We start from the raw sequence: 57,671 nt of genomic DNA on the forward strand, positions 1-57,671 counted from the left end.
TTTAAGATTAAAATTTATACTTAAGTCCTACTTGACCACTTAAGTAAGTTTCATTTTTATTATCTACTTTACCTGCTAGTATTTGTTTAGCACCAAAGCCAAGATTCATACTGAGTTGATTTGTAAAATCTATATTACCCCCTACGATAATTTGCCCATATGTTTTTTTCTTGTTGTTAGCTTCTACACTAGTAAAGAAAGCATTATTTACAGCTAGGTTAGCTGTGTAATCATCACCACTATTGATAACAAATTGTTCTATTTTTGGAGTTACAAAAATATAAGAGTTTTCATTCATATATTTTCTAAATTCAGCACCCACTTCAACACTTACAGAATTGTTTTTCATAGAATCAATATCTTTAGCAATAGCACCATTTTCTGTATGAGATGGAGTATAACTAAAATAATAATTTATCCCTGCAAAAGGTTTGATAAATAAAGTATTATCACTAAAGTCAAACACACGACCTGCATTAGCACTAAGTCCTAAGAATTTGCTTGTATAATCTGAGTTATATGCACCATCTGTTTGAATATTGTCTTGTTTAGTTGGAGAAACTTGAGCATAAGCTTTAAGATTAAGTTCCCATTGTGGAGCTACATTGATAGTAGAATACATACCTAATTGGAAGTTATCACTTTTTTGTTCTAAATTATTGTCTTTGATTTTAGCATTTGCATAAGTAAAATAAGCACCCCATAAAACATTATCATTAGCTTGTTTATCTACCCCTACGGTAGCACCATACATTGCACCACTATCTCCATCGATAATGTTAGCACCACCAAAAGCATTAGCCCAAATACTATTGGTATATTCATTTACATAGCTTGGTCTCATATCACTATCTAAAGCAGCAAATTTAAGATCATTCATTTTAGAAGCATAAGTTCCAAAAGGATTGTTTAACATTGCTACACGAGAGCCTATAGAAACATCATTAGAAATATTCATAGTGGTATTAACTGCACTAGAAGCTGAATTGAGATTAGATACAGATTTACCTGTATTGTCTGTGTCTTTTTTGATTTGTAGGGCTAGTTTTACACCGCTAAAACTTTTTAAATCTAGTCCTAAACCTTGTCTACAAGTTTGTCTGCGATTTCTCTAAGATTAAGTACAGCATTATATTCAGCACTTCCTTCTTTAAGGTTGTATAATTTTACTACTTCTTTGTCTAAGTTTGGATTGTTTTCGCCTTTTTGTATTATTTCATTTAATTTATTTTTTTGGTCTTCAAGCTGTTTTTTTTATTTGTTCATTATCATTAAATTGTTTTATTAGTTTTTCTAGCATTTTTAAGTCAATTTTTAATTGAGTTAGAGTATTTTTTAAATGCTCAGTTGCTGTTCCATTTGCTACCAAGCATTTGTTAGATCCGCAATTTACTTCTTTTAAATTGTAATCTACTAATTCCATATCCAGCAAATTTTTATCAAGTGTTATACTTTGAAAGGTGTCTTGATTTTTATCTATATCGATATAATCACTTGCAAATTTGCCATATGAAGCTTCAGCTGTATTTGATGTGCTTATATCCTTATTAAATCCTTGTGCTTGGATTAAAAGTGTGTTTTTAGCAAGCAAATCTCTAAAAGATGTACCATTTACGCTAAATTTAGAATTAGTGATATTCGCATTATTAGTAACTTTTATAGAATAATTTTGCACTGCATAAGGATTGCCAAATTCAAAAAAGGTTTTGTCTGCATTTAAATTTCCATTTACGACAAGGTTATTTCCATATACAGATACTCTTGAGCCTTTTTGTGTATCATCTTCTACTAAATTAGTTCCGCTAAGGCTTAAATCTCCATTGAACACCGAGCCGCTTTGATTGACATATAAATTCATATCTTTAAGTATGGTTTCTTTAGCATTTACATAAAGATTTGCAATGTAAGAACTTTCCATACCAACATTTTCGATATTTAAAGTATTTTTATCACCCAAATCAAAGACATACTTAAATTCATCAGTATCGATATCTTTATCATCTGGATTTAAAAAGCTTTCATCATCAAATCTAGGAATGTTTGATTTTATGGTTAAATCATTGCCTTTTAAACTATCTCCATTTATTAAAACTACATCTTGCCCTTTAACTTCAAAATAATCTTGCAGATTTTTTCCGCTAATCCCATCTAGTTCTATTTCAGTTGGTGTTGTCTGAGCTTCAACTAAGGTATTTTTAGAATTTAAATCTACTGCCATTACATTGCTACAAAGTGCAGCACCTAAGCCAAAACCCACTAAAACTTTACTCGCCGAAAACGAAAGCTTCATAAATTCTCCTTATACAAAAAATAAAAAACCATTATACCCCCCCCCCATAAAAAAGAGCTTAAGAAGTAATTTTATAAAGAGAAAATTTTATTTTTGTTTTTAAATTTCAAATTGTTAGTATATTTTCACTTGAAGAGTTTAAAGAGTAAATTTATGTTTTTTTGATATAAAATGCTTTAAAATTCTTAAAAATTATAAATTAAATCCCTATTTTTTTATCAGTATTACTTTTAATTATGTTTTTTTGATATAATTAAATTTTTAAAATAACGCGAAAAGAGAAAGCTTATGGAACCCTTATTTACAACCCAAATTTTAAAATATAAAGGTGATGAATCTTTTACATGCGATGATACTTTAGTACGTGAAATTAAGCTTGAAATTTTTATTAATGATGAAAAAGTAGGTGCTTTAATGGCAACTCCTGTAGATGAACAGGCACTAGCAATAGGGTATTTAATGAGCGAAAATATCATTGCAAAAGTAAGCGATATTGAGAACATAGAAACAAAAGATGATGGTATGAGTGTGCATATCAAAGCAAAGATTGATAAAGAAAATTTAGCAAAGCTTAATGCTGAAGGCGTAGTTATAAGTGGTTGTGGTAGAGCACATACTGCAAATATCGATTTAGAAGCCATTGAAGCGAGTAAAATTAGTTCTGATGTAAAATTTAGCAAAGATGAAATTTTAAAACAAATGAGTACTTTTTATACTCAATGCGAGCTTTACGAGAAAACAGGCTGTGTGCATACGGCTAAGCTTTTTGTAGATGAGAAAACTTTTTTTATAGGTGAAGATATAGCTCAACATAATACCATAGATAAAGCTTTAGGAAAAGCACGTTTAGCTGGGGTTGATTTAAGTCAATGTTTTTTAATGGTTAGTGGAAGGCTAAGTTCTGAAATGGTAGCTAAAGCAGTTATGCATAAAATTTCAGTGCTTGTTTCACGCACGGCTCCTACTTGTTTAGGGGTTATGATAGCAAGAAAATTTGATTTAACGCTTTGTGGTTTTGCTAGAGAAAATAAGATCAATATTTATAGTGGAGAATTTAGAATTCATGGATAAAAATCAAGAAAAAGAAATCATCTCATACATGAGAGAATTGTTAAATAGTAATGAAAAATTAGATTGTGGTACGGCTTTTAAAATTGCAAAGAAATTTAATATAAATATAGAAAAAATCGGACAATTAGCCGATGAAAATCACATGAGAATTGATAATTGCGAGTTGGGGCAATTTGGACATTTAGATTTTGAAAAAGCAAAGATTGAAGTGCTTAAAAAAATAGAACCTAGTTTAGATGAAAAGCGTAGAATTTTTTGTAAAGATGCAAGAGATATTGCTAAAGAAGGTTGTGGACTTAAAAGTATGCGTTCAGCTTTAAAAGCTTATAAGGTTGATGTAAAGTATTGTCAACTTGGTTGTTTTAAAGAAAAAAAAGGTAAGCAATTTATAGTAAGAACAAAAACTTGGATTGAAAATGCGGATGGAGATTTGCTTTTTGGACGAGGAAAAACAGAACTTTTAGAGCTTATCGGACAAACAGGTAGTTTATTGCATGCTTCTAAACTTATGGGGATTAATTATAAAAAAGCTTGGATGCATTTACAAACCTTACAAAAAAATTCTCAAGAAATTTTAGTTAGCACACGACAAGGACGCTCTAAAGAATCAGGAACAAAACTTACTCCTAGAGCTTTGGAATTAATGGAAAATTACTCTATTTTGCAAAAGGATATAGAAGAATACGCTAATAAACGCTTTAAAGAATTGTTCTTAAAAGGAAAAAAATAAATCTTCTATCAAAAAATACTAATACATAATATTTTTATAATTAGTTAATAGTATTTTTTTAAAAAATATGTTAAAATATAAAATCCAAAATTTTATTTTAGGAGTTATTAAGATGTTTAAATCTTTAAATATAGGTTTAAAACTTATTTTTTCTGTAGCAACTGTTGTTGTTATTGGGCTTATTATTCTAATTTCATTAATCACAAAACAAGTAAGTCAAAATATTACCAAAAATACAGAAGATATTCTAGCTTCTATCACGAAAGAATATGCTACCCAAACTCAAGGAATTTTTGGGGAAATGATTGCTTTAAATAAAAGTATTTCAGGTACTTTAACAGAAATGTTTAGATCAACTTCAAAAGAAAATTTAGATATAGACAGTATAACAAATATTATAACCAATACTTTTGATAATAGTGCTTATTCTAATTTTACTTATTTGTATCTTATCGATCCGCCAGAATATTTTAAAGAGGAGAGTAAATTTTTCAATACTCAAAGTGGAAAATTTGTTATGCTTTATGTTGATGAAGAAAAAGATAGTAAAGGCGGGATAAAAGCAATACAAGCTAGTGATGAAATAGCTAATTTACAAGTTGTGCAAGATATATTAAAAAAAGCAAAATATGGGGAAAATAAAGTATATATAGGACGTCCTATTAGGATGAATTTAGAAGGTCAAGATTTTGATGCTGTAAATATTGCTATGCCTATATTTGACCGAAAGAATCAAGTTGTAGGTGTTATCGGTATGACTTTGAATTTTTCGGCTATTGCTACTTATCTTTTAGATCCCAAGAGTCAAAAATATGATGGAGAATTAAGAGTTCTTTTAAATTCAGATGGTCTTGTTGCAATTCACCCTAATAAAAATTTGGTTTTAAAAAATTTAAAAGATGTCAATCCTAACAAAGGCGCACAAGAGACTTATAAGGCTATGAGCGAAGGAAAAAATGGAGTTTTTAACTATATAGCTTTTGATGGTGATGATTCTTATGCCGCGATTAATAGTTTTAAAGTGCAAGATAGCTCTTGGACAGTTTTGGTAACTGCCCCTAAATATTCAGTTTTTGAACCTTTGAAAAAATTACAATTAATTATTATTAGCGCATCTTTTATTTTTATTTTTGTTGTTTTGGGAGTGGTTTATTATTGCGTAAGAAAAATTGTTGCAACAAGATTACCAATTATTCTTAACTCTTTAGAATCTTTTTTCCGTTTCTTAAATCATGAAAAAATTGAGCTTAAATTAATTAAAATTCGAGCCAATGATGAATTAGGGGCAATGGGAAGAATCATAAATGAAAATATTGAAAAGATTCAAATATCTTTAGAGCAAGATCAAAATGCTGTAGATGAATCGGTGCAAACTGCTAAAGAAATTGAAAAAGGTAATTTAACTGCAAGAATTACTAAAAATCCTATAAACCCTCAATTAGTAGAACTTAAAAATGTTCTTAATAGAATGCTTGATGTTTTGCAAAGTAAAATTGGTTCTAATATGAATGAAATTAATAGAGTTTTTGATAGTTATAAAGCGCTTGATTTTAGCACAGAGGTGCTTGATGCTAAAGGCGAAGTTGAGATTACAACTAATATTTTAGGTAAAGAAATTAAAAAGATGCTTGTAGCTTCTTCAAATTTTGCTAAAGATTTAGCCAATCAGTCAGAAGAGTTAAAAAATTCTATGCAAAAACTTGCTGATGGCTCTAATGCACAAGCGAGTTCTTTAGAACAATCGGCTGCAGCTGTAGAGGAGATTAATTCTTCTATGCAAAATGTAAGTGGAAAAACAGTTGAGGTTGCTTCGCAAGCTGATGATATAAAAAATATTGTCAATGTGATTAAAGATATCGCTGAGCAAACGAATCTTCTTGCTTTAAATGCAGCTATTGAAGCTGCACGTGCTGGAGAACATGGGCGTGGTTTTGCAGTTGTTGCAGATGAGGTAAGACAGCTTGCGGAAAGAACAGGGAAATCCTTATCTGAAATCGAGGCAAATATTAATATACTTGTTCAAAGCGTAAATGAAGTAGCAGAATCTGTAAAAGAACAAACAGCAGGAATCACACAGATTAACGATGCTATAGCACAACTTGAAACTGTAACTAAGGAAAATGTCGAAGTTGCAAATGTTACCAATAATATAACAAATGAAGTCAATCAAATTGCTGCAGCAATTCTTGAAGATGTGAATAAAAAAAGATTTTAAAAAAGCTCATTTTTGAGCTTTTGAATTTTTTCTATATTATTTAAAATTTTTAAACACAAAACAAGTAATAAAATAATATTATTTTTCAAAGCTAATATCAAGGAAAAATAATGAAAATTGATTGTCGCAATCTTTCTTGTCCTCAGCCTATAGTTGAAACAAAAAACGCTCTTGAAAAACTTCAAGAAAATGAAATTTTAGAAATTGTTTTAAATTCTATTATTTCAAAAAATAATGTTGTAAAATTTCTTAACTCTTTAAATTTAAATCCTATTATAGATGAAAATGCACAAGAGTTTTGCATCAAAGTGCAAAAAAAGAATTTTAATTCTAGTGAAGTAAATATTCACGATTATAATGTTTTATTTTTAAAAACCGACAAAGTGGGTGAGGGTGAATTGGGACAAAATTTACTTGTAGGATTTTTAAGTACCTTAAAAAATTTAGATCATGCTCCAAGTAAAATTCTTTGCGTAAATGAAAGTGTTTTAATCAATGTTGATGAAAATCATAAAGCACATTTAGCTATGAAAGAACTTGAAAATTTAGGTATTGAGATCATAAGTTGCGGAGCTTGTTTGGAATTTTTTAATAAAAGCAAAGAACTTAAAATAGGAAATATAGGCAATGCTTATGAAATTTTAAACGAGCTTTTTGGTAAAGCAAAGATTATTACTTTGTAAAGGAAAAACACTGCAATATAAAAATCAAAATTTAACGCATTTTGTTAAAGCAGCAGGCTGAGCAGCGAAATTAAGCCCGGGTGGTCTTAAAACAATTTTAAATTTCATGCAAAAAACCCCTGCCTTACTTAGCGATATTGGAAATAATGAAGATGCAAGTGTATATCAAATCAGCCGCGATTTAGCTTTGGTGCAAACGCTTGATTTTATCACTCCTATAGTAGATAGTGCTTATCATTTTGGTACTATTGCCGCAGCAAATGCTTTAAGCGATGTTTTTGCTATGGGTGCAGAGGTGATTAATGCCTTAAATATAGTAGGTTTTGATACTTGTAATCATGATTTAAATATCTTAAAAGAGCTTTTAGAAGGTGCAAATGATAAGATTCAAGAATGCAATGCTTTAGTTGTGGGTGGCCATACTATAGAAAGCACTGAGCTTTTTTTTGGACTTAGTGTTACAGGAAAAGTACATCCTAGTAAATTTATTGCTAATAATACTTCTAAAGTTGGAGATTGTATCATTTTAACCAAGCCTTTAGGAACAGGAATTTTAAGTACAGCTTTAAAGGCACAAATGCTAAATCAAAAACATTTAGATATAATGCTTAAAAGTATGATGGAGTTAAATTATAAAGCCAGTCAAATTGCTCTTAAATTTCACCCAAGCGCCATGAGTGATGTCACAGGTTTTGGACTTTTAGGTCATTTAAAAGAAATGCTAAATAAAAATATTTCTTTTGAAATTTTTGAAAGTGAACTTCCTTTTTTAGATGGAGTAAAAGAGTATTTTAATATGGGTTTAATTCCTGCTGGAGCTTATAAAAATTTAGAATTTATAAAAGAACTTATCCCTGATTTAAATGAAGAAAAATTATTACTTTGTGATCCACAAACTTCAGGAGGACTTTTAATTTCTATAAGTGAAAAAGATTCCTTAGAATGTTTAAAAAAACTAGAAGATGAAAATATTCAAGCTAAAATTATTGCTAAGGTTGTAAATAAGCAAGAAAATGATATTATCATTTCTTAATTTTTGTTACTTATATACCCATTAAAATTTTTTTTATCATTTTTTATACATTTTCTATGATTTAAAATATTATTTTTATCTTATTTATATATTATTTATTAAAATTTATTTTATCTTAGGAGATACGAAATGATACAAAAAGCTTTAGCCTTAGCTGAAGAATTACAAGGACAAATAGAAGCCAATATTTCAAATTCTGAAAAAGAATTTCATGCTAAAATGCAAAAACTTCTTAATAATCCCAAAAATAAAGTTATGCTTATAGAGCTTTTAGATCGTTCTTTTAGATGTAAAGATAAAAATGCAAGTTTTGAGCTTATAGAATATACTTTGAGTAAATATGGCATAGCGGATTTTTTTAGCACTTTTGAAAAATTCCTACTTTTTAGCTTTTTAAATTTTGGAAAATTTGCTCCTAATTTAAGTGTACCTTTTTTTGTCAAACATTTAAGAGAAGATACTAAAGCTATGGTTCTAGATGCAAATCTTAGTGTTTTAGAACCACATATTAAGAAAAGAAAAGAGCAAGATAAAATTACCTTAAATGTGAATTTAATCGGCGAAGAGGTTTTAGGTGAAGCTGAGAGTAAATATCGTATGCAAAAATACGAAGAAGCCTTAAAATCAAGCTATATCACTTATATTTCCATAAAAATTACTACTATTTTTTCACAAATTAATATTATAGATTTTAATTATTCCAAAGAAGAGGTCGTAAAAAGACTAGATTATCTTTATGCTTTAGCCTTAGAAGAAGAAAAAAAACAAGGTGTATCTAAATTTATCAATCTGGATATGGAAGAATTTAGGGATTTAGAGCTCACCGTTGCAGCTTTTATGGAAAGTGTGGCTAAATTTGATATTAAAGCGGGGATTGTTTTGCAAGCTTATATTCCTGATTCTTATAAGTATCTTAAAAAACTTTTTGCTTTTTCAAAAGAGAGGGTTTTAAAAGGTATGAAGCCTATTAAGATCCGTTTTGTTAAGGGTGCTAATATGGAAAGTGAAGAAACCATTGCGTCTCAAAGGGGTTGGGAGCTTCCTACTTTTTACAAAAAAATAGATACTGATAGTAATTATAATAAAATGCTTGATTTTATTCTTGAAGGAGATAATTATAAATACATCAACATAGGAATTGCAAGTCATAATATCTTTGAGATTGCTTATGCTTATACACGCATAAGTGAAGTGGGTGCTTTGGATTCTTTTACTTTTGAAATGCTTGAAGGTATGAGTTTGCAATGTTCTTATGAATTATCTAAAATGCATGATCTAATCCTTTATGCCCCAGTTTGCGATGAAGCACATTTTAACAATGCCATTGCTTATCTTGTAAGACGCCTTGATGAAAATACAAGTGAAGATAATTTTATGCGTTATTTTTTCAATCTTAAAGTAGGAGATAAGAACTGGAATATCCAAAAAGAACTTTTTTTAAAATCTTTAGAAGGCATAAAAACTCTTGATAATACTACACATCGTAAGCAAGATAGAAATAAAGAATCAAATATCATAAGTTCTTATGAAAGTAAAAAATTTAGCAATGAAAGCGATACGGATTTTATTTTAGCACAAAATAGAGCGTGGGCTAAAGAAATTAAAACTAAATATGAAAATTTAAAAGATTATGATGTTTATCCTGTTATAGGCGAACTTGATTTTAAAGCAGAAAATTTAAATGTTTTAGAAGTTAAAGATAAGATCGAAGATAGAGTTATAGGAAAGGCTTATTTAGCAGGAGAAAAAGAAATCAAACAAGCTTTAGAAGTAGCTAAAAATTCCAAATTTACACAAAAAAGTCATGATGAAATTTATCAAATTTTAGCCAAAAGTGCAAAACTGATGAGAGAAAGAAGAGGGGATTTGATAGGTTTGGCAGCTTTAGAAGTGGGCAAAACCTTTTTAGAGATCGATCCTGAAGTAAGCGAGGCTATTGATTTTATAGAATTTTATCCGCACTCTTTAGAAGAGCTTAAAAAACAAAATCCAAAAGTTAAATTCACACCTAAAGGCATAGGGGTTACCATAGCTCCTTGGAATTTTCCTATAGGGATTTCAGTAGGTACTATAGCTGCACCACTAGCTGCAGGTAATGTGGTGATTTATAAACCTTCTTCACTTTCAACCCTAACAGGTTATATGCTTTGTAAGTGTTTTTGGGATGCAGGTATTCCAAAAGATGCTTTGATTTTCTTACCTTCAAAAGGAAGCGATATTTCTAAATATTTACTTGTTGATGAAGCGATTAAATTTTCAATTCTTACAGGAGGAGAGGATACTGCTTATGCTATGTTAAAAGCTAATCCAACCTTGCTTTTAAGTGCTGAAACGGGAGGAAAGAATGCGACTATAGTTTCTAAATTTGCTGATCGTGATAGTGCGATTAAAAATATCATTCATTCTGCTTTTAGCAATAGCGGTCAAAAATGTTCAGCTACTTCTTTGCTAGTCTTAGAAGAAGAGGTTTATAATGATGAAGAATTTAAAAAGACTTTAGTGGATGCTGCAAGTTCTATGGCAGTGGGCAGTCCTTTTGAATTTAAAAATAAATTAGGTGCTTTAGCTGATAAGCCAAGTTCTAAAGTTCAAAAGGCTTTAGATGAATTACAACCTTATGAAGAATGGGCATTAAAACCTAAGTTTTTAGAGGATAATCCTTATTTAATGACTCCAGGCATAAAATACGGCACTAAAAAGGGTGATTTTACCCATATGAATGAACTTTTTGTGCCGATTTTAAGTGTAATGAAAGCTAAAGACTTAAAAGAAGCTATTGATATAGTAAATTCCACAGGTTATGGTTTAACTGCAGGTTTTGAAAGCTTAGATGAAAGAGAATGGGAGTATTTTCACACTCATATAGAAGCAGGAAATATTTATATCAATAAACCAACCACAGGGGCTATAGTTCTGCGTCAACCTTTTGGTGGGATTAAAAAATCTGCCATAGGTTTGGGTAGAAAAGTGGGAATTTATAATTATATCACTCAATTTTTAGAGATTAAGCAAGAAGATTTTGATGATCATTTAATTGAAGATAAATTTTCAAAAAAATTAGCACAAATAGATTTAAAAGAAGCACAAGATTTTATGAATGATTTAATTAAAATGTCTCAATCTTATGCTTATCATTATAAAAATGAGTTTAGTGTTTCAAAAGATTATGTCAATATACGTGGAGAAGATAATCTTTTTTCTTATACTAAAATAAAGAATATGGTTTTAAGACTTTGTGGAAATGAAAGCTTAAAAGATGTTTTAGGGGTGATTTTAGGTGCAAATATTGTAAATATTGATCTAAGTATCAGTTATGATGAACAAGATGTTAGTATGATAGAACGAATTGTTCAAAGCATAGGAGCAAAAGTATTATTTTTAAAAGAAAATAAAGAAAATTTTATCAAGAGTATTAAAGAATATGAAAGAGTGCGTTATTTGGCAAAGCCAGATGTAAATGATGAGATTTATAAAGAGGCTGCAAAGCTTGCTAAAATCATCATAAGAGAAAAGCCATTGTTAAATGGTCGTTTTGAACTTTTAAATTATTTTAATGAAAAAGCTTTAAGTATATCTTTTCATCGCTATGGAAATTTAGGCATTAGAGCAATATCTTAATAATTAAGGAGAGATTGATGGAAGTAGTTCAAATTAATACCCCAATAGCAGTGATGTTTGTAGTTTATGCCTTATTGATGCTTTATATAGGTTTTTATTTTTATAAACAAAATAAAAATTCAGAAGATTATTTTTTAGGTGGGCGTACTATGGGGCCTGTGATATCTGCACTTAGTGCAGGGGCTTCTGATATGAGTGGTTGGCTTTTAATGGGATTACCAGGAGCTTTATATGTAAGTGGTTTTATAGATTCTTATATTGCAATTGGGCTTACTATAGGAGCTAGTTTAAATTGGATTTTTGTGGCAAAAAGACTTAGAATTTATACCAGCGTGATTGCAAATTCTTTGACTATTCCTGATTATTTTGAAACTCGTTTTGATGATGATAAACATATACTGCGCATCATATGTGCGGTGGTAATTTTGATATTTTTTACCTTTTATGTTTCATCAGGACTTGTAAGTGGAGCAAAACTTTTTGAAAGTACTTTTGGTATCAGATATGATTATGCTTTAACTACTGGAACGATTATTATTGTTGCTTATACTTTTTTAGGTGGATATAAGGCAGTTTGTTGGACGGATATGATACAAGGGCTTTTAATGATGATGGCTTTAATCATTGTGCCTTTGGTTATGCTTTATCATTTAGGTGGCTTTGGTGAAGCGATGAATATAGTAAGAGAAATAAAGCCACAAGCTTTATCTATGGGCGAAGGAGTAGGAGTTATAAGCATTATATCTGCACTTGCTTGGGGTTTGGGTTATTTTGGTCAACCACATATTTTAGTGCGTTTTATGTCGATTCGTTCTACTAAAGATATTCCTATGGCCACTTTTATAGGTATTGCTTGGATGGCGGTTTGTCTTTTAAGTGCTTGTATGATAGGTGTTTTGGGCATAGCTTATGTGCATAAATTTGAATTAAGTTTGCAAGATCCTGAAAAGATTTTCATCGTGATGTCGCAGCTTTTATTTAATCCTTGGATAGCAGGTATTTTACTCAGTGCTATTTTGGCGGCTATTATGAGTACGGCAAGTTCACAATTGCTGGTTTCAAGTTCTACTATAGCGGAAGATTTTTATAAAAAGATTTTTAGAGAAGATGCGCCAAGTCATGTTGTATTAAATTTAGGTAAATTAGGTGTTTTACTAGTAGCTGTAATAGCGTTTTTGATTTCTACTGATAAAAACTCAAGTGTTTTGAGTATAGTTTCTTATGCATGGGCTGGATTTGGAGCTTCTTTTGGTTCTGTAATGCTTTTTTCTTTATTTTGGAGTAGGATGACAAGAGTAGGAGCGATTTTAGGTATGATAACAGGAGCTGCTACTGTGGTGCTTTGGAAGAATTTTGCAAATTCGGGTCTTTATGAAATAGTTCCAGGGTTTTTAGCAGCTTCGGCGGTGATTATTATTGCAAGTTTGTTTACAAATGTAAGATCTGGAACTAAAGCAGCTTATGAAAAGATGTTAAAAGAGCTTTGAGAACAAAAGCCTTTTTAAGGCTTTTGGATTAAAAATCTTAGTGTGGATCCACTTTGATCGATTTCAAGCACTTTAAAACCACGGTTTTTTGCATCTTGAGGTATGGAATTGATACTTTGTGGGCAATCGCAAAGCACTTCCAAAATTTCTCCACTTTGAAGCTTAGGCAAGACATCGAGTGTTGCTATAGCAGGATAAGGACAAGCTTCACCTTGTAAATTTAAACTATAAGTAATTTTCATTGTTTATCCTTTAAGTTGATTTTTAAAGAAGTGTTTTTTGTAAAATACTACAAAAGCAAACATCAAGATGAATAAAATAAGATTGATAAAAAATCCATTTAAATTTCCAAATTCGGTTAAAAGATTGATTTTTATACCTTCTTTAAAAGCCTTTGGTAAAAAGTCATAACTTAAAGCTAAAATCATAGTTCCTATTATATTTGCAATTCCTACTATCATAAAATGACTTTGTCCTTCAAAGGCACGATAAGCCCAACCACACTCACAACCTCCGGCAAAAACTATACCAAAACCAAACAAAAATGCTCCTACAGCTACAGCAGGAGAAAGTTCTATGAGTTTGCTAGTATGACCTTGCAAGATAAAAGCAAAAGCGATTAAAGAGGCGATAATCATACTGATTAATGCGCCTTTTATAGCATTATCTCTACCAAATAAAAATAAATCTCTAAAGCAAGAAGTAAAACAAATTTGCCCTCTAGAAATAACAAAGCCAAAAACAAAACCAAAAATCAGTGCTAAAGCTAGAAGGCTTTGTTTGTTTTGTGTGCTGATATTGCCATTTGTAAAAACAAGATAAAACACCCAAACTAAAAAGGCCATGAAAAGCAATATGCCTAAGTTAAAATATAATTTTGTACGCAAACTTTGCTTGTTTAACGGCAAGTTTTCTTTATTTACCCGTTCTAATTTAGCTTTAGGTTTAAAAAAGGAAGTGTTGCAAATTTTCACTCCTAGATAAATTCCTAAAACCATAAAAACAGTAAAAAGCCAAGTGTGTAAAGAAAAATAAGGTAAACCTGTAAAAAAATTAGCTAAATTGCATCCAAATGCAAGTCTTGCTCCATATCCTGAAAGAATTCCACCTACTATTGCTTGAAAAATTCTTATATTGCTAGCAGGTAGACGAAATTTGACTTTGTTAGCTAAAAGTGCGGCTACTAAACAACCTATAAACATACCTATGAGCATAATACCATCAGTTCTTGTTAAAGGGGTTCCATTTAAATTTTGCTTTTGGTAATAAGAATATCCATCTAAATTCATACCTAAAAACTCTAAAAACTCACCACCCCAACGCGTCATTTCTCCAGTAACAGCCCAAACGCCACCAAAAATCCCAAAATACACTGCACTTAAAATTCCAAGTGCAATCATAGAACGGGAATTGTCCCAAAAATTGATTAAATATTTTTGTTTAAAAGAATTCAAAGAAAGATCCTAAAAATGTAATCATCAAAACTTGATGCTAAAAAAGAGTGAGATTATAGCTTAAATTTAACATGAAGTCAAAAAGAATATTGATAAATTTATTTTGTTTTTCATTAAAAATCGCTATAATTATCGCTTTGGAAGATTAGCGTATCTGGTGATCGCCACTGACTTCAAATCAGATGAAAGGATAGTTGACTATTCTTTGGGGAGTTCGATTCTCTCATCTTCTCGCCAATATTAAGTAAAATCAAGGAAATTTTTATGAGCAAAGCAGATATTATTGTCGGCATTCAATGGGGCGATGAAGGAAAAGGTAAGGTAGTTGATAAATTATGTGAAAATTATGATTTTGTTTGCAGAAGTGCAGGTGGACACAATGCAGGACATACGATTTGGGTAAATGGTGTAAGATATGCGCTTCATCTTATGCCAAGTGGAGTTTTGCATCCAAGATGTATTAATATTATCGGAAATGGAGTTGTGGTTTCTCCTGAAGTATTGATTGCTGAAATGGCTCAATTTGAAAATTTAAAAGGTAGATTATATATCAGTGATAGAGCTCATTTAAATTTAAAACATCATTCTTTAATAGACATTGCAAAAGAAAAACTCAAAGGCAAAAATGCCATAGGAACAACAGGTAAGGGTATAGGACCTTCTTATGCAGATAAGATTAATCGTACAGGACATAGAGTTGGTGAGCTTTTAGAACCACAAAGACTTTGTGAGGCTTTGATGAAAGATTTTGAAGCTAATAAAACTTTTTTTGAAATGCTTGAAATTGAAATTCCAAGTGCTGAAGAATTGCTTGCTGATTTAAAACGCTTTAATGAAATTTTAACTCCTTATATTACAGATACTACAAGAATGCTTTGGAAGGCTTTAGATGAAGATAAAAGAGTACTTTTAGAAGGAGCTCAGGGCTCTATGCTTGATATTGATCATGGAACTTATCCTTATGTTACAAGTTCAAGTACTATTTCAGCAGGCGCTTTAACAGGACTTGGGTTAAATCCTAAAGAAGCGGGAAATATTATAGGTATTGTAAAAGCTTATGCAACGCGTGTGGGAAATGGAGCTTTTCCTACTGAGGATAAGGGCGAAGATGGAGAAAAAATTGCACAAATTGGAAAAGAAATTGGCGTAAGCACGGGACGTAAAAGACGCTGTGGATGGTTTGATGCGGTTGCTGTAAGATATACAGCAAGGCTTAATGGTCTTGATGCTTTATCTTTGATGAAGCTTGATGTTTTAGATGGTTTTGAAAAGATAAAAATTTGTCGTGCTTATGAATATAAGGGTATGGAAATCGACTACATACCAAGCGATTTAGAAAATGTTCAACCTATTTATGAAGAAATGGATGGTTGGGATAAAGTTTTTGGTATAAAAGATTATGATTTATTGCCAGAAAATGCTAAAAAATATATAGCAAGACTTGAAGAGCTTGCAGGGGTTAAAGTAAAGTATATTTCCACTAGCCCTGAAAGAGATGATACTATCATCTTATGAAAAGTAAATATAATTCTGTTGTAAAAGTAAGAAAACAACAACTTGATAAAGCAGAATCAAATCTTAATCAAGCCAAACAAAGACAGCTTGAACATGAAAAAGCTTATGAACTTTCACGCCAAGAGTGTCAAAGTTTAGGCGTATTGCCAAAATCAGGATCTATAGCAGAGTTAAGATCGAATTTAAGTATGACGCAAGTAGGACGCGAGGCTTTGGCAAGAGCTAAGGAGAAAGTAGAGCTTTCTAAAAAGGAAATGAATCATTATCAGTTTTTATATCAAAAAGCGCATTTAGATTATGAAAAAATGAAGGCTTTGGAAACTGAAGAAATTAAACAAAAACAAAAAGAACTTGCGAAGGCTGAAGAAAAATTTTTAGATGAAATTGCAATCAGTCGTTTTTTCAAAGGGGAAAAAGATGATTAAAAAATTTATATTGTTAGTTTTTATTTCAAGTGTAGTTTTTGGAGCTGAACAAGATTGTGAACAATATTTTGAAGCTAGAAAAGCTCAAATTGAATTGCAAGCTAGAGAATTTGATGAAGCAAGACAATCTTTAGAAGCTTATAAAGCCTCTTTTGAAGCTTTGCAAAAAGAAAGGCTTGAAAATTTAGAAAAAAAAGAGGCTGAGGTTAATGCGACTTTGGCAAAAATTGAAGAATTAAAACTTGAAAACGCAAGGCTTGTAGAAGAACAACAAAAGATTTTAAATTCAATCAATGATAAAACTCAAGGTAGGGTTAAAGAAATTTACTCCCAAATGAAAGATGCAGCCATTGCAGATGTTTTAAGTCAAATGGATGCAGAGGATGCAAGCAAAATAATGCTTTCTTTGGAATCGCGTAAAATTTCAGGTGTTTTATCTAAAATGGATCCAAAAAAAGCCAGCGAGCTTACTTTACTTTTAAAAAATTTAGATAATAATGCTAGTAATTAGGTGATTAAAAAAATGAAAATTTTTCATTTTTAACATTCTTTTACCAAAAATAAGCTATTATTTTAAACATTATTAAATAAAAGGTTTTTAAGATGCGTATAAAATTACCACATATTCCTTATATCGCAAATAAAATGATGTTAGATATAGCTAATTCTTCTTTTGTAGAAATTAAAGATCAGTTAGAAAAGCTTAAGGTATGTATAATAGAAGTTTTAGAGAAAGATATTCTAAATGAAAGAAAATTAGATGAAAGAGTCAAAGAGCTTTTAGAGCAACAAGAAGATGAAATGGAGCTTATGCAAGTAGATCGTAAAAATATGTTTTGGCTTGTGAAGAAAAAGTTAGCTCCTGAATTTAATGTGATTTTAGATTCTGAAGATAGACATAATCATCTAGCGCATCAAATTTTAGAAGAACTTGTAGAGAATGATTATATTAATTTTATAGTGAGTGAAAATAGAGTTAAAAATTTAATCTTTTCAAGCATAGAGTCTTATCTTAAAATTTATGAAAAACTTGAAGATGAGGTTTATGAGAAAATTAGCAATTATAAAACAAAACCTATTCCAGGTAGCGAAGAATACGATCTTATCTTTGAAAAACTCTATCAAGAAGAGCTTAGAAAAAAAGGTATGTTTTAATGAAGGCTTATATTTATTTAGAAAATGATATTTTTTTAAGTGCTAAGGCTTTTGGAAAGAGCGGTACTTTTTTTGGAGAGCTTGTATTTAACACTTCTTTAACAGGGTATCAAGAAATTATTTCAGATCCTTCTTATGCAGGGCAATTTATCGTATTTTCTATGCCAGAAATTGGTATAGTAGGAACCAATGAAAATGATAATGAAAGTAAGGAAATTTTTGCAAGTGGTGTTTTAATGCGTGAATTAAGTTCCAGTTTTTCAAATTTTCGCGCTAAAGAAAGTCTGCAAGATTATCTTGAAAAACATGGAAAAATAGGAATTTATGAACTTGATACGAGATATCTAGTAAAAATGATAAGAAATAATGGCAATTTAAGAGCTGTAATTTCAACTGAAATTTCAAATAAAGAAGATTTAAAAATCGCCTTAGAAAAATCAGCAAAAATTGATGAAGTAAATTTTGTAAAAGAAGTTAGCACTAAGAAAAATTATTCTCACAAACAAGGCGTTTGGAATGCTAGTTTTCAAAAATTTAATGACGCTAAAAGAGGCGAGAAAAAAGTTGCTGTTATAGACTATGGTGTTAAAACAAATATCTTAAATGAACTCGTAGAAGTAGGTTTTGAAGTAGAAGTTTATCCATATAATATTAAAGCAAATGAGTTGATTGCTCTGTATAAAAAAGGTGAAATTCAAGGTGTGTTTCTTTCTAATGGTCCAGGTGAGCCAAGAATTTTAAAACAAGAGATTGCAGAGATTAAAAAACTTGCAGAAGCTAAAATTCCTATGCTTGGAATTTGCTTAGGTCACCAGCTTTTAAGCAATGCTTTTGGATATGAAACTTATAAAATGAAATTTGGACAACATGGAGCAAATCATCCTGTGATCAATCTTGATACAAAAACGGTAGAAATTACCGCACAAAATCATAATTATAATGTTCCAGAAGAATTAGCTCAAGTGGCTCATATCACTCATAGAAATTTATTTGGCGATAATGTTGAAGGAGTAAGATATAAAGACTATCCTATTATTTCAGTGCAACATCACCCGGAAAGTTCTTCAGGTCCTCATGAAAGTAAGTACATTTTTAAAGAATTTATGAATTTGATGTGAGTATAGATTTTTTAGCTATTATCAGCGTTGCTTTTTTATCTAGTTTTGGACACTGCTATTCTATGTGTGGTGGTTTTAATTTACTTTTTATAAATTTAAATTCAAAAAGCAATAATTTATTTTTATTAACTTTTATTTATCATTTGTTTAGAATTTTTGCTTATATTGTTTTAGGGATAATTTTTGGGACTTTTGGGAATATCTTGGCAATCAATGCTAAGGTTCAAAGTTTGTCATTTTTTATTCTTGGTATATTTATGATGATTTTGGGTTTTGCTCTTATTTTTAGAGGCAATATGTTATCTTTTATTGAAAATAATGTTTTTTTTGATAGTTTTGTAAAGAAAATTATTAAAAAATCTAAAAATTTTAAAGGATTAAAATCAGCTATATTTTTAGGATTTTCAAATGGTTTTGTTCCTTGTGGATTGGTGTATTTTTTTATAGCCAATGCAATAAGTAAGCAAAATATTTTTGAAGGTATTTTGGTAATGATGATTTTTGGAATATCAACTTTACCTGCGATGTTATTTTTTTCTAAAATTTCACAATTTTTTAGTGATTTTTTGAAAAATTTGTTTAATTATTTATCGTATGGCATTATTGTTTGTTACGGTATAAATCTTGCCTATATAGGTTTTAAGGCTTTTCAATGAAAGATTTTTTTAAAGATCAGTTTTTTAAAGCTCTGGAAAAAAATACAATTTTTTCAAGAGCTGATGTGCAAGGAAATTTAATTTTTGTCAGTGATAAGCTTTGTCAAATAAGTGGATATAGCAAAAAAGAGCTTATAGGAAAAAAACATTCAATATTTAAACATCCAGATGTTGATGAATGTTATGTTGAGAAGCTTTTAAAAGATCTTTCATATAAAAAGCCTTATCAGGTTATTTTTAAAAATATTGATAAATTAGGCAAAACCTTCTATCTTGAAACTTTGTTAATCCCCATATTGGATAAAAATAATGAATTAATAGAAATAGTAGCGCTTTCTCATGATGTCAGTAATTCTTTTAAGCTTAATGAAGAGCTTGCTCTAAATCACGCTAAATTAAGAGAATTAAGTATTAATCTTGAAAATACAGTTAAAAATCACCAACAAGAATTTATACAGTTAGGTAAAAAATTTGAGAAAAAAATGAAAATTGCCTTGGAAAAAAATGAAAAAGATATTAAAATAGCATATGAAGAGATTTTGAAATCTTCATTAGAACAAATGATTAGTGATATAGCACATCAATGGAGACAACCGTTAAATGAGCTTGGTATTGCCATGTTTCAAATGAAGCAAAATCTTAAAGATGAAAAAGGATTTGCTGAAATTTATTCACAATCAAAAGATATGATTAAAAATATGTCAGAAACAATTGATGTGTTTAGAACTTTGTTTAACAAAGGAGTAGAGCAGTGTGTATTTATAAAAGAGACTTTAAATAAAGCCTTAGAAATTGCTTTTGAAACTATAGAAAAAAATCATGTAAATATTAATATTGTTTCGAAAAGTGATTATGAAGTTTTGGCGTATGAGAATGGTTTAATAAGAGTTTTTCTTAATTTGATTTTAAATTCAATAGAGGCATTTAAAAACAAAAAAAGGAAAATCATAACAATAAATTTTTCAAAATTTGGAAAAAACTATCTGAAAATTACAATAAAAGATAATGCTGGTGGGATTGATAAAGAAAATTTAGATAAAATTTTTCAACCTTATTTTACAACAAAACATCCCAGTCAGGGTATAGGAGTAGGACTTTATATAAGTAGACAAATTATTGAAAGTTTCCAAGGAAAAATAAAAGTTAAGAATGGAAAAGATGGGGCTTGTTTTGAGGTATTTTTAAAACTAAAAGAGAGGGTAGAGTAGAAATGTCACAAGAATGTAAAGAATTGATAATATTAGTAGTTGAAGATGAAATTAAGACTAGAGAATCATTGATTAATGTATTAAGCGAACGCTTTAGTAAAGTAATCGGAGCTCAAAATGGAGATGAGGGGCTTAAAAAATTTAAAAAATTTAAGCCGGATTTAGTTATCACAGATATTGCTATGCCTATTATGGATGGGCTTGATATGGCAAGAGAGATTAAGGAAATTTCAGATGATGTCCCAATTGTTGTTCTTAGTGCGTATTCAGAGAAAGAGAGACTTTTGCGTTCTATTGATATTGGTATAGATAAATATTTGATCAAACCTGTTGATATAGAAGAGTTGTTTAAAGTTTTAGATTATCTAATAGGCGAAAAAATTGAAGCAAATATGCTTGTAAAAATTTCTGAAGAATATCAATTTAACAAAACTAAAAGAACTTTGATTTACAATGGTGAAGAAATTGTTTTAACTAAAAAAGAATTAGCTTTTATTTCTTTGCTTTTAAAGCAACCTGGGGCTTTGGTTTTGCATGAAGATATAAAGAAAAATGTTTGGATAGGTGAACATGTGAGTGATACTGCTGTTAGAACTTTTATTAAAAGAGTAAGAGATAAAGTGGGTGAAGATTTTATAAAAAATGTGCCAAGTTTAGGTTATAAGATAAATATCAATAAATAAGACTGATTTAGCCTTAAAATATAAAGCATAACAAATGATTAACAAAATTATCATTTTTAAGAAAAAATGTATAATTAATATTCTATAATATTCTCTTATTATCAAAAATTTTAAGGAGAAAGTCGATGCATCCAGGTAATGTATTAAATTACGACTATACGGTTGCAAGATATTTTATGTTTACAACCGTATTGTTTGGCATTGTTGGTATGGCTATAGGAACTCTTATAGCTTTTCAAATGGCATATCCTAACTTAAATTATTTAGCAGGAGAATATGCTACTTTTTCAAGACTTAGACCACTTCATACTTCAGGTGTGATTTTTGGTTTTATGCTTTCAGGGATTTGGGCAACTTGGTATTATATAGGTCAGCGTGTTCTTAAGGTAAGTATGGCTGAGTCAAGATTTTTAATGGCTGTTGGTAAGCTTCATTTTTGGCTTTATGTGCTTACTATGGTTTTAGCTGTTATATCTTTGTTTATGGGTGTGACTACATCTAAAGAATATGCAGAGCTTGAGTGGCCTTTAGATATTCTTGTTGTTCTTGTTTGGGTTTTATGGGGTGTAAGTATTTTTGGACTTATTGGAATTCGCCGTGAAAAAACTCTTTATATTTCTTTATGGTATTATATAGCTACATTTTTAGGTATAGCTATGCTTTATCTTTTTAACAACATGGAAGTACCAACTTATTTTGTTACTGGAATGGGTAAATGGTGGCATAGTGTATCAATGTATGCAGGAACAAATGATGCTTTAGTACAATGGTGGTATGGACATAATGCTGTGGCATTTGTATTTACTGTGGGTATTATTGCTCAAATTTATTACTTCTTGCCAAAAGAAAGTGGTCAGCCGATTTTCTCTTATAAACTCTCTTTATTTGCATTTTGGGGCTTAATGTTTGTTTATCTTTGGGCAGGTGGTCACCATTTGATTTATTCAACTGTACCTGATTGGATGCAAACTATGGGTTCGGTTTTCTCTATAGTATTGATTTTACCTTCTTGGGGTTCAGCGATTAATATCTTACTTACTATGAAAGGTGAGTGGAGCCAGCTTCGCGAGAGTCCATTGATTAAATTTATGATTTTGGCATCAACTTTCTATATGTTCTCAACACTTGAAGGGCCAATTCTTTCAATTAAGTCTGTTAATGCTTTAGCACACTTTACAGATTGGATTCCAGGACATGTTCATGATGGAACATTAGGTTGGGTAGGATTTATGACTATGGCTGCGCTTTATCATATGACTCCTAGAGTTTTCAAAAGAGAGCTTTATAGCAAATCTTTAATGGAAGCTCAATTTTGGATCCAAACCACAGGTATAGTTCTTTATTTTGCTTCAATGTGGATTGCGGGTATTACTCAAGGTATGATGTGGAGAGCGACAGATGAGTATGGTAACTTGCTTTATAGCTTTATTGATACTGTTGTGGCTATTGTTCCTTATTATTGGATTAGAGCGATTGGTGGATTGTTGTATCTTATCGGTTTCTTTATGTTTACTTATAATATTTACAAAACAATTGCTTGTGGAAGAGTGCTTGATAAAGAACCAAAAAGCGCTTCGCCTATGGCAGCATAAAAAGGAGAAAATATGTTTAGTTGGTTAGAAAAAAATCCATTCTTTTTTGCTGTAGCTGTTTTTGTAGTGATTGCTTATGCAGGCATAGTTGAAGTTTTACCAAATTTTGCAGAAAATGCAAGACCAATTGAAGGTAAAAAACCTTATACAGTTTTACAACTTGCAGGGCGTGCAGTATATATTAAAGATAGTTGTAATGCTTGTCATTCACAGCTTATTCGTCCATTTAAATCAGAAACAGATCGTTATGGTATGTATTCTGTAAGTGGTGAATTTGCTTATGATAGACCTTTTCTTTGGGGCTCAAAAAGAACAGGACCTGATCTTGCTCGTGTAGGAAATTATAGAACAGTTGATTGGCATGAAAATCATATGTGGGATCCTACTTCTGTTGTTCCAGATTCTATTATGCCTTCATATAAGCATATGTTTAAAAATAATGCAGATATTGAAACTGCTTATGCTGAGGCTTTAACTGTGAAAAAAGTTTTCAATGTTCCTTATGATACAGAAAATGGAACAAAACTTGGTTCTTGGGAGGATGCACAAGCTGAAGTAAAAGCTGAAGCTCAGGCTATAGTTGATCAAATGAAAAATCAAGAAGTAAAAGATGCTTTTGCTAAAGGTGAAATCAAAGAAATAGTTGCTTTGATCGCTTATTTAAATAGCTTAAAGTAAAATGATGGAACATTTATCAATAGTTTTTGATGTGATTAAAAATTTAATCACATTTGATTTAGCAACAGTCCAAAAACATGAGTGGGAGATTTTCCAAGGTTATGGTTTTTTTGCACTCGTTATGTTTTTGTCAATAGTATTATATGCGTATTGGTATCATTTATATAGAACAGAAAAAAAAGGCGAGAGAAATTATGAAAATTATGCAAACCTTGCCTTAAAAGATGATATTGATGATAGTGTATTAGAAAGTAAAAGGAGTGCTTAATGCAATGGTTAAATTTAGAAGATAATGTTAATCTCTTATCTTTAATTGGAGCTATTCTTATCATTTTAATCACACTAGTTATTGTGAGTAGAATGTTTAAGCAGATGAAAGAAAAAAAAGGCGAGTCAGAGCTTAGTGAACATAGTTGGGATGGAATAGGAGAGTATAAAAATGCTGTTCCTACTGGTTGGGCTGTGGTATTTTTCCTGACTATTGTTTGGGCTATTTGGTATTTTCTATGGGGATATCCTTTAAATTCTTTTTCAAGTATAGGTCAATACAATGAAGAAGTAGTAACTCATAATACAAAATTTGAAGAAAAATTTAAAAATTTATCTCCTGAAGATAAAATAGCAATGGGTCAAAATATCTTTTTAGTTCAGTGTTCAGCTTGTCATGGAATTACAGGCGATGGTATCAATGGTAAAGCTCAAAATTTAAATATTTGGGGTAGTGAAGAAGGTATAATCAATGTAATTAAACATGGTTCAAAAGGTATGAATTTTCCAGGTGGAGAAATGCTTGGTGCTGCTGATTTAGGTGTGGCAGAAGAAGATATTCCTGCTATTGCTGCTTATGTAGCAAAAGATCTTTCAGCTATTAAGAAAACTGCAAATGAAAATTTAGTAGCAAAAGGTAAAGAAGCTTATGCAACTTGTGCAGCATGCCATGGAGAAGATGGAAAAGGTCAAGATGGAATGTTCCCAGATCTTACAAAATACGGTTCTGCAGCTTTTGTAGTAGATGTTTTACATAGTGGTAAGGCTGGTTTTATAGGAACAATGCCGAGTTTTCCAACACTTAATGATATTCAAAAAGAAGCTGTTGGCGAGTATGTAATTTCTCTTTCAAGGGGTGAATGATGGAAAATAATAATAGATGCGTGTTTTCTCTTTCAGGTGTTACAGGTATGTTAATTGCTACGGTTTTATTACTTGCTATCTTAGTAGTTTTAACTATTTGGGGTCTTAAAGCTCAGCAAGAAGTGATGCAAAAGCCATATAGTCTTAAAGATGCACAAAGTGTAAAGATGTTTGGTTCAAAAGAACAAGATCATAGAAGTATAAAGGAAGCACAATGAGTAAGGCTTTGGAATATTTAATTGTTATTGGTTTAGTTGTTGCTGCTGCAATTACCGCTTGGTCGGTTTTAACTGTAAATCATCTTCATATAGGATGAAAAAAATATTACAAGATGGCTTTTTTTTAGCCATCTTTTTCTTTGTTTTATTGCCTTCTAGGGTTTTTGCTCTTGATGCTGTACTTTTTAATGAAAATATTTTAAGTCAAAAAGTAAGTAATGAAATTAATCTTATAGGAAAAGAGCTTTACCAAAAAAGTAATATTTTTATCGGCGTTATGGTTGGTGATGAAACTGAAATTGAAACTTTATTAAATAAACAAAAAGAACTTCCTCAATCTTATATATTGCTTCTTTTGTCAAAAAATTCTCACAAAGTTGATATAGTGGGCTCAAAAGGTGCTTTAGCTTTGATTGATAAAGAATCTGTGCTTAGTCCTTATCCTGGAACAGGATCTATTTTGCCGATATTAGCTACAAATAAAGGTGATATTTATAATGCTGCTATACTTAATGGTTATGCAGATATTGTAGATCGTGTGGCAAAATCCTTGGGATTACAATTAGAACATTCTATAGGTAATGCAAATCGTGATACTATCAATATCTTAAGAATACTTATCTATGGATTTATTTGCTTTGCATTGTTATACTATGCACAAAGAAGAATAAAGAGGAAAAAAAATGTTAGAAACTAAAAGAAGTTTTTGGCCTTATGGTATTTTGCTTTCACTTTTGGCTATAATTATTGCTTGTATTGTAACGATTTTTATAGCAAGTCACCATCCTGTATATGAGGATGATTTTTATTTTGACTCTTATCAAAATGTTGAAAATAATTACAATCAAATACAAAAACAACAAGTAAATTTTGATAAATTTTTTAAAGTAAATTTTCAAAATGATAAAATCACTTTTATAGGTAAAAGAAAAATTCCTAGTTATGAAGTGGATCAAAATTCCTATGTTGCAAATTTTAAAATTTCTGCATTACAAAATATAAATTCTGATGATTTAAAAGTTCAAGTTCTTCTTACAAGACCATTCACTAAAAATTTTGATCAAAAGTTAGAAGGACAAGTTAAAAATGGAATTTTAAGTATCGCTTTACCTAAACTAGATAAAGGTAGATGGGAGCTTAAGCTAAAGTTTTATGCAAATCAAGAAACAGTGGGTTTTTTTAGCTACGAATTAAATGCTCAATGAAATTAAGAATTTTTAGTTCTTCAAGACAAATTAGAGAGTATTATAACCACAAAAAACAGCAAAATGCCTTATTAGATAGTGCTATTCATATAGGTGAATTTTTAGATAAAGTTTGTTTGAGTAATTTTCATAAGGCAAGTTCTTATGAAAGTTTGCTTTTAATGCAAGAAGCTTGTCTAAAAAGTAAGGATTTAGAAAAAAAACTAGGAATTTCGGTAGAATTTTTTGCTTTTTTGAAAAATAACGAATATCTTTTTTCTTTTTTTAAAGAACTTAGTTTAGAAAAAAAAAGCATAGAAGATCTTAAAAACAATGATTATTATGCCACCTATAATGAACATTTAGAAATTTTAGATGAGGTATATAAAAATTATCTTGCTTTACTTGAAAAAAATTCTTTTTATGATGATCTTTCTTTACCTAAAAATTACACTCTTAATAAAGATTTTTTAGATGAGTATGAAGCTATAGTTTATGATTTGCAAGGTTTTTTGAGTAAATTTGAAGAAAATTTATTAAGTGAAATTTCTCAGATTAAAGAAGTGGTTTTAAGTTTTAAAACAAGTAAATTTAATCTTGAATATCTTTCAAAACTTGATTTTTTAAAAATATTTGATTTAAAAATAAACACTCATTATGAAATCAATCTTTCAAAACAAGAGATTTTAAAAGAAGAAATTTTTAAAACAAAAAATTCAAAAATTAAACTCAAATCTTTTGAATTAAGGGCTTTACAATGCGCTTTTGTTATGGATGAAATTTCACATTTTGTACGCAAAGGTTTAGAGTCTGAAAATATTGTAGTTATAACTCCAGATGAAAGTTTTTGTGAGTTTTTAAGACTTTTTGATAAAGACAATATGCTTAATTTTGCAAGTGGGATTAGTATTAAAGAAAGTTTATTTTATCAAAAATTTCAAGCACTTTATGAAAGTGCTAGTAGTGCTTCTTTTGTTTATAAAAATCAAGAGGATTATTTTGAAGACACGCAGATGATTTTTGATTATCACAATACACTTTTACATTCTTTAAAGCTTGATTTTATAGAGTTTAAAAAGTATTTTGATGAGAAATGTGATTTTGAATATTTTGAAAAATTACTTGCTTTATTTTTAGAAAATGAAAAGCAAGAACTTATTTATTTGATACGAAAAGAACTTTATTTTATTAAAGATTTATTAAAAAATCAGTCTTTAACTCTTAAAGAGTTGATTCATCTTTTTTTCATGCAAATTTCACAACTTTCCCTTAGTGATGTAGGTGGAGGTAAGGTTACGGTAATGGGACTTTTAGAAAGTCGTGGGCTTTGTTTTGATGGGGTGATTTTGGTTGATTTTAATGAAGAATTTATTCCCAAAAGAAGTGTTAATGAACTTTTTTTAAACAATGAAGTGCGTAAAAAAGCAGGATTGATTAGCTATGATAGAAGAGAAAATTTACAAAGATTTTATTATGAAAGCTTGATGAAGAATGCTTTAGAAGTAAGTATTTGCTTTGTGGAAAATGAAGAAAAAAGCAAATCACGTTTTTTAGATGAACTTGATTTTGACTTTTTTTATGAAACTCATATCCACCAAAAAGCTTATCTTAATGCTTTAAAATTAGACTATGAAGGTATAAAACCTAATCTAACTCCTATAAAAGCTCCTATTTTAAGGCATAATCCTTTCGAGTTTCCACTTTCTTTTAGTCGTTTTAATTTATTGGAAAATCAAAAAAGAACTTATTATTATCGTTATATTTTAAATTTAGCAGAACCTAGGGTTTTAAGCGAGGAAAGCAAAGCGAAAAATCAAGGAAATTTCATCCATAAAATGCTTGAAATTTATTATAAAAATTATGCAAATAATGATTTTGATATAAAAGTTTTTACAAATTTATTGGATAAAGAATATCAAAAATACAATATCAGTGAACTTGATCTTGAAGTATTTAAATTAAAATTTATACAATTTGCTAAAAACGAAAAAGAGCATTTTTCAAAAGGCTTTTATGTCGCACATACAGAGCTTGAGTTAAACAATATTTTAAAGCTTGGAGCAGATAGTATAAAACTTAAGGGCACTATAGATCGTATCGATAGTTCAAAAGAAGGTAATTTGATCATTGATTATAAAAGTGGAAAAGTACCAAGTAATTCTTATCAACTTGCTTTTTACCAAGCCTTATATGATGAAAATGCAAGCGTAGGTTTTTATGATTTAAATAGTATGCAAATATTGCACCAAAAAGCTAAAAGTTTAGATGAGCTGAGAGAAAGACTTAAAGATTTGGTTCTTATGAGCAAGGAAGAAATAGAGTTTGAAAATGAACAAGATGAGTATTGTCCTTATAAACTCATTTATAAAAAGGAATTAAAATGAGTCAATTTGAGCCTTTTTTGGCATTAGAAGCGAGTGCGGGAAGCGGAAAAACCTTTGCCCTGAGTGTGCGTTTTGTAGCACTTATTTTAAAAGGAGTTAGGATTAATGAAATTTTAGCTTTGACTTTTACCAAAAAAGCTGCTAATGAAATGCAAAAAAGAATTATTGAGACTTTTTTAAACTTAGAAAAAGAAAATAAAACCAGTGAATGCAATGAACTTTGCAAGCTTTTAGGTAAAGATAAAGAAGAGCTTATTTCTTTAAGAGATGCTAAAAAAGAAGAATTTTTAAGAACAGAGTTAAAAATCAGCACTTTTGATGCTTTTTTCGGAAAAATTTTGCGTGTTTTTGCTTTAAATTTGGGCTTAAGTAGTGATTTTACAATGAGTGAAGAGAAGCTTGATGTAAGAGAGATTTTTTTAAAACTTCTTAAAAAAGATGAATTAAAAGATTTGGCTTATTATATTAATTTAGTTGATGAGAAAGAAAATTTTTTTAACGAGCTTGAAAAATTTTATGAGAATGCTTATTTTCAAAATCTTCCTAAAATTCCAAATCCATCTAAAGCTTATATCAATAAAGCCTATAGTGAGTTAAGAAGTTATTGTTTGGGTCTTACTCATGTAAAAAATTATAAAAATTTGTGTGACAATTTTAAAAGCGAAGTTTTAGATTTATCCGTGTTTATGCAATCAAGCTTTATGACAAAATTTGAAAGTACAAAATATTTACAAGATTTAGAAAGCACTAACTTGCATTTTAGTACAAAAAGAATGGAGCTTATAAATGCTTTAAATACTTATGCTATAGAGCTTGAAAATTATAAAATTGCTAATTTAATGAATCTTTTAAATCATTATAGTGAAGCTAAAAATATATTTCATAAAGATAAAAATACCTTAAATTTCCAAGATGTGAGTAAAAAAGTTTATGAGCTAATAACCAGTGAATTTAAGGATATGATTTATTTTCGTTTAGATGGTTTTATTTCGCATTTGCTTATTGATGAATTTCAAGATACAAGCGTGATTCAATATCAAATTTTACGCCCTTTGATCGCTGAGCTTGTTTCAGGAGAAGGAGTTAAGAAAAATCGCACTTTTTTTTACGTAGGAGATAAAAAACAAAGTATTTATCGCTTTCGTAAAGGAAAAAAAGAATTATTTGATTTGTTAAAACAAGAATTTAGTCAAATTAAAAGTGATAGTTTAAATACTAATTATCGTTCTAAAGAGCTTTTGGTTGATTTTGTTAATGAAACTTTTAAAGAAAAAATCAAAGATTATAAAGAGCAATTTGCCTTAGAAAGTAAAAAAGGTGGTTTTGTGCGTATTGTGGAATCTAAAGAACAAAAGGTTAAAAACCAAGCCCAAGAAATCAAGGAAAAGACTTTAGAAACTTTATTTGAGCAAATTAATTTTTTAAGATCTAAAAATATTTCTTATGATGATATTTGTATTTTGTGTTGGAAAAATAGCGATGCAGATATGGTTTTGGATTTTTTAAGAGAGCAAAAAATTCCTGCGTTTACTCAAAGCAATGTTTTACTTGAAAATAAAGCAAGCGTAAGACTTGTTTTGGAATATGCTAAATATTGTATTTTTGGTGATGAGTTTTACTTGGTATTTTTAAAAGAACTTTTAGGTTTTGAGCCGAGAAAAATCACCCTTGATTTTTCAAAAAATGCTATGGAAAATATACTTTTTTTAATAAAAGAATTAAAACTTGATTTAAATGATATCGCTTTAATGCAATTTATCGAATATGCTAAAACTAAGGAAAATTTTTTAAAGCTTTTATTTGAGCCTTGTACTTTGAAAATAGTAAGCGAACAAAATATGGGTATTAGTATTATGAGTGTGCATAAATCTAAGGGTTTGGAATTTGATCATGTGATTTTGCTAGATAGTTTATCTAAAAACAATTCAAACAATGAAGATATCATGCTTGAATATGATATCAATCAAGGTTGGCAGCTCCATATTAAAGATAAAATTCGAGAGCTTACTAAAGAGCCTATTTATACCCTTTTTAAAGAAAATATTACAAGAGCAAATTATGAAGATGATATTAATAAACTTTATGTGGCTTTTACAAGAGCTAAGGAAAGTTTGATTATCATAAAAAGAAACGAAGAAAGTGTAAATGGAAATTATCCAAGTTATTTTAAGGGGGGATTTTTAAATATACATTCTCAAGAGAGAGGTTTTTTAGAAAGCAAAGAGCAAATTTTAAGTGTTAAAAAAGAAAGTATTCAAGCTTTACAAAAATTTGAAAAAATTAGCCCACAAGAAGTTCAAAGTGAAGAAAAGCTTGATAGTAAAGAGCTATATTTTGGAAATGCTTTTCATTTTTTTATGCAAAATTTAAAACTCCCTAAGAGTGAAAATTTTCAAATACTTACTCAAAGATGCAAGAGCAAATTTAGGCATTTTTTAGATGAGAGTGATTTTGAAAAGCTTTTTAAAAGAATTGAAATTTTGCTGAAAAATACTCAATTTCAAAATTTAATTAGCGATGGAAAGCTTTTAAAAGAGCAAGCTTTGAGTTTTAATGGAGAAATTAAACAATTAGACTTGCTTGCTCTAAAAGATGAAGAAGCTTTCATAATTGATTATAAAACAGGTCTTGCTATGCAAGATAAACATAAAGAGCAAGTAAGAACTTATAAGATTGCCATTAGTGAAATTTTAAAAAAAGATAAAGTGCGTGCTTTTATAGTTTATTGTTTGGAAAATGAAATTCAAATTTTGGAAATATAAACTTTATTTTTACTTAAATTAAGTAAAAATTAATATTATTTTTTATACAATCACATTTTAAATTTTTGGCAAAGGTAAAAATTATGACAAAGATAACAAAGCCAAACGAAGTAAAACGAGAATGGATTGTTTTAGACGCAGAAGGCAAACGCTTTGGCCGTCTTTTAACTGAAGTAGCAACAATTTTGAGAGGCAAAAACAAGCCTTGCTTTACTCCAAATGTTGATTGTGGTGATTATGTAATTATCATCAATGCTTCAAAAGCTGTATTTACAGGTGCTAATAAAGCAGAAGATAAGCTTTATCATAGACATTCAGGATATTTTGGAAGTGTAAAAAGCGAAAAATTTGGTGATTTACTTGAAAAAAATCCTGCAAAATTATATAAATTAGCAGTTAGAGGTATGCTTCCTAAAACAAATTTGGGCAGAGCTATGCTTAAAAAATTAAAAATCTATGCGGGTAGTGAGCACCCACACACTGCGCAAATTGCTAAAGAAGGAAAATAATCATGGCAACAACATACGCAACAGGTAAGAGAAAAACTGCTATCGCAAAGGTATGGGTAAAACCAGGTAGTGGTAAAATTAGTGTTAATGGTGTTGATTTAAACACTTGGCTTGGTGGACACGAGGCGATTAAGCTTAAAGTGGTTCAACCTTTACTTGTGACTAAACAAGAAACTTCAATGGATATTAAAGCAACTACTTTAGGCGGGGGCTATAGTGCTCAAGCTGAAGCTTTAAGACATGGAATTTCAAGAGCTTTAGCAGCTATGGATGCTGATTTTAGAGCTTTATTAAAACCTAAAGGACTTCTTACTAGAGATAGTAGAACTGTTGAGCGTAAAAAATATGGACGCCGCAAAGCAAGAAGAAGCCCACAATTCTCTAAACGTTAATATTTTTGGTGGGATTTTCCCACCTTTCTACAATTTTTTATAAAACTCATCCTTTTTTCTATCATTTATGTTATAATTGCGAAATTTAAATTTTTATTTTATAACACAATGAAAGGTTTTTTCTATGAAAAAAATATTCTTATGTTTAGGTTTGGCAAGTGTTTTATTTGGTGCTGATAACAATGTAAAATTTGAAATCACTCCAACTTTAAACTATAATTACTTTGAGGGTAATTTAGATATGGATAATCGTTATGCACCAGGGATTAGACTTGGTTATCATTTTGACGATTTTTGGCTTGATCAATTAGAATTTGGGTTAGAGCATTATTCTGATGTTAAATATACAAATACAAATAAAACTACAGATATTACAAGAACTTATTTGAGTGCTATTAAAGGTATTGATGTAGGTGAGAAATTTTATTTCTATGGTTTAGCAGGTGGAGGATATGAGGATTTTTCAAATGCTGCTTATGATAATAAAAGCGGTGGATTTGGACATTATGGCGCGGGTGTAAAATTCCGTCTTAGTGATTCTTTGGCTTTAAGACTTGAAACTAGAGATCAAATTAATTTCAATCATGCAAACCATAATTGGGTTTCAACTTTAGGTATTAGTTTTGGTTTTGGTGGCAAAAAGGAAAAAGCTGTGGAAGAAGTTGCTGATACTCGTCCAGCTCCACAAGCAAAATGTCCTGTTGAACCAAGAGAAGGTGCTTTGTTAGATGAAAATGGTTGCGAAAAAACTATTTCTTTGGAAGGTCATTTTGGTTTTGATAAAACTACTATAAATCCAACCTTTCAAGAAAAAATCAAAGAAATTGCAAAAGTTTTAGATGAAAATGAAAGATATGATACTATTCTTGAAGGACATACAGATAATATCGGTTCAAGAGCTTATAATCAAAAACTTTCTGAAAGACGTGCTAAAAGTGTTGCTAATGAACTTGAAAAATATGGTGTAGAAAAAAGTCGCATCAAAACAGTAGGTTATGGTCAAGATAATCCTCGCTCAAGCAATGACACTAAAGAAGGTAGAGCGGATAATAGAAGAGTGGATGCTAAATTTATTTTAAGATAATGAATAAAACTATTTTATTTGATTTAGATGGCACTTTAATTGATTCTACTGATGCTATTTTAAATTCTTTCCAAGGAGCTTTTAAAGCCCTTGGATTAACTTCTAAAAATAATGAAGAAATCAAAAATCTCATAGGTTATCCTTTAGAGCAAATGTTTAGAATGCTTTATCCAGATAAAGTAAATTTAAGTAAAGAATTTGTATTAGCTTATCGTGAAATTTATGCACAAATTTATTTAGAACAAACCACTCTTTTGCCTAAAGTAAAAGAAGCATTAGAACTTGGAAGCAAAATTGCAGATCTTGGCATAGTTACAACAAAAGGAGGTAAATTTACTCCGATTTTACTTGATTATTTGGGAGTTAAAAAATTCTTTAAAACTTTAATTACTCTTGAAGATGTCACAAATCCAAAGCCAAGTTCTGAACCTATAATTTTAGCTTTAAAAAGACTCAATAAAACTCAAGAAAATGCCTATATGATAGGCGATACAATACTAGATATTCAAGCTGCAATTTCTGCTAATATCACTCCTTTGGCCTTAACTTGTGGCTATGGCAATGAAAATGAATTAAAAGCTCATTCTATGGTATTTTTAAATGCATATGAGGCTGTTAATTATATAGCTAGATTAAACTAATTTCAAGTTTTCGTTAAACGCCTTTTAAGAGAATTTATAGTAAATTGATAGCTAAAAAATTATAAAAATTATCAATATAAAGGAAGGTCTCAATGGGTAAAATTATGAAAACTATGGACGGAAATGAGGCTGCTGCATACGCTGCGTATGCTTTTACTGAAGTTGCTGGAATTTATCCTATTACACCTAGTTCTCCTATGGCTGATTACACCGATATGTGGGCAGCTGCAGGTAAAAAAAATCTTTTTGGAGTTCCTGTAAAAATCGTAGAAATGCAAAGTGAAGCAGGTGCTGCAGGTAGTGTGCATGGATCTTTACAGGCTGGGGCTTTGACTACAACTTATACAGCTTCTCAAGGATTACTCCTTAAAATTCCAAATATGTATAAAATAGCAGGTCAATTACTCCCCTGTGTAATCCATGTAGCAGCGCGTTCTTTGGCTGCTCAAGCTTTGTCTATCTTTGGTGATCATCAAGATATTTATGCGGCAAGACAAATTGGTTTTGCTATGCTTTGTTCGCATTCCGTGCAAGAAACCATGGACTTAGCTGGTATAGCACATTTAGCTGCAATTAAGGGAAGAGTGCCATTTTTGCATTTTTTTGATGGTTTTAGAACAAGCCATGAAATTCAAAAAGTTGAAGTAATGGATTATGCACATTTTGATAGATTATTAGATAGAGAAGCTTTGCTTGAATTTAGAAATAATGCTTTAAATCCAGAAAATCCAAAAACACGCGGAACAGCACAAAATGATGATATTTATTTTCAAACTAGAGAAGTAAGCAATCGTTTTTATGATGCTTTACCTGATGTTGTTAATGAATATATGCAAGAAATTTCAAAAATTACAGGTAGAGAATACAAACCATTTACTTATTATGGTCACAAAGAGCCAGAGCGTGTGATTGTTGCTATGGGTTCTGTAACTCAAGCACTTGAAGAAGTGGTGGACTATCTTAATGCCAAGGGTGAAAAGGTAGGGATTTTAAAAGTTTATCTTTATCGCCCATTTAGTTTAAAATATTTCTTTGATGTTATGCCAAAATCAGTAAAAAAAATCGCGGTTTTAGATAGAACCAAAGAACCAGGAAGTCTTGGAGAACCACTTTATCTTGATGTAAAATCAGCTTTCTATGGAAGAGAAAATGCTCCTGTTATAGTGGGTGGAAGATACGGACTTTCTTCAAAGGATGTTGATCCTGCTCAAATGATAGCAGTATTTGAAAATCTTAAACTTGATAATCCAAAAGATGGCTTTACTGTAGGTATAGTTGATGATGTAACTCATACTTCACTGAGTACTGGAGAGAAAATTTCACTTGGAGATGAAAGTACGATCGAATGTTTATTTTACGGACTTGGTGCTGATGGAACTGTGGGCGCAAATAAAAACTCGATTAAAATCATCGGAGATAAAACGGATTTTTACGCTCAAGCTTATTTTGCTTATGATTCTAAAAAATCAGGGGGTTATACAAGAAGCCATTTAAGATTTTCTAAAAAACCTATCCGTTCAACTTATCTTGTTTCAACTCCGCATTTTATCGCTTGTTCGGTAGCGGCTTATTTGGAAATTTATGATGTTTTAGCAGGAATTCGCAAAGGAGGAACTTTCCTTTTAAATAGTATTTGGAATGCTGAAGAAACCATAAGACAACTTCCAGATGCAGTAAAGAAAACTTTAGCTGAAAAAGAAGTAAATTTTTATATCATCAATGCAACCAAACTAGCTCGTGATATAGGTTTGGGAAATCGTACAAATACCATTATGCAATCAGCCTTTTTCAAACTTGCAAAAATCATTCCTTATGAAGACGCACAAAAATACATGAAAGAGCTTGCGTATAAATCTTATAGTAAAAAAGGCGATGCTATTGTAGAAATGAATTACAAGGCTATTGATGTGGGTGCTGATGGACTTGTAAAAGTTGAAGTAGATCCAAATTGGAAAAATTTAGAGCTTAAAGAAAAAGAACAAACCAATGCCTATAAAGGTACTGAATTTGTTGAAAAAATCGTAAAACCTATGAATGCGGCTAAGGGTGATGATTTGCCTGTTTCAGCCTTTTTAGGTTATGAAGATGGAAGTTTTGAACACGGTACAACCGAATACGAAAAACGCGGTGTTGGGGTTATGGTACCAAGATGGATAGAGGCAAATTGTATTCAATGTAATCAATGTGCTTCAGTTTGTCCGCATGCTGTTATCAGGCCATTTTTGATTAATGATGAAGAAATGGCAAATGCACCTCGCGGTGTAAAAGATCATGCTTTAGAAGCTAAAGGAACCAAAGGAGAAAAATTAAGCTTTAAAATTCAAGTTTCTCCACTTGATTGTACAGGCTGTGAGCTTTGTGTTCATGAGTGTCCTACTAAAGAAAAATCTTTGGTTATGGTACCACTTCAAGAAGAGATGGATTTTGGTGAGCAAGAAAATGCGGATTATTTATTTAAAGAAATCACATACAAAGATGATATTTTAAATAAAGAAACTACAAAAGGAGCACAATTTGCCCAACCTTTATTTGAATTCCATGGAGCTTGTCCTGGATGTGGAGAAACTCCTTATATTACTTTAATTACAAGATTGTTCGGTGAAAGAATGATTGTGGCTAATGCGACAGGTTGTAGTTCTATTTATGGGGGTTCAGCTCCATCAACTCCTTATAGAAAAAGTGTGAAAAATGGACACGGTCCTGCTTGGGGAAATTCACTTTTTGAAGACAATGCTGAGTTTGGTTTGGGTATGAAAATTGCAACTGAAAATACAAGACACCGCATTGAATATATCATGAATGAAAGTATGCAAGAAGTTCCAAATGCTTTATCAGCCCTTTTTAAAGATTGGATTGCAAATAAAGACAATGGTGCTATGTCTGTGGAAATTAAAGATAAAATGATCCCTATTTTAGAGCAAAATAAAAATATCAAAGCTGTGCAAGATATATTAGAGCTTAAACAGTATTTAAGTAAAAAATCTCACTGGATTTTTGGTGGTGATGGTTGGGCTTATGATATAGGCTATGGCGGACTTGATCATGTTTTAGCAAGTGGAGAAAATGTAAATATTTTAGTGCTTGATACAGAAGTTTATTCTAATACAGGCGGTCAAAGTTCAAAATCTTCTAGAACAGGAGCTGTAGCACAGTTTGCAGCAGCAGGCAAACCTATACAGAAAAAAGATCTAGGTCAAATTGCTATGACTTATGGTTATATTTTTGTAGCACAAGTAAATTCAACGGCAAATTATACTCATCTTATCAAAGCTATCACTGCAGCTGAGGCCTACGATGGACCATCTTTGGTGATTTGTTATTCTCCTTGTATAGCTCATGGTATTAAAGGTGGGCTGGGTTACTCAGGAGAGCAAGGTGAGCTTGCTACAAAGTGTGGTTATTGGCCACTTTATACCTTTGATCCTCGTTTAGAAGAACAAGGAAAAAATCCTTTAACTCTAACAGGAAAAGAGCCTGATTGGGATCTATATGAGCAATTTTTAATGAATGAAGTGCGTTATAATTCACTTAAAAAAGCAAATCCTGAACACGCTGCTGAGCTTTTTGAACGCAATAAAAAAGACGCTCAACGTCGCTATAGACAGCTTAAGCGTATCGCTATGGCTGATTATAGCAATGAGGTTGAAAGCTGATAAAATATATTTTTAGTGCTACATTGTGTTTTAGCACTTTGTTTGCACAAGATAATTTTGAAGAGTATTTTAAACTTATAGATAAAGAAAATCGCATAAATTTTAATACTCTTCAAAACCCATTTGTGAATCCTACTTTTGAAAAATTAAGACATATTAAAATTACTGCAATTATGCTTGATAAAGTAAAAATTTATGATCGATGGTATAAAAAAGGTGATATGATTGATGATGCTATAATATATGAAATAAATACTAAAGAGATTAAATTCCAATATGATAATTTAGAAATTGCAATCCAAATAAATAAAAATGATAAGATTAATATTAATTAACATTCTTTTTTGCCATTATCTTTATGCTTTAGATTGTCAAAAGCGTCTTTTTGATATCAGTATTAATGAAAAATTAAGCATACAAGAAAGTCTTGATGAGCTTGCAAAATATTGTTCTTTTAGTATTATTGTTAAAGATAAAATTGCCAAAGAAAAATTAGAAACATTGCAAAACTCTGTCAATATTCATCAAATGAGTTTGGACGAAATTTTTAATTTTTTTATCAAAGAGCATGATCTTAGCTATGATTTTGATGGTAAAATTTTAAGAATTTCAGGCATTAATACGAAGATTTTCAAGATAAGTTATATCACTTCTATCAGAGAAGGACAAAGCATAACTAAAGCGTCTGTAGACGCTAAACCAAGGCAAAGTGAATATAGCGGTAGTTTTGATGACGCAGAAGACAATATGATTAAAAGTATGGAAAAATTTGATTTTTGGCAAAATATAGAAAAAGAGATTATTGTATTATTAAAAAATTCTCATGAAGATTATGAGGCTAAAACTCCCATTATAAATCCCAATGCAGGTCTTATTATAGTAACTGGAACAAATTCTCAGTTAAAAAGTGTGAAAAATTATTTGCAAAAACTAGAAAATCGTCTTAAAAAACAAGTTATTATCGATGTTAGCATACTTGCTGTGAGTTTAAATGAAAGCCATTCTAGTGGGATTAATTGGCAAAATTTTAATATAGGTTTAAATTCACAAGTAAATAATGAAAATTCTTTTATTCAGTTTCAAAATGGGCAAGGTTTTGTTAAGAATTTGGGTTTAAGGGCAAATTTAAATTTTGATTCTATTATTAACTTTCTTTCTCAAAATGGAAAAACTAGCGTGCTTTCTAATCCAAAGCTTATGGCTTTAAACAACCAACAAGCCATTATTTCTGTAGGCGATACTATAAATTATCAAGTCAAAGAAAGTTCTAAAGGTACTGAAAATGGGACTACTGTTAGTGAAAGTTATAATAATTATTCTATTTTTGTAGGCATTTTACTCAATATCTTGCCTGAAATTTCTGATGATGGAAAAATAATGCTTAGAATTAATCCAAGCTTAAGTGATTTTAAGTATCCAGAAGATAATAAACGACAAAAAGAGCCAAGAACTATTGCTCCTGATACTATACAAAAAAAGCTTTCTAGTGTTGTGCAAGTGGAGAATAATCAAACTTTAATTTTAGGTGGATTGATTTCTCACGATAAATCTAATGAGAAAAATTCTATCAATTTTCTATCAAAAATTCCAATTCTAGGTTCTTTGTTTGAAGGAGAAGTTTTAAATTCTAAAGCAACTGAAATTGTTTTTATTATCACTCCAAGTATAGTAGATAGTGTAAACGCTCCAAGTCTTAAAGATCTAGGATTTAAGCATTATGAGTAAAATTATTCCATTTAGAGAAGAAATTTTTCATCAAATCAATCAAATTTTAGAAAGCCAAAAAGCTTTTATTTTTTTATGGGGAAAAAGCGGTAGTGGTAAAAGTGTATTGTTGCAAAGATTGGCAAAAAAATATAATGTTGATTTTATTAATGAAAATTTTAAAGATCAGAGTTTCTTAAAAGAAAAAATTGAGTTTTTGATTTCACAAGGCCAGAGTTTAATTATTCTTGATGAAGTGGGAATGTATGATTATGCAATGCTAGAAAGCATCAGGATTTATAGTGATTCTATAAGTTTTGTTTTAAGTTCTCATAAAAAGTTGAATATACTTAAAAAAGAGCATTTTAAAAGTCGCTTAAGTGCTTGTTTTGAATTGAAAAATATTAGTCTTTTAGAGCTTGATGATTATATTAAATTGAAATTCGGAATGAATTTTTCAAATAAATGTCTTAAGTTTTTACAAAAAATTTCTCAAGGAAATTTAAGATATATTGATAAAACTTTAAAAAGTTTTTATGAGATAAATAGTTTTTTTGATAAAAATAAAAGTCAAGAGTATATTTTAAAGCTTAGTGCTTTAGAGAATGGCTTATTAAGGTAAGATATGCAAGAAAGAATTAAAGAGCTTGAGCTTAGGTATAAATACTTTTTACTTAAAAAATATTTAAAATATTTATTTTTAATTGTTTTAATCTTAGTGATAGCATTTTGTTTTTTTATGCTAATGCAAAAATATAATAAGCAAAAAAATATTTATTTGCAAGCTATTGAACATAAAAAACATTTAGAGCAAAAGATTCTTCAAGTGCAAATTTTACAAGAAAAAAATAAGATTTCTAGGGAAAAGTTATATAAAGAACTAGAAGAAGTTAAAGCGGTGCAGGAAAATACACATATTAGTAAGATAGAAATTGATTCTAAAATTTTAAATATTTCTGATTTAAAAAAATCTTTTTATCAAAATCCAAGCTATGAAAAGGCATTAAATTTAGCTAAGAAGTATTTTGATATTAAAGCTTATCAAAAGACAATATTTTGGGCTTTAAAAGCCAATGAACTTGACAAACAAAAACAAGATTCTTGGCTGATTTTTGCTCAGGCTAAAAGAGCTTTAGGCGAAGAAAAAGAAGCTCAAAGTGCTTTAGATGCTTATATAAATTATTATGGTTTAATGGAATTAGATGGAAAGTAGAATGGATAAAATTTTTCAAGCTTATATTGATAATGAAATAAGTCTTGATGAAATTTGCACTAAATTTAATATCACTTCTTGGGATTTTTTTAAAAAATTAGCAAATTTTTGTAATTTACATTTTGTTGATTTAGATGAAGATAATGATTTTATTTATGAAGGTATACCTTTTTCTTTACTTTTAAAATTTAAATTTCTGCTTATTAAAAACAATGACGGCTTTATGATTATTAGATCCAAACCTTGTTCTTTAGAGCTTTTAGAGCAAGTTAAGACTTTTATGATTTGTGAAAAAATCGACACTGCAATTGCCGATGAATTAAAGATAGCTAAAATTTTAAATCAAATTCGCATTCAAGAGGAGATTAAAAGATTAAGCATTAAGCTTAGACTTGAATGGCAAGAAAATCAAAAAAGAGATGATCAAAGTTGCATCAGTCAAATTTTTGATTTTTTATTACATGAAATTTTATCTTTTCATGCGAGCGATATTCATATAGAAGCAAGGAATGATGACGCTTTGATTAGGTTTAGGGTTGATGGAATTTTGCGTGAATTTGCTATTTTTGAGAAGGATGTTTATGAAGCTTTGGTTTTTCATGTCAAATTTTTAGCTTGTTTGAATTTAGCTGAATCAAGAAAAACACAAGATGGAAGTTTTGAATTAGATTTTGAAAATGAAAGATATGATTTTCGTGTTTCATGTTTGCCTTTGATTTATGGCGAAAGTGTTGTTATAAGAATTTTAAAACATGATAAAGAAATTTTGGATTTGTATAAACTAAATCTTGGAGATAAAAATTTAGAAATTTTAAAAAAGATTTTACATCGTCCCAATGGAATGATTTTATTAACCGGCCCTACAGGTAGTGGTAAAAGCACAACTTTATACGCGTGTTTAAACGAGTTGAAAAGTATTGAAAAAAAGATTATTTCCGCAGAAGATCCTATAGAGTATAAAATTCCTTTAGTGCAGCAAATTTTGCTCAATTCAAAAGTTGGAGTCGAGTTTAATAGTGTTTTAAGAGCAATTTTAAGGCAAGATCCTGATATTATCATGATAGGAGAAATTCGCGATGAAGAAAGTTTAGATATTGCACTTAAAGCTTCTTTAACAGGTCATTTGCTTTTAAGCACCTTGCATACTAATGATGCTCTTAGTACCATTGATAGGCTTTTGGATATGCAAGCAAAAAGTTACTTGATAGCATCGGCTTTGAGTCTTGTTATAGCACAGCGTTTGGTTAGAAAACTTTGTCCTTGGTGTAAGCAAAAAAGCAAAAAACATTATATTGAATTTGAAGGTGATTTTTTTGAACCAAAAGGATGTGAGCGTTGTCATCATAGTGGATTTTTTGGCAGAGAATTAATCGCTGAGTGCTTAGAGATCAATGAAGATTTAGCTTGTGCAATTAGGGAAAATCAAGATAAAACGATTTTAATGGAGCTTGCAAAAAAATATGGTTTTCAAACTATGTTTGAACAAGGTTTAAAAAAAGCCAAAGAAGGTCTTACAAGTATAGATGAGCTTTTAAGGGTTGTAAGATGAAATTTTATGAAGTAGAATTTCTTAAAAACAATCAAAATTATACAAAAACTATAAAAGCTGAAAATTTAAATATAGCACAAGCAAAAGCCTTATCAAAGAATTGGAAAATCATTGATATAAAAGAAATTCAAAAATCTAATTTTCAGAGATTAAAGGAAGAAAATTTCATACTCTTTTTTAAAGAGCTGGCTTTGTTGTGTGAAGTTGGATTAAGTGTTCAAGAAGCGATTAGAGAATTATATCTTATGCATTCTTGCAAGATTATGAAAAAAATATTAGACAATTTAATTTTAGCCCAAAATTTAAATCAAGCTTTTGAAAATGCTAATTTTGGATTAAATCGTGCGGAGCTAGCTTTGATTAAAACGGCTGAAAAGACAGGAAAAATCAGTGAAGTGTTTAGTCAAATTTCTAAACTTCGAGAAAAAAGCTTAGAGACTCAAAAACAATTAAAAAAGGCTTTTAGATATCCTACTTTGGTTTTTTTAAGTATTATCGGAGCATTTTTGTTTTTAATGCTTTTTGTAGTGCCTAATTTTAAAGATTTATTTGAAAATTTAGGCGCGAGTTTACCTTTTATCACGCATGTAATGTTAGAAATTTATAATTTTTTAGATGACTATGGAATTTTTTGCATATTTTTGTTTGTTATTTTTATTGTTATGCTTATTTTAGCTTATAAAAATTTTCATTCTTTTGCTTTTTCTTGCGATTTTTTATTTTTAAAAATACCTTTGATTTCTCGTTTGATTATTTATAATCAAAATTATTATTTTTTTATGGCTTTTTCTTTACTTTTAAAAAATGGAATTTCAATATCTAAAGCTTTTGATTTAGCTATTATAGGGCTTGAAAATAAATTTTTAATTTTTCAGTATAAAAAACTTTTTAGTTTTATAGATTCTGGTCTTGAGTTAAGTCAGGTTTTTAAAAAGATTGATATTTTTGATTCTTTGGTATTTTCTATGCTTAGTGTTGCGATGAAAAGTGGAAGACTTGAAGTATTAAGTGAAGAAATTGCCAAATATTATCAACAAAAAAGCGAAAATTTGATGGATAGATTTTTGGTTTTTTTAGAACCAATGATGACTTTATTTGTAGCGCTTTTAGTTTTGTTTTTGGCTTTAGGTATATTCTTACCTATGTGGGAGCTTAGCTCAGGGGTCAATTTTAACTAAAATAATCCCAAGCTACTTTAATGATAGTAGCTCCTACAACGATTAAAAATAAAGTTTTTATAAACTTTCCATTAGTTTTTAATACAAGTTTTGAGCCTAAATAAGCTCCTAAAACTTGTCCTACACCCATAAGCAAACCTACAGCCCATAAAAGTTCGTATTGCCATAAAAATATAGCAAGAGCAATGATATTACTAGTGAAATTTAAAATTTTAGTATTAATGCTTGCTTTTCTCATATTAAAACCTAGTAGCATTACACAAGCAAAAATCCAAAATGAACCCGTTCCAGGCCCTAAAAATCCATCATAAAATCCTAAAGTTAAGCCACAAATTAAATGAAAAATTTTGATATTTTTTATTTTAGGTTCGCTTTCGTGTTTGCCTAAGTTAGGACGCAAGGCTGTATATAAGAAAGTAAGAGTTAAAAAGATTAAGATAATAAGCTTTAATTGCTCATCTTTTACAAAAAGAACGCTATAACTTCCTATAGCTGCTCCTAAGGCTGTAAAAAAAACACCCCAAGCAAGATGAGGTAGAGTGGTGGATTTAAAATAAGTTAAAGTAGCCGTAAAAGAACCAAAGACGCTTTGGAGTTTGTTTGTTGCTAAGGATAAATGCGCAGGAATTCCACAGGCTATGAGTGCTGGTAGAGTAATAAGCCCTCCTCCACCTACAATAGAATCTATAAAACCAGCAAAAAGAGCTACAAAAAAAAGTATGAAATAATAAATTGTATCTAAGTGCTCAAAGCCCATTTTTCACTCCTTAAATTTGTCAATTTCCTTACTTTGCCCTAAACGATAGAGTGCAAAGTCATATTTTATGGGATCATTTGCATCTAATTTTTTTAAATTTTGCGTGAGTTCTAAAACACTTTTATAATCATATATTTTACGCTTTAGAAGTCCTAAAGTCAAGGAAATTTTATGTGTATGTGTATCAAGTGGAATTAAAAGATCTTTGGTGTGAATTTTGGTAAAAAGTCCAAGATCAAGTTCATCTTTTCTAACCATCCATCTTAGATACATATTATAGCGTTTAAGAGGTGAAGTAGGGGTGTTTTGCCAAATTTTTCCAAAGAAAAAATCATACCCATAACTTGAATATGAATTTAAGGTTTTGATTTTTTGCATAAAAGCTAAGATGGCATCTGTGGTATTTTCTCTTTTTTGATAGGCTTGATAAAAAAGTTCGTAGAGTGAAATTTCATTTTTAAGTCTTGAAAGAGTGATAAAAATTTCTTGTATATCTTTCTCATTTTGGAAGCGGTATTTTAAATTTTTAAGTTCTTTTTTTATTTGTTTTTCTTGAAGGTTTAATAAAGAAAAATCAAGTTTTTTTAGAAAATTTAATATATTTTTAGCATTTCCATAGGCAAATAAAGCACAAATTAAGGCAATAAATTCATCATTGTGAATTTTAGCAATTTGCAAAGGATCTGGAGTTTCAAAAAGGGAATGATTGGTATTTTTTTGATTGGCTAAAAAATCAAGCTTAGCTTTAAGATGGATAAAATTTTTCACTTGATATTGCTAGAGCTTAAGATTTAAGCCCTAGTAAGGTATCAAGCATTTGATCTACAGTTGAGACGATTTTTGCTGCAGCACCGTAACTTGATTGGTATTGTATAAGAGCGGCTAATTCTTCATTTGTATTTACACCACTTTTAGATTGGTATTCGCTATAAACAGAATTATAAAGAGTTTCATTGCTTGAATTTACAACATTGTTATTTTCACCATCTGAGGCTATTTTACCTGTAAGTTTGCGGTAATATTCTTCCATGGTAAGATTATCAATAGTGCCATCTTCATTATAAAAATTAACTTTATCATATTGAAGTTGGATGATTTTATTTGCCATGTCATTGCCACTATCAACCCCATTTGAGCTTGCTCTTACTGTGCTTGGATCATTTAAGATAGAATCTTTTACTTTCATATCACTTGCATCAGTTCCGCTGAAAAAACCACCTATACTAAACGCACCTGCGAAATTTGTGCCTTTATCTTCAATGGCTACCTTAAAGCCTGATTTTGCATTGATTTGGAATAAACCGTCTCCAGTTTTTGCATCGTAGCTAAAACTTGCATTGATATGATCATCAACATCATTATTTGCATTGTGATCGTTATTATCATCTGTATTAGCATTGATTTGACGCATGATATCATTCATGGTTGTATTTACATCTATGGTGATGGTTTTGGTGAGTTTTTTATCGCCTTTATCATCATAAATGACTATATCAAAACTTCCTGGTTGTATGGTTCTGTCGTAATTGACTAAAGGAATATCTCCCTTAAGTCCAGATAGATAATCAGAAGTAACAGAACTTTTCGCAGAACTTGCATAAAGATTGTTAGTTTCATTGATCATGGTCTTAGCAAAAGTATCTAAAGAATCCATATAACCTTGGATAATTCCATCTTCATATTTTCCTTCGCTTTTGCTATAGTTTCTACCGCGTAAGTCAAGTTGAGCACCAAGCTGTCCACCGTTAATCTTTGCAGTAAGATCGCGAACTTTTTCATCAGGAGTTTCATAATAAATGCTATAAGATTTATTTTTATCATCATAATCAAGCTTTAAAGGATGAAAATTTATCCCGTCTACTATACTAAAACCTTCTATGCTTAGATTGTATTGATGTCCTGGATCAGTGATGGTTGTATCAAGGCGATTGTCTTGATTGATTTCATTTTTGCTTGCAACTGCACTAACTAGCTTTGAAAGAGTAAGCTCAAGTTCATCTCTTCTATCCCTAAGCTCATTTGCGTGTTCTGTTGGTAAGGCTTCTTGTCCATAAATTTGTTTATTTATAGTGGCAATTTCTTCACCGATTCTATTAATCTCATCAACCGTATTTTTAATATCATCATTTACTTTTTTTTGGATTTTATCCAAGGTTGCAAAAGTGTTATTAACGCTTTCTGTTAAGGTTTGAGAAGCTTTTACAAGGGCTATTTTTGTGGCATTTTCATTGGGGTTAGATGCAAAATCATTCCAAGCTTTGTTATAATTTTCTAAATCTTTCAAAATTCCAGTATTTTGTAAGTCTGGAAAACGCTGAGCGATTTCTTGTAAGGTTGAAGCCATGTATTTAGTGTATTCTAGTTGATTTGATGCACCTTTTAATTTATAGTAAGAATACTCATCATGCAAACGCACTATACTTTCTATAGCAGTTCCTGTGCCTACTTGAACTCCACCTGTGGTAATATACCCATTTGTAGTTTGCACTACTCTTTGGCGTGTATAAAAAGTTGCATTAGCATTTGAGATATTATTTCCAGTTGTTGCGATTTGAACTTCGCTTGCCTTTAAGCCTGTAACACCTGTGTATAATGTTCCAAAAATACCCATTATAAATCCTTATACATTGATCTTGAAAATTGACTCTGGATTTGTCTTTTTATCTCCATAAGCATTATTTGTTCCATCATTGATATCAAACATTTTATTTACTAAGCCATCAAGAAAATCTTTGACAATAAGAACAAATTTAGCATACTCTTTGTTTTTACTATGAAGGTTTTGAAGATTTTTTTTAAGTAGATCTAGTTTTTGTTTATCTTCATCATCTAAGAGTTCACTAAGCCTTTTTGTAGAGCTATTATTTAGCTCAACCAAGGCAACATCAAGTTGTTTTTTAGCTGTAATAAATTCGGCGATAAGTTTGTTTTTTTCTTCTACACTTGGCGTTACACTCTCATGTTTAGCCACTTTGATATTTTCTATATCTTCTTCGGTTAAAGTAATAAGTTTCGCTAAGATAGCATTTACTTCATCAAGTCTTTGTTTAAGCATATTTTCTCCTTTTCTATCTCAAAAAAAGGAGAATGAAAGTTTTAGATTAAAGAGTCAGCAATCGCAGCAGCTGTAGCTTTTGTATCGATTTTATAAGTACCGTTTTTAATCTGCTCTGCGATTTTACTCGCTTTATCATTTTCCGTTTTTTGAGTATCGTTTGTTTTAGTTTCTTTATCTATTCTATTTGTATTTAATGCGGTATTTACCACATAACTTTGTTGTATAGGATTGATCATTTCTGCCTCCTTGATCTTAGTTATAATCCTCTACAAACCATATCGACCCAAATTTAAAAAACTTAACCCCTTTCTTTTAAAAAATCGTATAATAATTTTGAAAAACCCATACCTCCACTTAAAGCTTTACTCATAGTATCGTTATACATGGAAGAGTATATTTCATCGCTGGCATCTTTTCCAAAGAGTGAATTTTGACTTTTTAAAGATACGTCTAAAACTTGCTTTAAAAAAAATGCTTCAAAAGCATCCGTTTGTTCTTTTAAGGCTTCATCTTCTTTGCTCTTTGTAACTATATCATTGTCATTTATTTTGATGCTTGATTCTAAACTTCTTGGTTTGGCTGCACGATCAAGTAAAGCACTATTCATACTATAAGTATTTAAAAAATTATCCACTTTCATTAGATGATCTCCAAATCCGCGTTAATTGCACCTGCGCGCTTTAAATTTTCCATAATAGCGATAATGTCATTTGGGGTTGCTCCAAGTTTGTTAAGCATTCTAGCTATATTTGCAACTGTGCTTTTTGCATTGTTGATTCTTAAGGTATTTGAACTTGGATCTACAAAACCACCATCTTTCATATCGATTTCATTTTGATTAGCTACTGCGTTATTGTTTGGATCTATTTTTATGGTGATATCTTTATGAGTGATTAAAACAGGTTCTACCTCTACATCAACTCCGGCAATCACTGTTCCTGTTCTTTCATCGATGATAACTTTGCTTTGTGGTTTATAGGCTATATCTTGTTCTAAAACTCTTGCCATAAAATCAACATTTGAAAGATCTTCAGGTTTTTTGAGTTTTACTGTGCGAGAGTCGATGGCTTTAGCCACTTCTTCGCCAAAAACGGTATTTAAAACTCTTTCTATATCATTTGCGGTTTTAAAATCTGCTACTTTTAAGCTTAAGGTTAGATCATTATTTTGGCTAAAATTTTGTGGAATTTCTCTTTCTACATTAGCTCCGCCCATTACGGTTGCAGCAGTTGAGTGAGAACCTGCTCCTCCTGGTCTAGGTGTTAAACCTCCTGTTGAGATAGAGCCTTGTGCTATAGCATAAATTTCACCATCAATCCCACGAAGTGCAGTCAGTAAAAGTGTTCCGCCTTGTAAAGATTTTGCATCACCCATAGATGAAACGGTAATATCAAGTTTATCTCCGCTTTTTGCAAAGGCTGGAAGTTTGGCTGTAACCATAACAGCTGCGGTATTTTTTGATTTGATATCGTTAGGATCTACTTTGATATTCATACCTTGCAAAAGGTTTGAGATGGATTGTAGTGTAAATTTAGAGCTTGTTCCATCGCCGCTTCCATTAAGCCCTACAACAAGTCCATAACCTATAAGTTGGTTATCTCTTACACCTACAGTGTTTGCTACATCCTTGATTTGTACTGCAAAAATGCTTGTCATAAAGAGTAAAAATATCGTTAAAACTCTCATGGATTCTTCCTTTAATCTATTGTTGATGATAGATCAAGCAAGAAGTGTTCCAAGTAAGTTAAGAAGCGTAAAAGCTTAAGCTAGTTGATCCAAATTTCTTTTCTTTGACTTTTTGAAAATTTTGGATTTTTTCGGGAGTTTTTATGGTTGAGTGGTGTTCAAAAATGATTAAATTTAAAGCCTTTAAATCTAAATTTTCTAAAAAATGATAAATTTTTTCATAAATATCGCTAAAACCTTCCCTAATATCAAAAGGTGGATCAAGATATAAGATGATTTTATTTTTTGAATTTTCTATGAGTTTGGGTAAAATTTCAAAAGTATTTGCATGGATAACTTCTAAATTTGGATCTATATTTTTAGCATTTTCTAAAGCAATTTTATAGGCTTTTACATCAAGTTCTATAGCATAAGCTTTTAAAGCATAATTACTTAGCGCTTCAGCCGCCATTAAAGCACTTCCACCAAAGGCTTCAATGAAAATTTTATCTCTTAAATCTTCCCTTATTACATTAAAAACACAACTTTTTACTATGCTTTTAGTACTTCTTGTTGTTGTAAGACTAGGTAAAAGTAGTTTTTTCCCTTTGTATTTACCACTTTCTATATTTGTATAAAGCTTTGTTTCTTTGACTTTTTTTATTTTTTCTTTAGGGGAACTAATTTCTTGTTTTTGAAGAAATTTTTTTCTTTTTTCATTGTGATTAAAAAAGTCTTTAACGCTTATAAATTCATCATTCATCATTAAGTGCTTTTACGAGTTTGTTTTTAAGATCTTTTATGGCAAGATCGATTTTATTTTCATAATCTTTTTTAAATTCCAAAGCAATAGCGTCAATTTTTTCTTCAAGCAGTCTTTTTTGTTCAAGTGCAAGTTGTAAAGCTGCTGCTTTTAAAGCATTGTCAAATTCATTTAAAGACTCAAACAAGGCTTCTTTGCTAAATGGCACGCTTAAAAATGGAGAGTTCTTAGAGATGATAAATAAGGGTTTTGCGGTGTGAATTTTTTCATCGCTAATGATAAAATCACAATCTTTTTTCATTACCAAATGATCTTTTAAAAAAAGTTCTAAAGTTTTTTCTATGATGAGGTCTTTACATTCTAAAGAGATTTTCATATCAAACTAACCTTTAAAGTGTGATTTTTTAATGATGGAGCTTGTATACCTTGGATAAGGGCTAAAAACTCAAAACGACTTAAAATATAAAAGTCTTCAAATTCTCTCCCACTTGTTTGCATAAGTTTTTTAGCACAAGTATCAAAAAGATAAAAATCCTTTTCTTCTTTTACTACCATAAAATCAGCCCCGCTATCATAAGCGTCCAAAACAATATCTGCAGCCATTTTATAGCTTAGTGTGGGATTTAAATTCAGCAAAGTAAAGCCATTATTTTTTGTACTGTTTTCATAGGAAATAAATTTAGCCTCAAGTTTGGATTTTAAAGTATCGCAAGCATTAAAACCATAAAAAGCTATATTGAAATCTTTAAAATTATGCTTAATTTCCTTAAGTTCTTTGATCTCATTATCAAAAGCATTGGTTTTAGGTAAATCAAAGTGTAAAATATTTTCATCAAAAAGCCCTAAATTTAAAATTTCATTTTGTAGGTTTTTGATCGTTGTTTCTAAAATTTCATTTTTGCTTTCAAGATGATAAAAAATACCCTTTTCTTTATCTGCTAGAGTTTTTAAAATTTCTATCTTTTTTTCAGGATATTTTTCTATCATTTTTGAAGCCAAATAAAACACTCCATCGCCCATATATTCAGGAAGATAGTCTAAAATTTCACTCGCATAATATAAATAATCATATTTTGCATAAAGCTTTTTATCCTCTTCATCGCCAAATTTTTCAAGATATTTGTATTTGTCTAAAAAATCATTTTTATCGATGATAAGATCTTTAATGGCTCTTTTTGTGCTTAAAGGTTCGATACAAAGATTAAAATCAAATTCTTTTGCTATTTTTTCTAAAGGTGTAAAAAGTGGTATGATTTGCTTATTTACCACTATGTAAGCATCTTCATCTTTATCAAAATCAAAATACATATCATCATCTTGAACTTGCAAAAGCAGATCATAAAAACTTGCAAAATTTTCATAATTATCATAAATATAAGGTTTATAATAAGCCTCGTAATCCTTGGTTTTATCAAATCTAAAAATTCTTAATTCTAATTTTTTCATGGTTTTTCCTTAAATATTTCTATATTATATAAAATTTTTCTAAAATTCACTAGAATTTAAAAGGAAATTTTATAAAATCACGCATTATGAACAAAGAAGATTTTATTATCAAAGCTTTTTTAAATGAAAAAAATGGCGATGATGGAGCTATTATCGATGATTGGTGTTTTAGCAAGGATTTGTTTTTTGAAAACGTGCATTTTAAAAGAGAGTGGTTTAGCTTAGAGCAAATTGCTACAAAAGCAATGCTTGTTAATATCTCAGATGCTATTGTGATGAATGCTGTACCAAAATACGCACTTTTAGGACTTGCTTTACCAAAAAATTTAAGCGAAAATGAGATCAAAGCCTTGCAAAAAGGTTTTTTAAAAACAGCGAGAAAATTTAATATAAAAATCATAGGCGGCGATACTATAGGCAATGATAAAATAGACATTAGTCTTACTATCATTTCAAAGATCAATAATAAAGCTGTTTTTAGAAAAGGTTTAAAAAAAGGACATTTACTTGCTTATACAGGAAAATTAGGGCGAAGTTTAAAAGGGCTTGAAATTTTACAAAATGGGGGCACTTTAAAACCAAACCATGTATTTATAAAGCCAAAATTAAGAGCTAGTTTTTTTTATGAAATCGCACCTTTAATTTCTTGTGCTATGGATATTTCAGATGGTTTAAGTAAGGATTTATCAAGACTTTTAGCCTTAAATAAATGCGGTATTTCTTGGTTTAAAAAACTTGATGATTATACGCTTTATAGCGGAGAAGAATATGAAATTTTATTTGCTTTTGATGAAAAAGAACGGCAAAATATACAAACAATAGCCAAAAAACACGGCGTGAAATTAAATATCTTTGGAAAAGCAGTGAAAGGAAAATATGAATTTAGCGGAAGAGAACACCATTTTTAAGCCTTTGTATAGTTTAAAACACAGCCCTATTAATGCGTATTTTAGTAAAAATAGCGATGATTTTGTAGTACGTGAAAGACCTTTGTATGAATTTAGCGGTAAGGGCGAACATCTTATTTTACATATCAATAAAAAAGATTTAACCACAAATGAAGCTTTAAAAATTTTAAGTGAAGCAAGCGGGGTTAAAATAAGAGATTTTGGTTATGCAGGGCTTAAAGACAAGCAAGGATCAACCTTTCAATACCTTTCTATGCCTAAAAAATTTGAGAGTTTTTTGTCAAATTTTTCTCATCCTAAACTTAAAATTTTAGAAACTTTTATCCATGAAAACAAGCTAAGAATAGGGCATTTAAAAGGAAATTCTTTTTTCATACGCTTAAAAAAAGTTTTACCAAGCGATGCTTTAAAGCTAGAACAAGCTTTGATGAATTTGGATAAACAAGGTTTTGCGAATTATTTTGGCTATCAGCGTTTTGGAAAATTTGGGGATAATTACAAAGAAGGGCTTGAAATTTTGCATGGCAAAAAGATGAAAAATGTAAAAATGAAAGAGTTTTTAATTTCAGCTTTTCAAAGTGAGCTTTTTAATCGTTATTTGAGTAAAAGAGTGGAGTTATCACATTTTGCAAATGATTTTAGCGAAAAAGAATTGATCCAAATTTATAAAATTTCTAAAGAAGAAGCTAAGGAACTTAAAAAACAAGAACAATTTTTTAAGCTTTTAAAAGGCGAAGTTTTAGGGCATTATCCTTTTGGAAAGTGTTTTTTATGCGAGGATTTAAGTGCTGAGCTTGAGCGTTTTAGAGCAAGAGACATTAGCGCTATGGGGCTTTTAATTGGTGCTAAGACTTATGAAACAGGAGAAGGTTTGGCTTTAAATTTAGAAAATGAAATTTTTAAAGATGCTTTGGAATTTAAGGCTAAAATGCAAGGTTCAAGACGCTTTATGTGGGGATATTTAGAAGAGTTAAAATGGCGTTATGATGAAGAAAAAGCTCATTTTTGTATAGAGTTTTTTTTACAAAAAGGCTCTTATGCCACTGTGGTTTTAGAAGAAATTTTGCATAAAAATTTGTTTGAGTGAGTGTAAATATATCTAATATATATTTTATCTTTTTCTCTCGTACTCTCTCTTCAACCTAGGCACATCTTTGAAGTAAAACTTGATATACCCCCCCCCATACCAATTCTTACTAGCCTTAATAAATTCTTCTCCTAGTTTATAAGTAAAACATTCTTTTTCTTTTAAAGCTTCTTTATAATCAGGATAAGTTTCTAAAGGTGGTAAAGCTAAATTTGGATTTTTCTTTATTTTAAATTTATAAGCCTTTTGTTCTTGTTTATGTGAAATAACAATACTTAATATTATAAAAGGTAAAGATAAGTAGCCTAATATACTTTTAGAATTTAAAATCAAAGTTTGTCCTAGTTTATAAGAAAGTTGGTTTTGAATACGAGTTTTAGCTTTTCCATGGTGATTTTGGAAATTTAGTGTTTCATTTAAATTATGAATTTGATTTTCCTTTATAGTTAATAGGTTTTCTTTATTTTTTAAGGTTTTATTCAAGTTGTAAATTTGATTAGTTTGTTGTAAGATTATATTATTTTGGGAATTTATTTCTTTATTTTTTTTAAATTGCGATAATCTAAGTTTTTCTATCTCTTTATTTTTTAAAAATAATTTTTCTTTGTACATACTTAATAAGAATTGCACATCCAAATTTTTATAAATAGATTCTTTATATTCTAAATCATAATCAAATAATGCAAAATCTTCCTTATAAAGCTCTGCTATTATGTTGTATGTTTTTTCATTGTAATAATTTGAGAAAATTTCATGCTTGCTTGAATTTGAATGAATTAAATTTCTATCAAAATTTAATTCATTTTTAACTATTTTAAAATCATTATTTATATTTTCTAATTTACCTATAAAATTAACTAAAATATTTTTATTTTCATCGCAGATAAATTTATATTGTGGAGTAAAATGTTGCCAAGATAGAATTTTATCTTTTATATTTTTATTTTTTAAAGCTAAAACAAATTGTTCAAAAGTATCAAAGTCTTTTAAATTTTCATCTGCCCAATTTTTATCATAATCATTTCCACCGCCTTTTTTAAGATAATGGAATGCAGAAACCATTCTGCCAAAAGGATTTCTTACAAAAGCAAAAGAAAAATAACTTTCAAATTTGTTTTTATCTTGATTGATATAGTCTAATGCTCTTACATGTCCAACAAGCCATTTGTCTGTTTCAAAAACGACTCTTTCTATACTTGTTCCAGCAACTTTTGGTACATGGATAAAGATACAACCATATTTATCGTGATAATCTTTAAACAATATTTTAACTCCATCAAATAAGAATTTTTTAAAATTTTATTATGTAAAAAACTTTTTTACTCAAATATTTTTATTTTCTACATAAATTTTTTCAAGTATCAATATATCCATTTTCTTTAAGATAGTTTAAGATTATATCTACATTTTCATTAAGCTTGGCTTTGGAATTTTGCAAATGAATTTCAGGATTTTGAGGTTTTTCATAAGGACTGTCTATACCTGTGAAATTTTTTATTTCTCCATTTCTTGCCTTTTTGTAAAGTCCTTTAGGATCTCTTTTTTCACAGAGTTCTAAAGGTGTATCTACAAAAATTTCTATAAATTCATCTTTTTTTACTAAAGATCTTGCCAAAGCTCTATCGCTTTTAAAAGGTGAGATAAAAGCACTTAGTATAATCAAACCACTATCAACAAAAAGTTTGCAAAGTTCTGCTATGCGTCTTATGTTTTCCACTCTTGAGTTTTCATCAAAGCCTAAGTCTTTATTTAAACCTATGCGAATATTATCTCCATCAAGCAAATAAGTATGAAAACCAAGCTTGTGTAATTTCTGTTCTAAAGCATTGGCAATGGTTGATTTTCCACTTGCACTAAGTCCTGTTAGCCAAAGTACGCAAGGTTTTTGATTTTTAAGTTTTGATCTTTGTTCTTTGGTGATATTTGTATTATGCCAAGTAAGATTTTTATCCATAAATATCCTAAAAATTAAAGATTAAAGGTACGCCTATGAGAATTATAGCACTATACATGATAGAAACAATGGCGCCTATTTTTATAAAATCTGTCATTTTGTAATCACAAAGCGAGCTAACCATTAAATGAGTTTGGTATCCATGTGGTATCATAAACCCAGCACTAGCCCCATAAGCTACAGCAAAGATGAAAGGCAAAGGATTTACTCCCAAGGCTTGAGCTGTGGCAAAACCTATGGGGAAAGCTAAGGCTGCAGCAGCGTTATTGGTAATAAATTCGGTTAAAAGTAGGGTTAAAAGATAAACTCCTATAAAACTTCCATAAACTCCATAATGTCCAAAAAAACCTGTGATAAGTTGAGCTAAATCTTTGGCAAGTCCGCTATCTACAAGTACTTTAGTAATTGCTAAAGAAGAGCCTACTATGATAAAAATATCAAAAGGAAAACGCCTTTTTATTTCATCAAGCTTGATAAATTTGCAAAGTAGTAAAAAGCCTAAACAAATAAGCAAAGCTTTGGTAAAAGAGATAAAATTTAAAGCCGAAAAAACAATAACACTTAAAAAAGCCATTATGGTCATTAAGCTTTTTTTAGCATCAAGTTTTTCGTTTTGTTTGATATTTGAAAGTAAATAAAAATTTTTAGCTAAATTATCCCTTAGGATAAAATCTTTACCCACAGCTAAAATCATTCTATCTCCAGCTTGCAAAACACTTTCGCCAATTTTTTTGATATGCACATCTCCTCTTTGTAAAGAAATAATAGCTGCGTCAAATTTAGATCTAAAATTAGCTTCTTTTACGCTTTTTCCAATTAAATTAGAAGTTGGAGAAATGATTGCATCGATAAATTTACTTTCTTTCAACTCATAACCATCTGCAAGTTTTAAGCCATCAAATTTATTTAGAGTTTCAAGTTGTGAAATATCTCCACTAAATATAAGTGTATCTTTTGCATTTATGATTTCATTATGTGAAACGGGAGTGATGCTTTGATTGTTTCTTTGAATTTCTACTAAAAATAAAAACTCTAAATTTCTAAGTTTGTTCTCTTCTATGCTTTTGCCTATTAAAGAGCTATTTTCTAAAACTTTTAAAGCGATTAAATGTTCTTTTATATTTTTATCTTTATTTTCATAATGAGGCAATAATTTACTAAAAATCATCAAAACCAAAATCATTCCTATGCTTAAAGCTATACCTATATAAAAAAAATCAAACATTTTAAGACTCGGTAGTCCATTTTGTACCACAAAGGAATTGATGATTAAATTTGTAGAAGTTCCCACAAGAGTGATAACACCACCTACTATGGCAAAATAAGAAAGAGGGATTAAAAGCTTTGAAGGAGCTTGAAATTTATTGTTTTTTACTATACCCATAAAGCTTGCTACTACTGCGGTATTGTTTAAAAAGGCTGAAACCGCACAAGTAATTACACCTAATCTCAAAAGAGAAAGATTATAGTTCTTTCCTATGATAAATTTACTTGCCCATTCTATAATGATAGTTTTTTCAACAGCGATAGAAACTAGAAGTAGTAACATGAGTGAAATTAAAGAATCATTTGTATAAGAACTTATCCAAGTTTTAAAATCAAGATAACCTAAAGCGTAGTAAAATCCTGCCAAACTTCCAAATAAAACAGCAGGCTTTATTTTGTTGCGTATGAGCAATATAAGTAGAATTAAAAGCGTGATACCTACTATGATTTTCATATTTTTCTACACCCCCATTCCGGATAGTTTTTTCTTATAAAAGCGTTAAGTTCTATTTCAGCTTGAGTGTAAATTCTTTGGCTTTGCTGTGAATTTAAAATTTTTATTATCATACCTGCGGCCAAGGTTTCATTGCTATATTTATCGATGATAATAAATGATCCTAAGGTTTTATTATCTTTATACTCTTTAAGTGCTAAATTTTTATCTAGTTTTAAAGTGCAATTTGCAATATCATTAAGTATTAAATTTGAGGCATTTTCTTCTTTAAAAGTATTGATATCTTTTTTATAGTTAATATTTTCAAATTTAACATTGCAAAGATTATGAGCTCTTTTTATAAGATAATTTTCATTAAGATCTAATTGTTTTTGACTCATCCATATAATCATAGATTCAAAAGCATTGCTCATTTTAAGATCATGGTTGATAGATGCTAAAATATCGCCTCTAGAAATATCGATTTCATCTTCTAAACATAAACTTACGGCCATATTAACACAAGCTTCATTTTGACTTGGAATGATTTCATTTTTATCTAAAGTTCTTAAATCTTTAATATCATTTGTAATGATACTTTTAATTTTAGATTTTTGCATAGAAGGCAAGACTATAACTTCATCTTGTAATTTTACATAACCACTTGCTATATTTCCGCAAAAACTACGAAAATTTAAATGTGGGCGATTAACATACTGCACGGGCATGATAAAATCATTTTGAATGATTTTATTTATTTTAATTTCATCTAAAAGTGTAAGTAGAGTTTCGCCTTTATACCAAGATAAATTTCTACTTTTTTGAGTGATATTTTCACCATTTAAAGCACAAATGGGAATAAAATGTGTTTGGATATCTTCTTGCAAATAAGAGATGATTTTTTCATAATCTTTACAAATATCATTGAAGATTTTTTCTTCGTAAGAAACTAGATCCATTTTGTTAATGGCAATGATAAAATTTTTAATACCAAGTAAGCTCACTATATAAGAATGCCTTTTAGTTTGCTTTAAAACCCCTTTTCTTGCATCAATTAAAATAATAGCAATATCTGCTGTGCTTGCTCCTGTTGTCATGTTTCTAGTGTATTGTTCATGCCC

55 protein-coding genes, 1 tRNA gene and 1 pseudogene (1 of these 57 running past the window's edge) are annotated in these 57,671 nt (G+C 29.9%); 39 read left to right on the forward strand and 18 right to left on the reverse strand.

Annotated elements, in window-relative coordinates; genetic code table 11:
- Positions 1-7: 7 nt before the first annotated feature.
- A pseudogene (locus tag AJ936_RS10765) lies at positions 8-1,122 on the reverse strand (autotransporter outer membrane beta-barrel domain-containing protein); the annotation flags it as partial.
- 118 nt (positions 1,123-1,240) lie between these two features.
- Positions 1,241-2,290 (reverse strand): hypothetical protein, encoded by a 1,050-nt coding sequence (locus AJ936_RS10770; RefSeq protein WP_070274197.1) that lies wholly within the window; start codon positions 2,288-2,290, stop codon positions 1,241-1,243.
- Between the two features lie 288 nt (positions 2,291-2,578).
- Between AJ936_RS10770 and fdhD the strand changes: the two genes are divergently transcribed.
- The 7 genes from fdhD (at position 2,579) to putP (ending at position 13,127) form a co-directional block, all read left to right on the forward strand.
- Positions 2,579-3,361, forward strand: coding sequence for a formate dehydrogenase accessory sulfurtransferase FdhD (fdhD, locus tag AJ936_RS05850; protein ID WP_070210370.1), 783 nt, complete (start codon positions 2,579-2,581; stop codon positions 3,359-3,361).
- On the forward strand, positions 3,354-4,091 hold the full coding sequence (locus AJ936_RS05855; protein ID WP_002862159.1) for a winged helix-turn-helix domain-containing protein: 738 nt from the start codon (positions 3,354-3,356) through the stop codon (positions 4,089-4,091). Before fdhD ends, AJ936_RS05855 begins: the two co-directional genes overlap by 8 nt.
- Before the next feature lie 112 nt (positions 4,092-4,203).
- Positions 4,204-6,306 carry an aspartate chemotaxis receptor CcaA gene (ccaA, locus tag AJ936_RS05860; RefSeq protein WP_002862158.1) on the forward strand — a complete coding sequence of 701 codons (2,103 nt, stop codon included), beginning with the start codon at positions 4,204-4,206 and terminating at the stop codon, positions 6,304-6,306.
- A gap of 110 nt (positions 6,307-6,416) precedes the next feature.
- The gene (gene yedF, locus AJ936_RS05865) at positions 6,417-6,989 is read left to right on the forward strand and encodes a sulfurtransferase-like selenium metabolism protein YedF (RefSeq protein WP_002867054.1); all 573 of its coding nucleotides are present in this window, start codon (positions 6,417-6,419) and stop codon (positions 6,987-6,989) included.
- A gap of 10 nt (positions 6,990-6,999) precedes the next feature.
- A complete protein-coding gene (gene selD / locus AJ936_RS05870; RefSeq protein ID WP_079861677.1) occupies positions 7,000-8,022 on the forward strand; it encodes a selenide, water dikinase SelD in 1,023 nt (340 codons plus the stop codon).
- Between the two features lie 129 nt (positions 8,023-8,151).
- On the forward strand, positions 8,152-11,640 hold the full coding sequence (locus AJ936_RS05875; protein WP_070274199.1) for a proline dehydrogenase family protein: 3,489 nt from the start codon (positions 8,152-8,154) through the stop codon (positions 11,638-11,640).
- Between the two features lie 17 nt (positions 11,641-11,657).
- On the forward strand, positions 11,658-13,127 hold the full coding sequence (putP, locus tag AJ936_RS05880; RefSeq protein WP_070274200.1) for a sodium/proline symporter PutP: 1,470 nt from the start codon (positions 11,658-11,660) through the stop codon (positions 13,125-13,127).
- A gap of 14 nt (positions 13,128-13,141) precedes the next feature.
- Here the strand turns inward: putP and yedF (AJ936_RS05885) are convergent, their stop codons facing one another.
- The gene (yedF, locus tag AJ936_RS05885; RefSeq protein ID WP_002862153.1) at positions 13,142-13,369 is read right to left on the reverse strand and encodes a sulfurtransferase-like selenium metabolism protein YedF; all 228 of its coding nucleotides are present in this window, start codon (positions 13,367-13,369) and stop codon (positions 13,142-13,144) included.
- Positions 13,370-13,372: 3 nt separating this feature from the next.
- Positions 13,373-14,581 (reverse strand): selenium metabolism membrane protein YedE/FdhT, encoded by a 1,209-nt coding sequence (gene yedE, locus AJ936_RS05890; protein ID WP_070274201.1) that lies wholly within the window; start codon positions 14,579-14,581, stop codon positions 13,373-13,375.
- Positions 14,582-14,720: 139 nt separating this feature from the next.
- Between yedE and AJ936_RS05895 the strand changes: the two genes are divergently transcribed.
- From AJ936_RS05895 to AJ936_RS06040, 30 genes are all read left to right on the forward strand, one after another.
- Positions 14,721-14,818: transfer RNA gene (locus AJ936_RS05895), tRNA-Sec, on the forward strand.
- A 27-nt stretch (positions 14,819-14,845) separates the two neighbouring features.
- A complete protein-coding gene (locus tag AJ936_RS05900; RefSeq protein ID WP_002862151.1) occupies positions 14,846-16,096 on the forward strand; it encodes an adenylosuccinate synthase in 1,251 nt (416 codons plus the stop codon).
- Positions 16,093-16,521 carry a flagellar export protein FliJ gene (locus AJ936_RS05905; RefSeq protein ID WP_070274202.1) on the forward strand — a complete coding sequence of 143 codons (429 nt, stop codon included), beginning with the start codon at positions 16,093-16,095 and terminating at the stop codon, positions 16,519-16,521. The genes AJ936_RS05900 and AJ936_RS05905 overlap by 4 nt, the downstream gene beginning before the upstream one ends.
- Positions 16,514-17,032 (forward strand): MotE family protein, encoded by a 519-nt coding sequence (locus tag AJ936_RS05910; protein WP_002880458.1) that lies wholly within the window; start codon positions 16,514-16,516, stop codon positions 17,030-17,032. The genes AJ936_RS05905 and AJ936_RS05910 overlap by 8 nt, the downstream gene beginning before the upstream one ends.
- A 92-nt stretch (positions 17,033-17,124) precedes the next feature.
- A complete protein-coding gene (locus tag AJ936_RS05915; protein ID WP_002851269.1) occupies positions 17,125-17,676 on the forward strand; it encodes a DUF507 family protein in 552 nt (183 codons plus the stop codon).
- On the forward strand, positions 17,676-18,794 hold the full coding sequence (gene carA / locus AJ936_RS05920; protein ID WP_002880457.1) for a glutamine-hydrolyzing carbamoyl-phosphate synthase small subunit: 1,119 nt from the start codon (positions 17,676-17,678) through the stop codon (positions 18,792-18,794). The genes AJ936_RS05915 and carA overlap by 1 nt, the downstream gene beginning before the upstream one ends.
- The gene (locus AJ936_RS05925; protein WP_002870873.1) at positions 18,791-19,450 is read left to right on the forward strand and encodes a sulfite exporter TauE/SafE family protein; all 660 of its coding nucleotides are present in this window, start codon (positions 18,791-18,793) and stop codon (positions 19,448-19,450) included. Before carA ends, AJ936_RS05925 begins: the two co-directional genes overlap by 4 nt.
- A complete protein-coding gene (gene bumS, locus AJ936_RS05930; RefSeq protein WP_002862144.1) occupies positions 19,447-20,658 on the forward strand; it encodes a butyrate sensor histidiine kinase-like phosphatase BumS in 1,212 nt (403 codons plus the stop codon). The genes AJ936_RS05925 and bumS overlap by 4 nt, the downstream gene beginning before the upstream one ends.
- A gap of 2 nt (positions 20,659-20,660) precedes the next feature.
- Positions 20,661-21,341 carry a butyrate response regulator transcription factor BumR gene (gene bumR, locus AJ936_RS05935; protein WP_002862143.1) on the forward strand — a complete coding sequence of 227 codons (681 nt, stop codon included), beginning with the start codon at positions 20,661-20,663 and terminating at the stop codon, positions 21,339-21,341.
- A 125-nt stretch (positions 21,342-21,466) separates the two neighbouring features.
- On the forward strand, positions 21,467-22,933 hold the full coding sequence (ccoN, locus tag AJ936_RS05940) for a cytochrome-c oxidase, cbb3-type subunit I (RefSeq protein WP_002880455.1): 1,467 nt from the start codon (positions 21,467-21,469) through the stop codon (positions 22,931-22,933).
- Positions 22,934-22,945: 12 nt separating this feature from the next.
- Positions 22,946-23,611, forward strand: coding sequence for a cytochrome-c oxidase, cbb3-type subunit II (gene ccoO, locus AJ936_RS05945; protein ID WP_002870875.1), 666 nt, complete (start codon positions 22,946-22,948; stop codon positions 23,609-23,611).
- 4 nt (positions 23,612-23,615) lie between these two features.
- A complete protein-coding gene (locus tag AJ936_RS05950; protein WP_002851307.1) occupies positions 23,616-23,879 on the forward strand; it encodes a cytochrome c oxidase, cbb3-type, CcoQ subunit in 264 nt (87 codons plus the stop codon).
- A complete protein-coding gene (locus tag AJ936_RS05955) occupies positions 23,879-24,742 on the forward strand; it encodes a cbb3-type cytochrome c oxidase N-terminal domain-containing protein (RefSeq protein ID WP_070210367.1) in 864 nt (287 codons plus the stop codon). The genes AJ936_RS05950 and AJ936_RS05955 overlap by 1 nt, the downstream gene beginning before the upstream one ends.
- Positions 24,739-24,960, forward strand: coding sequence for a DUF4006 family protein (locus AJ936_RS05960; protein WP_072223679.1), 222 nt, complete (start codon positions 24,739-24,741; stop codon positions 24,958-24,960). The genes AJ936_RS05955 and AJ936_RS05960 overlap by 4 nt, the downstream gene beginning before the upstream one ends.
- Positions 24,957-25,058 (forward strand): hypothetical protein, encoded by a 102-nt coding sequence (locus tag AJ936_RS05965; RefSeq protein WP_002858872.1) that lies wholly within the window; start codon positions 24,957-24,959, stop codon positions 25,056-25,058. The genes AJ936_RS05960 and AJ936_RS05965 overlap by 4 nt, the downstream gene beginning before the upstream one ends.
- Positions 25,055-25,657: a hypothetical protein gene (locus AJ936_RS05970; protein WP_002870878.1), complete on the forward strand. Its 603-nt coding sequence runs from the start codon at positions 25,055-25,057 to the stop codon at positions 25,655-25,657. The genes AJ936_RS05965 and AJ936_RS05970 overlap by 4 nt, the downstream gene beginning before the upstream one ends.
- A complete protein-coding gene (locus AJ936_RS05975) occupies positions 25,644-26,165 on the forward strand; it encodes a FixH family protein (RefSeq protein ID WP_002862138.1) in 522 nt (173 codons plus the stop codon). Before AJ936_RS05970 ends, AJ936_RS05975 begins: the two co-directional genes overlap by 14 nt.
- The gene (locus AJ936_RS05980; protein ID WP_070210366.1) at positions 26,162-28,528 is read left to right on the forward strand and encodes a PD-(D/E)XK nuclease family protein; all 2,367 of its coding nucleotides are present in this window, start codon (positions 26,162-26,164) and stop codon (positions 28,526-28,528) included. Before AJ936_RS05975 ends, AJ936_RS05980 begins: the two co-directional genes overlap by 4 nt.
- The gene (locus AJ936_RS05985) at positions 28,525-31,290 is read left to right on the forward strand and encodes a RecB-like helicase (protein ID WP_070274203.1); all 2,766 of its coding nucleotides are present in this window, start codon (positions 28,525-28,527) and stop codon (positions 31,288-31,290) included. The genes AJ936_RS05980 and AJ936_RS05985 overlap by 4 nt, the downstream gene beginning before the upstream one ends.
- An 83-nt stretch (positions 31,291-31,373) precedes the next feature.
- Complete coding sequence (gene rplM / locus AJ936_RS05990) at positions 31,374-31,799, forward strand: 50S ribosomal protein L13 (RefSeq protein WP_002779321.1); 426 nt, start codon at positions 31,374-31,376, stop codon at positions 31,797-31,799.
- A gap of 2 nt (positions 31,800-31,801) precedes the next feature.
- Positions 31,802-32,191: a 30S ribosomal protein S9 gene (gene rpsI, locus AJ936_RS05995; RefSeq protein WP_002851459.1), complete on the forward strand. Its 390-nt coding sequence runs from the start codon at positions 31,802-31,804 to the stop codon at positions 32,189-32,191.
- Between the two features lie 124 nt (positions 32,192-32,315).
- Positions 32,316-33,275, forward strand: coding sequence for a fibronectin-binding outer membrane protein CadF (gene cadF / locus AJ936_RS06000; RefSeq protein ID WP_002932315.1), 960 nt, complete (start codon positions 32,316-32,318; stop codon positions 33,273-33,275).
- Positions 33,275-33,916 (forward strand): HAD family hydrolase, encoded by a 642-nt coding sequence (locus AJ936_RS06005; RefSeq protein WP_002862133.1) that lies wholly within the window; start codon positions 33,275-33,277, stop codon positions 33,914-33,916. Before cadF ends, AJ936_RS06005 begins: the two co-directional genes overlap by 1 nt.
- A 92-nt stretch (positions 33,917-34,008) precedes the next feature.
- Positions 34,009-37,569: a pyruvate:ferredoxin (flavodoxin) oxidoreductase gene (gene nifJ / locus AJ936_RS06010; protein ID WP_002862132.1), complete on the forward strand. Its 3,561-nt coding sequence runs from the start codon at positions 34,009-34,011 to the stop codon at positions 37,567-37,569.
- Positions 37,570-37,592: 23 nt separating this feature from the next.
- The gene (locus AJ936_RS06015) at positions 37,593-37,904 is read left to right on the forward strand and encodes a hypothetical protein (protein WP_002855438.1); all 312 of its coding nucleotides are present in this window, start codon (positions 37,593-37,595) and stop codon (positions 37,902-37,904) included.
- Positions 37,882-39,294, forward strand: a complete 1,413-nt coding sequence (mshL, locus tag AJ936_RS06020; RefSeq protein WP_002870886.1) for a pilus (MSHA type) biogenesis protein MshL — start codon at positions 37,882-37,884, stop codon at positions 39,292-39,294. The genes AJ936_RS06015 and mshL overlap by 23 nt, the downstream gene beginning before the upstream one ends.
- On the forward strand, positions 39,287-39,895 hold the full coding sequence (locus AJ936_RS06025; RefSeq protein WP_002862129.1) for an ATP-binding protein: 609 nt from the start codon (positions 39,287-39,289) through the stop codon (positions 39,893-39,895). The genes mshL and AJ936_RS06025 overlap by 8 nt, the downstream gene beginning before the upstream one ends.
- Before the next feature lie 3 nt (positions 39,896-39,898).
- On the forward strand, positions 39,899-40,486 hold the full coding sequence (locus AJ936_RS06030) for a transformation system protein (RefSeq protein WP_070210363.1): 588 nt from the start codon (positions 39,899-39,901) through the stop codon (positions 40,484-40,486).
- A complete protein-coding gene (locus AJ936_RS06035) occupies positions 40,476-42,035 on the forward strand; it encodes a GspE/PulE family protein (protein ID WP_070274204.1) in 1,560 nt (519 codons plus the stop codon). The genes AJ936_RS06030 and AJ936_RS06035 overlap by 11 nt, the downstream gene beginning before the upstream one ends.
- Positions 42,032-43,213 carry a type II secretion system F family protein gene (locus AJ936_RS06040; RefSeq protein ID WP_070210361.1) on the forward strand — a complete coding sequence of 394 codons (1,182 nt, stop codon included), beginning with the start codon at positions 42,032-42,034 and terminating at the stop codon, positions 43,211-43,213. Before AJ936_RS06035 ends, AJ936_RS06040 begins: the two co-directional genes overlap by 4 nt.
- Here AJ936_RS06040 and AJ936_RS06045 read toward each other — a convergent pair.
- From AJ936_RS06045 to AJ936_RS06090, 10 genes are all read right to left on the reverse strand, one after another.
- Positions 43,206-43,970: a TSUP family transporter gene (locus AJ936_RS06045; protein WP_002855301.1), complete on the reverse strand. Its 765-nt coding sequence runs from the start codon at positions 43,968-43,970 to the stop codon at positions 43,206-43,208. The genes AJ936_RS06040 and AJ936_RS06045 overlap by 8 nt on opposite strands.
- A 3-nt stretch (positions 43,971-43,973) precedes the next feature.
- Positions 43,974-44,738 carry a TIGR02757 family protein gene (locus tag AJ936_RS06050; RefSeq protein WP_070210360.1) on the reverse strand — a complete coding sequence of 255 codons (765 nt, stop codon included), beginning with the start codon at positions 44,736-44,738 and terminating at the stop codon, positions 43,974-43,976.
- A 16-nt stretch (positions 44,739-44,754) separates the two neighbouring features.
- Positions 44,755-46,581 carry a flagellar hook-associated protein FlgK gene (gene flgK / locus AJ936_RS06055; protein ID WP_002870892.1) on the reverse strand — a complete coding sequence of 609 codons (1,827 nt, stop codon included), beginning with the start codon at positions 46,579-46,581 and terminating at the stop codon, positions 44,755-44,757.
- A gap of 9 nt (positions 46,582-46,590) precedes the next feature.
- Entirely contained in the window at positions 46,591-47,025 is a 435-nt protein-coding gene (locus AJ936_RS06060) for a flagellar protein FlgN (RefSeq protein WP_070274205.1), read from the reverse strand.
- Positions 47,026-47,066: 41 nt separating this feature from the next.
- The gene (gene flgM, locus AJ936_RS06065; RefSeq protein WP_070210358.1) at positions 47,067-47,264 is read right to left on the reverse strand and encodes a flagellar biosynthesis anti-sigma factor FlgM; all 198 of its coding nucleotides are present in this window, start codon (positions 47,262-47,264) and stop codon (positions 47,067-47,069) included.
- Between the two features lie 62 nt (positions 47,265-47,326).
- On the reverse strand, positions 47,327-47,668 hold the full coding sequence (locus AJ936_RS06070; protein WP_070274206.1) for a hypothetical protein: 342 nt from the start codon (positions 47,666-47,668) through the stop codon (positions 47,327-47,329).
- A complete protein-coding gene (locus AJ936_RS06075; protein WP_002826014.1) occupies positions 47,668-48,714 on the reverse strand; it encodes a flagellar basal body P-ring protein FlgI in 1,047 nt (348 codons plus the stop codon). Before AJ936_RS06075 ends, AJ936_RS06070 begins: the two co-directional genes overlap by 1 nt.
- Before the next feature lie 58 nt (positions 48,715-48,772).
- Complete coding sequence (rsmD, locus tag AJ936_RS06080) at positions 48,773-49,456, reverse strand: 16S rRNA (guanine(966)-N(2))-methyltransferase RsmD (protein WP_044778878.1); 684 nt, start codon at positions 49,454-49,456, stop codon at positions 48,773-48,775.
- Positions 49,449-49,832: a hypothetical protein gene (locus AJ936_RS06085; RefSeq protein WP_002870895.1), complete on the reverse strand. Its 384-nt coding sequence runs from the start codon at positions 49,830-49,832 to the stop codon at positions 49,449-49,451. Before AJ936_RS06085 ends, rsmD begins: the two co-directional genes overlap by 8 nt.
- Positions 49,829-50,902 carry a DUF5644 domain-containing protein gene (locus AJ936_RS06090; RefSeq protein ID WP_070274207.1) on the reverse strand — a complete coding sequence of 358 codons (1,074 nt, stop codon included), beginning with the start codon at positions 50,900-50,902 and terminating at the stop codon, positions 49,829-49,831. Before AJ936_RS06090 ends, AJ936_RS06085 begins: the two co-directional genes overlap by 4 nt.
- Before the next feature lie 86 nt (positions 50,903-50,988).
- Here AJ936_RS06090 and AJ936_RS06095 point away from each other — a divergent pair, with 86 nt between their 5' ends.
- On the forward strand, positions 50,989-51,810 hold the full coding sequence (locus AJ936_RS06095; protein ID WP_052858346.1) for a thiamine-phosphate kinase: 822 nt from the start codon (positions 50,989-50,991) through the stop codon (positions 51,808-51,810).
- Complete coding sequence (gene truD / locus AJ936_RS06100) at positions 51,779-52,897, forward strand: tRNA pseudouridine(13) synthase TruD (RefSeq protein ID WP_052858344.1); 1,119 nt, start codon at positions 51,779-51,781, stop codon at positions 52,895-52,897. Before AJ936_RS06095 ends, truD begins: the two co-directional genes overlap by 32 nt.
- 24 nt (positions 52,898-52,921) lie before the next feature.
- On the opposite strand, the gene AJ936_RS06105 is transcribed toward truD, so the two are convergent.
- The 4 genes from AJ936_RS06105 to cysN form a co-directional block, all read right to left on the reverse strand.
- Complete coding sequence (locus tag AJ936_RS06105; RefSeq protein WP_070274208.1) at positions 52,922-54,160, reverse strand: sulfotransferase family 2 domain-containing protein; 1,239 nt, start codon at positions 54,158-54,160, stop codon at positions 52,922-52,924.
- Positions 54,161-54,251: 91 nt separating this feature from the next.
- Positions 54,252-54,851 carry an adenylyl-sulfate kinase gene (cysC, locus tag AJ936_RS06110; protein WP_052858340.1) on the reverse strand — a complete coding sequence of 200 codons (600 nt, stop codon included), beginning with the start codon at positions 54,849-54,851 and terminating at the stop codon, positions 54,252-54,254.
- Positions 54,852-54,858: 7 nt separating this feature from the next.
- The gene (locus tag AJ936_RS06115) at positions 54,859-56,571 is read right to left on the reverse strand and encodes an SLC13 family permease (protein WP_052858338.1); all 1,713 of its coding nucleotides are present in this window, start codon (positions 56,569-56,571) and stop codon (positions 54,859-54,861) included.
- Positions 56,568-57,671 carry the 3' portion of a sulfate adenylyltransferase subunit CysN gene (gene cysN / locus AJ936_RS06120; RefSeq protein ID WP_052858336.1) on the reverse strand. The gene runs 312 nt beyond the window's last position, so only the last 1,104 of its 1,416 coding nucleotides appear in the window; the start codon falls outside the window, past its right edge; the stop codon is at positions 56,568-56,570. The genes AJ936_RS06115 and cysN overlap by 4 nt, the downstream gene beginning before the upstream one ends.

Source organism: Campylobacter sp. BCW_6877 (genome assembly GCF_001762445.1).
Taxonomy (GTDB): domain Bacteria; phylum Campylobacterota; class Campylobacteria; order Campylobacterales; family Campylobacteraceae; genus Campylobacter_D; species Campylobacter_D jejuni.

Coding starts and splice junctions, on each gene's coding strand:
- AJ936_RS10770 (WP_070274197.1), bottom strand. CDS start 2,290: ATGAAGCTTTCGTTTTCGGCGAGTAAAGTTTTAGTGGGTTTTGGCTTA.
- fdhD (WP_070210370.1), top strand. CDS start 2,579: ATGGAACCCTTATTTACAACCCAAATTTTAAAATATAAAGGTGATGAA.
- AJ936_RS05855 (WP_002862159.1), top strand. CDS start 3,354: ATGGATAAAAATCAAGAAAAAGAAATCATCTCATACATGAGAGAATTG.
- ccaA (WP_002862158.1), top strand. CDS start 4,204: ATGTTTAAATCTTTAAATATAGGTTTAAAACTTATTTTTTCTGTAGCA.
- yedF (WP_002867054.1), top strand. CDS start 6,417: ATGAAAATTGATTGTCGCAATCTTTCTTGTCCTCAGCCTATAGTTGAA.
- AJ936_RS05875 (WP_070274199.1), top strand. CDS start 8,152: ATGATACAAAAAGCTTTAGCCTTAGCTGAAGAATTACAAGGACAAATA.
- putP (WP_070274200.1), top strand. CDS start 11,658: ATGGAAGTAGTTCAAATTAATACCCCAATAGCAGTGATGTTTGTAGTT.
- yedF (WP_002862153.1), bottom strand. CDS start 13,369: ATGAAAATTACTTATAGTTTAAATTTACAAGGTGAAGCTTGTCCTTAT.
- AJ936_RS05900 (WP_002862151.1), top strand. CDS start 14,846: ATGAGCAAAGCAGATATTATTGTCGGCATTCAATGGGGCGATGAAGGA.
- AJ936_RS05905 (WP_070274202.1), top strand. CDS start 16,093: ATGAAAAGTAAATATAATTCTGTTGTAAAAGTAAGAAAACAACAACTT.
- AJ936_RS05910 (WP_002880458.1), top strand. CDS start 16,514: ATGATTAAAAAATTTATATTGTTAGTTTTTATTTCAAGTGTAGTTTTT.
- AJ936_RS05915 (WP_002851269.1), top strand. CDS start 17,125: ATGCGTATAAAATTACCACATATTCCTTATATCGCAAATAAAATGATG.
- carA (WP_002880457.1), top strand. CDS start 17,676: ATGAAGGCTTATATTTATTTAGAAAATGATATTTTTTTAAGTGCTAAG.
- bumS (WP_002862144.1), top strand. CDS start 19,447: ATGAAAGATTTTTTTAAAGATCAGTTTTTTAAAGCTCTGGAAAAAAAT.
- bumR (WP_002862143.1), top strand. CDS start 20,661: ATGTCACAAGAATGTAAAGAATTGATAATATTAGTAGTTGAAGATGAA.
- ccoN (WP_002880455.1), top strand. CDS start 21,467: ATGCATCCAGGTAATGTATTAAATTACGACTATACGGTTGCAAGATAT.
- ccoO (WP_002870875.1), top strand. CDS start 22,946: ATGTTTAGTTGGTTAGAAAAAAATCCATTCTTTTTTGCTGTAGCTGTT.
- AJ936_RS05950 (WP_002851307.1), top strand. CDS start 23,616: ATGGAACATTTATCAATAGTTTTTGATGTGATTAAAAATTTAATCACA.
- AJ936_RS05955 (WP_070210367.1), top strand. CDS start 23,879: ATGCAATGGTTAAATTTAGAAGATAATGTTAATCTCTTATCTTTAATT.
- AJ936_RS05960 (WP_072223679.1), top strand. CDS start 24,739: ATGATGGAAAATAATAATAGATGCGTGTTTTCTCTTTCAGGTGTTACA.
- AJ936_RS05965 (WP_002858872.1), top strand. CDS start 24,957: ATGAGTAAGGCTTTGGAATATTTAATTGTTATTGGTTTAGTTGTTGCT.
- AJ936_RS05970 (WP_002870878.1), top strand. CDS start 25,055: ATGAAAAAAATATTACAAGATGGCTTTTTTTTAGCCATCTTTTTCTTT.
- AJ936_RS05975 (WP_002862138.1), top strand. CDS start 25,644: ATGTTAGAAACTAAAAGAAGTTTTTGGCCTTATGGTATTTTGCTTTCA.
- AJ936_RS05980 (WP_070210366.1), top strand. CDS start 26,162: ATGAAATTAAGAATTTTTAGTTCTTCAAGACAAATTAGAGAGTATTAT.
- AJ936_RS05985 (WP_070274203.1), top strand. CDS start 28,525: ATGAGTCAATTTGAGCCTTTTTTGGCATTAGAAGCGAGTGCGGGAAGC.
- rplM (WP_002779321.1), top strand. CDS start 31,374: ATGACAAAGATAACAAAGCCAAACGAAGTAAAACGAGAATGGATTGTT.
- rpsI (WP_002851459.1), top strand. CDS start 31,802: ATGGCAACAACATACGCAACAGGTAAGAGAAAAACTGCTATCGCAAAG.
- cadF (WP_002932315.1), top strand. CDS start 32,316: ATGAAAAAAATATTCTTATGTTTAGGTTTGGCAAGTGTTTTATTTGGT.
- AJ936_RS06005 (WP_002862133.1), top strand. CDS start 33,275: ATGAATAAAACTATTTTATTTGATTTAGATGGCACTTTAATTGATTCT.
- nifJ (WP_002862132.1), top strand. CDS start 34,009: ATGGGTAAAATTATGAAAACTATGGACGGAAATGAGGCTGCTGCATAC.
- mshL (WP_002870886.1), top strand. CDS start 37,882: ATGATAAGATTAATATTAATTAACATTCTTTTTTGCCATTATCTTTAT.
- AJ936_RS06025 (WP_002862129.1), top strand. CDS start 39,287: ATGAGTAAAATTATTCCATTTAGAGAAGAAATTTTTCATCAAATCAAT.
- AJ936_RS06030 (WP_070210363.1), top strand. CDS start 39,899: ATGCAAGAAAGAATTAAAGAGCTTGAGCTTAGGTATAAATACTTTTTA.
- AJ936_RS06035 (WP_070274204.1), top strand. CDS start 40,476: ATGGAAAGTAGAATGGATAAAATTTTTCAAGCTTATATTGATAATGAA.
- AJ936_RS06040 (WP_070210361.1), top strand. CDS start 42,032: ATGAAATTTTATGAAGTAGAATTTCTTAAAAACAATCAAAATTATACA.
- AJ936_RS06045 (WP_002855301.1), bottom strand. CDS start 43,970: ATGGGCTTTGAGCACTTAGATACAATTTATTATTTCATACTTTTTTTT.
- flgK (WP_002870892.1), bottom strand. CDS start 46,581: ATGGGTATTTTTGGAACATTATACACAGGTGTTACAGGCTTAAAGGCA.
- AJ936_RS06060 (WP_070274205.1), bottom strand. CDS start 47,025: ATGCTTAAACAAAGACTTGATGAAGTAAATGCTATCTTAGCGAAACTT.
- flgM (WP_070210358.1), bottom strand. CDS start 47,264: ATGATCAATCCTATACAACAAAGTTATGTGGTAAATACCGCATTAAAT.
- AJ936_RS06070 (WP_070274206.1), bottom strand. CDS start 47,668: ATGAAAGTGGATAATTTTTTAAATACTTATAGTATGAATAGTGCTTTA.
- AJ936_RS06075 (WP_002826014.1), bottom strand. CDS start 48,714: ATGAGAGTTTTAACGATATTTTTACTCTTTATGACAAGCATTTTTGCA.
- rsmD (WP_044778878.1), bottom strand. CDS start 49,456: ATGAATGATGAATTTATAAGCGTTAAAGACTTTTTTAATCACAATGAA.
- AJ936_RS06085 (WP_002870895.1), bottom strand. CDS start 49,832: ATGAAAATCTCTTTAGAATGTAAAGACCTCATCATAGAAAAAACTTTA.
- AJ936_RS06090 (WP_070274207.1), bottom strand. CDS start 50,902: ATGAAAAAATTAGAATTAAGAATTTTTAGATTTGATAAAACCAAGGAT.
- AJ936_RS06095 (WP_052858346.1), top strand. CDS start 50,989: ATGAACAAAGAAGATTTTATTATCAAAGCTTTTTTAAATGAAAAAAAT.
- truD (WP_052858344.1), top strand. CDS start 51,779: ATGAATTTAGCGGAAGAGAACACCATTTTTAAGCCTTTGTATAGTTTA.
- cysC (WP_052858340.1), bottom strand. CDS start 54,851: ATGGATAAAAATCTTACTTGGCATAATACAAATATCACCAAAGAACAA.
- AJ936_RS06115 (WP_052858338.1), bottom strand. CDS start 56,571: ATGAAAATCATAGTAGGTATCACGCTTTTAATTCTACTTATATTGCTC.